At 72.6% G+C, this 55,491-nt stretch carries 53 protein-coding genes, 1 tRNA gene and 2 pseudogenes; 22 read left to right on the top strand and 34 right to left on the bottom strand.

Features of this window, described 5'->3' with window-relative positions:
• From ACGFS9_RS26790 to ACGFS9_RS26800, 3 genes are all read left to right on the top strand, one after another.
• A partial coding sequence (locus ACGFS9_RS26790) for a hypothetical protein (protein ID WP_393256843.1) occupies positions 1–158 on the top strand: 158 nt, incomplete at its 5' end.
• 6 nt (positions 159–164) lie between these two features.
• Positions 165–1,043, top strand: a complete 879-nt coding sequence (gene gnd, locus ACGFS9_RS26795; RefSeq protein ID WP_393256764.1) for a phosphogluconate dehydrogenase (NAD(+)-dependent, decarboxylating) — start codon at positions 165–167, stop codon at positions 1,041–1,043.
• A 349-nt stretch (positions 1,044–1,392) separates the two neighbouring features.
• Positions 1,393–2,058, top strand: coding sequence for a TetR/AcrR family transcriptional regulator (locus tag ACGFS9_RS26800; protein ID WP_393256765.1), 666 nt, complete (start codon positions 1,393–1,395; stop codon positions 2,056–2,058).
• A gap of 244 nt (positions 2,059–2,302) precedes the next feature.
• Here ACGFS9_RS26800 and ACGFS9_RS26805 read toward each other — a convergent pair whose 3' ends face one another.
• Positions 2,303–2,902: a TetR/AcrR family transcriptional regulator gene (locus ACGFS9_RS26805; protein WP_393256766.1), complete on the bottom strand. Its 600-nt coding sequence runs from the start codon at positions 2,900–2,902 to the stop codon at positions 2,303–2,305.
• Between the two features lie 149 nt (positions 2,903–3,051).
• Between ACGFS9_RS26805 and ACGFS9_RS26810 the strand changes: the two genes are divergently transcribed.
• Positions 3,052–3,987 carry an NAD(P)-dependent oxidoreductase gene (locus tag ACGFS9_RS26810; RefSeq protein ID WP_393256767.1) on the top strand — a complete coding sequence of 312 codons (936 nt, stop codon included), beginning with the start codon at positions 3,052–3,054 and terminating at the stop codon, positions 3,985–3,987.
• On the opposite strand, the gene ACGFS9_RS26815 is transcribed toward ACGFS9_RS26810, so the two are convergent.
• Entirely contained in the window at positions 3,943–4,392 is a 450-nt protein-coding gene (locus ACGFS9_RS26815; RefSeq protein WP_393256768.1) for a PPOX class F420-dependent oxidoreductase, read from the bottom strand. The genes ACGFS9_RS26810 and ACGFS9_RS26815 overlap by 45 nt on opposite strands.
• A 213-nt stretch (positions 4,393–4,605) precedes the next feature.
• On the opposite strand from ACGFS9_RS26815, the gene ACGFS9_RS26820 reads away from it, so the two are divergent.
• Positions 4,606–5,832, top strand: a complete 1,227-nt coding sequence (locus tag ACGFS9_RS26820) for a serine hydrolase domain-containing protein (protein ID WP_393256769.1) — start codon at positions 4,606–4,608, stop codon at positions 5,830–5,832.
• Between the two features lie 219 nt (positions 5,833–6,051).
• On the opposite strand, the gene ribA is transcribed toward ACGFS9_RS26820, so the two are convergent.
• Positions 6,052–6,759: a GTP cyclohydrolase II gene (gene ribA, locus ACGFS9_RS26825; RefSeq protein WP_393256770.1), complete on the bottom strand. Its 708-nt coding sequence runs from the start codon at positions 6,757–6,759 to the stop codon at positions 6,052–6,054.
• A 39-nt stretch (positions 6,760–6,798) separates the two neighbouring features.
• Between ribA and ACGFS9_RS26830 the strand changes: the two genes are divergently transcribed.
• Positions 6,799–7,560, top strand: a complete 762-nt coding sequence (locus ACGFS9_RS26830) for a creatininase family protein (protein ID WP_393256771.1) — start codon at positions 6,799–6,801, stop codon at positions 7,558–7,560.
• A gap of 137 nt (positions 7,561–7,697) precedes the next feature.
• Here ACGFS9_RS26830 and ACGFS9_RS26835 read toward each other — a convergent pair.
• The 5 genes and pseudogenes from ACGFS9_RS26835 to ACGFS9_RS26855 all read right to left on the bottom strand — a co-directional run.
• Positions 7,698–8,744: pseudogene (locus ACGFS9_RS26835) on the bottom strand (lysylphosphatidylglycerol synthase domain-containing protein); the annotation flags it as partial.
• The gene (locus tag ACGFS9_RS26840; RefSeq protein ID WP_393256772.1) at positions 8,741–9,670 is read right to left on the bottom strand and encodes a class I SAM-dependent methyltransferase; all 930 of its coding nucleotides are present in this window, start codon (positions 9,668–9,670) and stop codon (positions 8,741–8,743) included. The pseudogene ACGFS9_RS26835 and the gene ACGFS9_RS26840, both read right to left, overlap by 4 nt.
• Positions 9,667–10,842 carry a glycosyltransferase family 4 protein gene (locus tag ACGFS9_RS26845; RefSeq protein WP_393256844.1) on the bottom strand — a complete coding sequence of 392 codons (1,176 nt, stop codon included), beginning with the start codon at positions 10,840–10,842 and terminating at the stop codon, positions 9,667–9,669. The genes ACGFS9_RS26840 and ACGFS9_RS26845 overlap by 4 nt, the downstream gene beginning before the upstream one ends.
• A 47-nt stretch (positions 10,843–10,889) precedes the next feature.
• The gene (locus tag ACGFS9_RS26850) at positions 10,890–11,288 is read right to left on the bottom strand and encodes a 6-pyruvoyl tetrahydropterin synthase family protein (protein ID WP_393256773.1); all 399 of its coding nucleotides are present in this window, start codon (positions 11,286–11,288) and stop codon (positions 10,890–10,892) included.
• 136 nt (positions 11,289–11,424) lie between these two features.
• Positions 11,425–12,405, bottom strand: coding sequence for a dehydrogenase (locus ACGFS9_RS26855; RefSeq protein ID WP_393256774.1), 981 nt, complete (start codon positions 12,403–12,405; stop codon positions 11,425–11,427).
• A gap of 106 nt (positions 12,406–12,511) precedes the next feature.
• Here ACGFS9_RS26855 and ACGFS9_RS26860 point away from each other — a divergent pair, with 106 nt between their 5' ends.
• From ACGFS9_RS26860 to ACGFS9_RS26875, 4 genes are all read left to right on the top strand, one after another.
• Positions 12,512–13,342, top strand: a complete 831-nt coding sequence (locus ACGFS9_RS26860; protein ID WP_393256775.1) for a CDP-alcohol phosphatidyltransferase family protein — start codon at positions 12,512–12,514, stop codon at positions 13,340–13,342.
• Between the two features lie 237 nt (positions 13,343–13,579).
• Positions 13,580–14,716 (top strand): ABC transporter ATP-binding protein, encoded by a 1,137-nt coding sequence (locus tag ACGFS9_RS26865; protein ID WP_393256776.1) that lies wholly within the window; start codon positions 13,580–13,582, stop codon positions 14,714–14,716.
• Positions 14,716–15,453, top strand: a complete 738-nt coding sequence (locus tag ACGFS9_RS26870; RefSeq protein ID WP_393256777.1) for an ABC transporter permease — start codon at positions 14,716–14,718, stop codon at positions 15,451–15,453. Before ACGFS9_RS26865 ends, ACGFS9_RS26870 begins: the two co-directional genes overlap by 1 nt.
• A complete protein-coding gene (locus ACGFS9_RS26875; RefSeq protein WP_393256778.1) occupies positions 15,450–16,124 on the top strand; it encodes an ABC transporter permease in 675 nt (224 codons plus the stop codon). Before ACGFS9_RS26870 ends, ACGFS9_RS26875 begins: the two co-directional genes overlap by 4 nt.
• A 53-nt stretch (positions 16,125–16,177) precedes the next feature.
• On the opposite strand, the gene ACGFS9_RS26880 is transcribed toward ACGFS9_RS26875, so the two are convergent.
• From ACGFS9_RS26880 to ACGFS9_RS26895, 4 genes are read right to left on the bottom strand one after another with little or no spacing between them, the layout of a single operon-like run.
• The gene (locus ACGFS9_RS26880) at positions 16,178–16,789 is read right to left on the bottom strand and encodes an ATP/GTP-binding protein (RefSeq protein ID WP_393256779.1); all 612 of its coding nucleotides are present in this window, start codon (positions 16,787–16,789) and stop codon (positions 16,178–16,180) included.
• Entirely contained in the window at positions 16,740–17,174 is a 435-nt protein-coding gene (locus ACGFS9_RS26885; protein ID WP_393256780.1) for a DUF742 domain-containing protein, read from the bottom strand. The genes ACGFS9_RS26880 and ACGFS9_RS26885 overlap by 50 nt, the downstream gene beginning before the upstream one ends.
• A gap of 51 nt (positions 17,175–17,225) precedes the next feature.
• Positions 17,226–17,699: a roadblock/LC7 domain-containing protein gene (locus ACGFS9_RS26890; RefSeq protein WP_393256845.1), complete on the bottom strand. Its 474-nt coding sequence runs from the start codon at positions 17,697–17,699 to the stop codon at positions 17,226–17,228.
• Between the two features lie 31 nt (positions 17,700–17,730).
• Complete coding sequence (locus tag ACGFS9_RS26895; protein ID WP_393256781.1) at positions 17,731–20,262, bottom strand: ATP-binding protein; 2,532 nt, start codon at positions 20,260–20,262, stop codon at positions 17,731–17,733.
• Positions 20,263–20,592: 330 nt separating this feature from the next.
• Between ACGFS9_RS26895 and ACGFS9_RS26900 the strand changes: the two genes are divergently transcribed.
• Positions 20,593–21,552 carry an ABC transporter substrate-binding protein gene (locus tag ACGFS9_RS26900; protein ID WP_393256782.1) on the top strand — a complete coding sequence of 320 codons (960 nt, stop codon included), beginning with the start codon at positions 20,593–20,595 and terminating at the stop codon, positions 21,550–21,552.
• 128 nt (positions 21,553–21,680) lie between these two features.
• Here the strand turns inward: ACGFS9_RS26900 and ACGFS9_RS26905 are convergent, their stop codons facing one another.
• Positions 21,681–23,153 (bottom strand): MFS transporter, encoded by a 1,473-nt coding sequence (locus tag ACGFS9_RS26905; protein WP_393256783.1) that lies wholly within the window; start codon positions 23,151–23,153, stop codon positions 21,681–21,683.
• A 311-nt stretch (positions 23,154–23,464) separates the two neighbouring features.
• On the opposite strand from ACGFS9_RS26905, the gene ACGFS9_RS26910 reads away from it, so the two are divergent.
• On the top strand, positions 23,465–24,085 hold the full coding sequence (locus ACGFS9_RS26910; RefSeq protein ID WP_393256784.1) for a TetR/AcrR family transcriptional regulator: 621 nt from the start codon (positions 23,465–23,467) through the stop codon (positions 24,083–24,085).
• Here ACGFS9_RS26910 and ACGFS9_RS26915 read toward each other — a convergent pair.
• The 10 genes from ACGFS9_RS26915 to ACGFS9_RS26960 all read right to left on the bottom strand — a co-directional run bounded on the left by ACGFS9_RS26915 (position 24,039) and on the right by ACGFS9_RS26960 (position 29,633).
• Positions 24,039–24,317, bottom strand: coding sequence for a gas vesicle protein K (locus tag ACGFS9_RS26915; protein ID WP_393256785.1), 279 nt, complete (start codon positions 24,315–24,317; stop codon positions 24,039–24,041). The two genes, ACGFS9_RS26910 and ACGFS9_RS26915, sit on opposite strands and share 47 nt — an antisense overlap.
• The gene (locus ACGFS9_RS26920) at positions 24,314–24,541 is read right to left on the bottom strand and encodes a gas vesicle protein (protein ID WP_393256786.1); all 228 of its coding nucleotides are present in this window, start codon (positions 24,539–24,541) and stop codon (positions 24,314–24,316) included. Before ACGFS9_RS26920 ends, ACGFS9_RS26915 begins: the two co-directional genes overlap by 4 nt.
• Positions 24,538–25,362 (bottom strand): GvpL/GvpF family gas vesicle protein, encoded by an 825-nt coding sequence (locus ACGFS9_RS26925; RefSeq protein WP_393256787.1) that lies wholly within the window; start codon positions 25,360–25,362, stop codon positions 24,538–24,540. The genes ACGFS9_RS26920 and ACGFS9_RS26925 overlap by 4 nt, the downstream gene beginning before the upstream one ends.
• A 99-nt stretch (positions 25,363–25,461) precedes the next feature.
• On the bottom strand, positions 25,462–25,785 hold the full coding sequence (gvpJ, locus tag ACGFS9_RS26930; protein ID WP_393256788.1) for a gas vesicle protein GvpJ: 324 nt from the start codon (positions 25,783–25,785) through the stop codon (positions 25,462–25,464).
• Positions 25,778–26,869 (bottom strand): SRPBCC family protein, encoded by a 1,092-nt coding sequence (locus ACGFS9_RS26935; protein WP_393256789.1) that lies wholly within the window; start codon positions 26,867–26,869, stop codon positions 25,778–25,780. Before ACGFS9_RS26935 ends, gvpJ (ACGFS9_RS26930) begins: the two co-directional genes overlap by 8 nt.
• A gap of 6 nt (positions 26,870–26,875) precedes the next feature.
• The gene (locus tag ACGFS9_RS26940) at positions 26,876–27,787 is read right to left on the bottom strand and encodes a histone protein (protein WP_393256790.1); all 912 of its coding nucleotides are present in this window, start codon (positions 27,785–27,787) and stop codon (positions 26,876–26,878) included.
• Positions 27,788–27,794: 7 nt separating this feature from the next.
• Entirely contained in the window at positions 27,795–28,049 is a 255-nt protein-coding gene (locus ACGFS9_RS26945; protein ID WP_393256791.1) for a gas vesicle protein GvpG, read from the bottom strand.
• A 1-nt stretch (position 28,050) separates the two neighbouring features.
• On the bottom strand, positions 28,051–28,806 hold the full coding sequence (locus ACGFS9_RS26950) for a GvpL/GvpF family gas vesicle protein (protein ID WP_393256792.1): 756 nt from the start codon (positions 28,804–28,806) through the stop codon (positions 28,051–28,053).
• Between the two features lie 3 nt (positions 28,807–28,809).
• Positions 28,810–29,274 (bottom strand): gas vesicle protein GvpJ, encoded by a 465-nt coding sequence (gvpJ, locus tag ACGFS9_RS26955; protein WP_393256793.1) that lies wholly within the window; start codon positions 29,272–29,274, stop codon positions 28,810–28,812.
• A 38-nt stretch (positions 29,275–29,312) separates the two neighbouring features.
• Positions 29,313–29,633, bottom strand: coding sequence for a gas vesicle protein (locus ACGFS9_RS26960; RefSeq protein WP_393256794.1), 321 nt, complete (start codon positions 29,631–29,633; stop codon positions 29,313–29,315).
• Here ACGFS9_RS26960 and ACGFS9_RS26965 point away from each other — a divergent pair.
• A complete protein-coding gene (locus ACGFS9_RS26965; protein ID WP_393256795.1) occupies positions 29,632–30,228 on the top strand; it encodes a hypothetical protein in 597 nt (198 codons plus the stop codon). The genes ACGFS9_RS26960 and ACGFS9_RS26965 overlap by 2 nt on opposite strands.
• Positions 30,229–31,213: 985 nt before the next feature.
• Here the strand turns inward: ACGFS9_RS26965 and ACGFS9_RS26970 are convergent.
• Positions 31,214–31,298, bottom strand: a tRNA-Leu gene (locus ACGFS9_RS26970).
• 142 nt (positions 31,299–31,440) lie between these two features.
• On the opposite strand from ACGFS9_RS26970, the gene ACGFS9_RS26975 reads away from it, so the two are divergent.
• Entirely contained in the window at positions 31,441–32,772 is a 1,332-nt protein-coding gene (locus tag ACGFS9_RS26975; RefSeq protein WP_393256796.1) for a DUF2254 domain-containing protein, read from the top strand.
• A gap of 385 nt (positions 32,773–33,157) precedes the next feature.
• On the opposite strand, the gene ACGFS9_RS26980 is transcribed toward ACGFS9_RS26975, so the two are convergent.
• The 3 genes and pseudogenes from ACGFS9_RS26980 to ACGFS9_RS26990 all read right to left on the bottom strand — a co-directional run.
• A complete protein-coding gene (locus ACGFS9_RS26980; protein WP_393256797.1) occupies positions 33,158–34,105 on the bottom strand; it encodes a beta-ketoacyl-ACP synthase III in 948 nt (315 codons plus the stop codon).
• A 137-nt stretch (positions 34,106–34,242) separates the two neighbouring features.
• Positions 34,243–34,377: a hypothetical protein gene (locus ACGFS9_RS26985; RefSeq protein ID WP_393256798.1), complete on the bottom strand. Its 135-nt coding sequence runs from the start codon at positions 34,375–34,377 to the stop codon at positions 34,243–34,245.
• A pseudogene (locus ACGFS9_RS26990) lies at positions 34,346–34,939 on the bottom strand (MFS transporter); the annotation flags it as partial. The gene ACGFS9_RS26985 and the pseudogene ACGFS9_RS26990, both read right to left, overlap by 32 nt.
• A gap of 157 nt (positions 34,940–35,096) precedes the next feature.
• Here ACGFS9_RS26990 and fdhD point away from each other — a divergent pair.
• Positions 35,097–35,960, top strand: a complete 864-nt coding sequence (gene fdhD / locus ACGFS9_RS26995) for a formate dehydrogenase accessory sulfurtransferase FdhD (protein WP_393256799.1) — start codon at positions 35,097–35,099, stop codon at positions 35,958–35,960.
• A gap of 197 nt (positions 35,961–36,157) precedes the next feature.
• Here the strand turns inward: fdhD and ACGFS9_RS27000 are convergent, their stop codons facing one another.
• Both ACGFS9_RS27000 and ACGFS9_RS27005 read right to left on the bottom strand, forming a co-directional pair.
• A complete protein-coding gene (locus ACGFS9_RS27000; protein WP_393256800.1) occupies positions 36,158–36,700 on the bottom strand; it encodes an isochorismatase family protein in 543 nt (180 codons plus the stop codon).
• 342 nt (positions 36,701–37,042) lie between these two features.
• Positions 37,043–38,173 carry a bile acid:sodium symporter family protein gene (locus ACGFS9_RS27005; RefSeq protein ID WP_393256801.1) on the bottom strand — a complete coding sequence of 377 codons (1,131 nt, stop codon included), beginning with the start codon at positions 38,171–38,173 and terminating at the stop codon, positions 37,043–37,045.
• 145 nt (positions 38,174–38,318) lie between these two features.
• Here ACGFS9_RS27005 and ACGFS9_RS27010 point away from each other — a divergent pair, with 145 nt between their 5' ends.
• The 6 genes from ACGFS9_RS27010 to ACGFS9_RS27035 all read left to right on the top strand — a co-directional run bounded on the left by ACGFS9_RS27010 (position 38,319) and on the right by ACGFS9_RS27035 (position 49,674).
• Positions 38,319–39,191, top strand: a complete 873-nt coding sequence (locus tag ACGFS9_RS27010) for a LysR substrate-binding domain-containing protein (protein ID WP_393256802.1) — start codon at positions 38,319–38,321, stop codon at positions 39,189–39,191.
• A 287-nt stretch (positions 39,192–39,478) separates the two neighbouring features.
• A complete protein-coding gene (locus tag ACGFS9_RS27015; protein WP_393256803.1) occupies positions 39,479–41,305 on the top strand; it encodes an AMP-dependent synthetase/ligase in 1,827 nt (608 codons plus the stop codon).
• A 209-nt stretch (positions 41,306–41,514) separates the two neighbouring features.
• Positions 41,515–42,306 carry an aldo/keto reductase gene (locus ACGFS9_RS27020; protein ID WP_393256846.1) on the top strand — a complete coding sequence of 264 codons (792 nt, stop codon included), beginning with the start codon at positions 41,515–41,517 and terminating at the stop codon, positions 42,304–42,306.
• Between the two features lie 356 nt (positions 42,307–42,662).
• Complete coding sequence (locus tag ACGFS9_RS27025) at positions 42,663–45,596, top strand: WD40 repeat domain-containing protein (RefSeq protein WP_393256804.1); 2,934 nt, start codon at positions 42,663–42,665, stop codon at positions 45,594–45,596.
• 26 nt (positions 45,597–45,622) lie between these two features.
• Positions 45,623–47,044 carry a hypothetical protein gene (locus ACGFS9_RS27030; protein ID WP_393256805.1) on the top strand — a complete coding sequence of 474 codons (1,422 nt, stop codon included), beginning with the start codon at positions 45,623–45,625 and terminating at the stop codon, positions 47,042–47,044.
• A complete protein-coding gene (locus ACGFS9_RS27035; RefSeq protein ID WP_393256806.1) occupies positions 47,041–49,674 on the top strand; it encodes a hypothetical protein in 2,634 nt (877 codons plus the stop codon). Before ACGFS9_RS27030 ends, ACGFS9_RS27035 begins: the two co-directional genes overlap by 4 nt.
• On the opposite strand, the gene ACGFS9_RS27040 is transcribed toward ACGFS9_RS27035, so the two are convergent.
• The gene (locus tag ACGFS9_RS27040) at positions 49,662–50,030 is read right to left on the bottom strand and encodes a hypothetical protein (protein WP_393256807.1); all 369 of its coding nucleotides are present in this window, start codon (positions 50,028–50,030) and stop codon (positions 49,662–49,664) included. The genes ACGFS9_RS27035 and ACGFS9_RS27040 overlap by 13 nt on opposite strands.
• Positions 50,031–50,613: 583 nt before the next feature.
• On the opposite strand from ACGFS9_RS27040, the gene ACGFS9_RS27045 reads away from it, so the two are divergent.
• Positions 50,614–51,249: an NUDIX hydrolase gene (locus ACGFS9_RS27045; RefSeq protein ID WP_393256808.1), complete on the top strand. Its 636-nt coding sequence runs from the start codon at positions 50,614–50,616 to the stop codon at positions 51,247–51,249.
• Between the two features lie 89 nt (positions 51,250–51,338).
• Here ACGFS9_RS27045 and ACGFS9_RS27050 read toward each other — a convergent pair whose 3' ends face one another.
• From ACGFS9_RS27050 to ACGFS9_RS27065, 4 genes are all read right to left on the bottom strand, one after another.
• Positions 51,339–52,316 (bottom strand): class I SAM-dependent methyltransferase, encoded by a 978-nt coding sequence (locus ACGFS9_RS27050; RefSeq protein WP_393256809.1) that lies wholly within the window; start codon positions 52,314–52,316, stop codon positions 51,339–51,341.
• Positions 52,317–53,179: 863 nt separating this feature from the next.
• Entirely contained in the window at positions 53,180–53,764 is a 585-nt protein-coding gene (locus ACGFS9_RS27055; protein WP_393256810.1) for a TerD family protein, read from the bottom strand.
• A gap of 97 nt (positions 53,765–53,861) precedes the next feature.
• Positions 53,862–54,920: a sporulation protein gene (locus tag ACGFS9_RS27060; protein WP_393256811.1), complete on the bottom strand. Its 1,059-nt coding sequence runs from the start codon at positions 54,918–54,920 to the stop codon at positions 53,862–53,864.
• Positions 54,921–55,080: 160 nt separating this feature from the next.
• Positions 55,081–55,386 carry a 4a-hydroxytetrahydrobiopterin dehydratase gene (locus ACGFS9_RS27065; protein ID WP_393256812.1) on the bottom strand — a complete coding sequence of 102 codons (306 nt, stop codon included), beginning with the start codon at positions 55,384–55,386 and terminating at the stop codon, positions 55,081–55,083.
• Positions 55,387–55,491 lie beyond the last annotated feature (105 nt).

The raw sequence follows: 55,491 nt of genomic DNA on the forward strand, positions 1-55,491 counted from the left end.
TGTGGAACATCGACTCCTTCGACCAGTGGGGCGTCGAACTCGGCAAGGTCCTCGCCCAGCGCATCGAACCCGCCCTCACCCACGGCACCGAGGTGCCCGGTCTGGACCCCTCCACCAGCACCCTCGTGGCCACCTACCGCTCTCTCGGGAAGAAGTGAACTGACATGCAGATCGGACTCGTCGGCCTCGGCAAGATGGGCGGCAACATGCGCGAGCGGATACGCCGCGCCGGCCACACCGTCGTCGGCTACGACCGCAACCCCGACCTCTCGGACGTCGGCAGCCTCGCCGAACTCGTGGACGCTCTCCACGGCCCGCGCGTGGTCTGGGTGATGGTGCCGGCCGGAGCCCCCACCCAGGCCGTCGTCGACGAACTCGGCGATCTGCTGGAGCCGGGCGACACGGTCGTGGACGGCGGCAACTCCCGCTGGACCGACGACGAGAAGCACGCCGGCGAGCTGGCCGCCAGGAACATCGGCTTCGTCGACGCCGGGGTCTCCGGCGGGGTGTGGGGGCTGGAGAACGGCTACGCGCTGATGGTGGGCGGCGACGCCGAGACCGTCGCCCGGGTGCAGCCCGTCTTCGACGCGCTCAAGCCCGACGGCGACTTCGGCTTCGTGCACGCCGGCAGCGTGGGCGCGGGCCACTTCTCCAAGATGGTCCACAACGGCATCGAGTACGCCATGATGCAGGCGTACGCCGAGGGCTGGGAGCTGCTGGAGAAGGTCGACTCGGTGACCGACGTGCGCGAGGTGTTCCGCTCCTGGCGGGGCGGCACGGTCATCCGCTCCTGGCTGCTCGACCTCGCGGTCGCCGCCCTGGACGGCGACGAGCACCTCGACAGACTGCGCGGCCACGCCGACGACTCCGGCGAGGGACGCTGGACCGTCGAGGCGGCCATCGACAACGCCGTGCCGCTGCCCGCCATCACCGCGTCCCTCTTCGCGCGCTTCTCCTCCCGCCAGGACGACTCCCCGCAGATGAAAATGATCGCGGCGCTGCGCAACCAGTTCGGCGGCCACGCCGTCGAGTCCGCGCAGTAGCACCGGCCCGTCCCGTCCCGGGCACTCCGGCGCCCGGGGCCCGGGATCTGCCCCGGCCCGCCCGGCCGCGCGCCCCGCGGCCGGGCGGGCCGGTTGCGTGCGCGGGCTGGGAACCCGCGGCGACGTGCCCCGCGGCGCACGGATGCCGGGCTCGCGGCACCCCGGGCCACCGGGCACGGAGGCTTGGCGGTGCAGCGGTGCAGCGGTGCAGTCACCGTACGGGCGGCCCGCCCCGGGTCCGGCCCCTCTTCGCTGGACGCCGGGCGAGGAACCCTCGGCGGCACATCCCGCTCCGGGGCGGACTGCTCCTACAATCGCGGGCACCGACCCTCCCGTCCGAAGGAAGCCGATGAGCAGCGCCGAGGACCCGGCCCGACCCGGCGGGCGCGGCCGCGACGCCGCCCGCACCAGCGCCGAGATCCTCGACGCGGCGACCCGGGAGTTCTCCCGCGCCGGCTTCGCCGGCGCCCGCGTCGACGAGATCGCCGCCCGCACCCGCACGACCAAACGGATGATCTACTACTACTTCGGCGGCAAGGAGCAGTTGTTCACGGCGGTCCTGGAGCGGGCGTACACGGCCCTGCGGCAGGCCGAGCAGGGCCTGGACGTCGAGCACACGGACCCGGTGGCCGCGATCCGCAGGCTCGTGGAGCTGACCTTCGACCACCACGAGGCGCACCCCGAGTTCATCCGCCTGGTGAGCATCGAGAACTTCCACGAGGCCGAACACATCGCGGTGTCGCGGAAGCTGGCCGGCATCGGCTCGCCTGCCCTGGAGGTCGTCGGCCGCATCCTGGCCGCCGGCCGGGAACGCGGCGTGTTCACGGCCGACGTCGACGCCGTGGAACTCCACGCGATGATCAGTTCGTTCTGCTTCTTCCGGGTCTCCAACCGGCACACGTTCGGGGCCCTGTTCGGCCGCGATCTGGTCGCCTCCGACCAGCGGGACCGCTACCGGGCGATGCTCGGCGACATGGTCATCGCGTACCTCACCGCGGACCGCGCGGCCGGCTGACCGCGCCGGGGGCGTCCGCCGCGGGCCGTCCGGCGTTCACCGGCTTTCCACGGAACGGCCCTTGATGCGGCCTCCGGTCATGCCCGACGATCGGGGAACCTGCCACACGCCGGTCCGCCGGCTCCGGACCGGGCTCCGCGCACTCCGGCCGGGTTCAGGGACGGCCGGGGTGTGCGGAGCCCCCCGCCGGACCGCCCGGCGGCCGTCGTGTCCGCCCGCGTCCGCGCGGGCCGGGCGAACGGCCTCACCCGGCCCCGTCCTCGCGCGCCGCGTCCAGCAGCGGCCCGAGCTCACGCCCCACACAGGTCAGGGCGCGTACGTCGCGTTCGGCGCGCGCGATGAGGAGGGCCCCCTCCAGCGCGCTGATCATCAGGGTCGCGAGCGGTTCGGCGCGCCGGTCCGGGACGCCCATCGCCGCCAGCGCCTCCGCCACCGGGCGGACCCATTGGGCGAACGCCTCGGCCGCGGCGGCGCGGGTCGTCGCGCCGGACTCGGCGCAGTCGACGGTGGCCGCCGCGACGGGGCACCCGCCGGCGAAGCCGGTCTCCACGAGTTCGTCGGTCCACTGCCGCAGCATCGCGGCGAACAGCCCGGCGGGCGTCGGCTCCGGCATGGCGGCGAGGAAGCGCGCCACGCGGCGGGACGCGTAGCGGCCGGCCCACGCGACGGCCTCCTCGACCAACTGCGCCTTGCCGCCCGGGAAGTAGTGCTGGAGCGAGCCGCGGGGCGCGCCCGCGTGCTCGGCGACGTCCCGCATCCCGGTCGCGGTCACCCCGTCGCGCCGGATGAGTTGTGCCGCGCTGAAGACCATCCGCTCGCGCGGCCCCCGCTTCGCTTCCGCCATTCCCGACCTCCCGCGCCGACCGGTGTCCCGCGCACTCCCACTATGACAGCCGTCATGAATCCGGCTACCATGACGGCTGTCATAACCAGTGCCGCAGAGAGCGACCCGCGACGGCCGGGCCCTCCCGCCGGCCGGAGAGGGCGGTCCCGGTGCACGTCGGCTTCGTCGGTCTCGGCGTGATGGGCACGCCCATGGCACTGAACCTGGTGCGGGCGGGCGTCCCGCTCCTGGTCTGGAACCGCACGCCGTCGCGGGCCGAGCCGCTGCGCGCCGCGGGCGCCTCGGTGGCGTCCGGCCCCGCGGAGGTCTTCGACCGGGCGGGGACGGTCCTGCTGATGCTGGCCGACGAGGACGCCGTCGACGCGGTGCTCGGCCGGGGCACGGACGGGTTCGCGGCCCGCGTGGCGGGACGCACCGTCGTCCACATGGGCACGACGTCCCCCGAGTACTCGCGCGCGCTCGACGCCGACATCCGCGCGGCGGGCGGCCGGTACGCCGAGGCCCCCGTCTCGGGCTCGCGCGTCCCGGCCCGGCAGGGACGGCTGGTGGGGATGCTCGCCGGGGAGAGCGCCGCACTGGAGGACGTGCGCCCCTTGCTCGCACCCCTGTGCGACAGGACGTTCGACTGCGGCGCGGTGCCCGGCGCGCTGGCGATGAAGCTGTCGGTGAACCTGTTCCTGATCACCCTGGTGACGGGGCTGGCCGAGGCGTTCCACTTCGCCGACCGGCAGGGGCTGGACCGGCGGCTGTTCCTGGAGGTCCTGGACGCCGGACCGATGGCCAGCGCGGTCTCCCGAATGAAGGCTCCCAAGCTGCTCGACGGCGACTTCGGCGTGCAGGCCGCGGCCCTGGACGTCCTGAAGAACAACGAGCTGATCGCCCGGGCGGCCCGGCACGCCGGTCACGCCTCTCCCCTGCTGGACGTCTGCCACGCCCTCTTCGCCGAGACCGTGGCGCTGGGCCACGGCGACCTCGACATGGTCGCGGTCCTGCGGGCCATCGAGGAGCGCACCGGCGCGGGCCGGGCGGCGGACGCCGGGTCAGCGGGCGGGGATGCCGTAGGCCCGCTCCACGTGCAGCCGTAGCACGAGGCGGCGGTCGCGCACCATGGCCGCGCGGTAGTCGTCCCAGTCCGGATGCTCACCGCTGAGGTCGCGGTAGAGGCGGACCAGCTCCTCGACCGTGTCGTCGTGCGGGTCGGCGGCGACCGGCGTCAGCTCCGCGGTGCCCTCGGCGACCGTGTACGCCCAGCGGTCGTCGCTGGTCACGTGGTACGAGGCCCGGGGGTCCCGGCGCAGGTTGCGGGTCTTGGCGCGGTCGTCGGTGAGGGAGACGCGGATGATCCCCTCGTCCCGGTGGTAGACGTGGACGACGTTGGAGAGCTGGGGCCGGCCGTCCCTCTTGAGGGTGACGAGGACGCCACCGTGGTGGGCGGACAGCAGGGCGAGCAGGTCGTCGCGTGTCTCGCCGCGGGTCTCCTGAGCGTTCATGTCCGGTACAACGTCCCGGATGCCACACTCCGTTCCGCCGGAGCCGCCCCGTCACCCGTCCGGCCGCACGGACCTCTTCCCGGGCCCGAGCAGACGGTGTCTACTCGCGCCCGGGCGCACGGACGCCGTGCGCACCGCCCGCCGCGGCGCGGACCGGCCCGCCGCGGCCCGTGCACGGCGATGAACGAGACGGGCGCGGCCCGGAGGAGACCCATGGGAGAGCTGCGACAGGACGTCGAACCGGGAGCGGTCGGCCTCGGCGCCGCGGCGCTGGCCCGCCTCGACCGGCACTTCGCCCGCCTGGTCGACGAGGGCCGGCTGCCCGGCTTCCTGGTCTGCGTCGCCCGGCACGGCAAGGTCGCCCACCTGACCACGTACGGCCGCCGCGACCGCGAGGCGGACCTGCCCGTCGAGACCGGCACCCTGTGGCGGATGTACTCCATGACCAAGCCGGTCACCTCGGTCGCCGCGCTGACGCTGGTCGAGGAGGGCCGTCTCGGACTCGACGACCGGCTGTCCGACCACCTCCCGGCCTTCGCCGCACCACGGGTGTACGTCAGCGGTTCGGGGGCCGCCACGGTCACCCGGCCCGCCCGCCGCCCCCTGCTGATCCGTCATCTACTGAGTCACACCGCGGGCCTGACCTTCGGCTCCTACCACGCGCACCCCGTCGACGCGCTCTACCGGGAGGCCGGGGTGGAGTCGTCCGTCGCGCCCGGCGCCGACCTGGCCGAGACCTGCGCGGTGTACGCCCGGCTGCCGCTGCAGTTCGAGCCCGGCACCCGCTGGAACTACTCCGTGGCGACCAACGTCCTCGGGCGGGTCGTCGAGGTGGTCTGCGGCCAGGACCTCGACACCGTCCTGCACGAGCGGATCTTCGGTCCCCTCGGCATGGCGGACGCCGGCTTCCACGTCACCGCCGCCGGGCGGCCACGCCTCGCGCAGCTGTACGGGGAGGACGGCGAGGGAGGCATCCGGCCCGTGCCCGGACTGCCGCTGCACGGTCGGCCCACGTTCCTGTCCGGGAGCGGCGGGATGGTGGCGAGCGCCCACGACTACCACCGCTTCACCGAACTGCTCCGCCGCCGGGGCGAGCTGGACGGGGTGCGGCTGCTGCGCCCGGAGACCGTGGAGCTGATGGCCTCCAACCAGCTGCCCGGCAACGCCGACCGGCGCGAGTTCGGCACCCCGTTCCACCAGGAGCCGGGCGGCGCGGGCCTCGGATTCGGCCTCGGCGTCTCGGTCGTCGTGGACCCCGGCCGGACCCGCTCGCCGTCCAGCCAGGGCGCGTTCGGCTGGAGCGGTGTCGCCACCACCACGTTCTGGATCGACCCGCGCAACGACCTCACCGTGCAGTTCCTCAGCCAGCTGCGCCCGCGCGGCTCCCACTCGGTCTACCCCGAACTCCGGCGGCTGGTGCACGAGGCGATCGACGGCTGAGCGGAGCCCGCACCCGGCGGGAACGGCCCGCCCGCCGCGCTCCACGGCGGGCACCGCCGGAGGTCCGGTGGTGCGCAGGCGGTCACGACGGCCGGCTCCCGCCGGTGCGCCGCCGGGCGCGAAGCCGGGCGGCGCACCGCGGCCGCGGGTGCCGGGCGGGCGCCGGCCGAGCCGTTCCGCCCGCGCCGGCACCGGGGGCCTCCCGCCGGGCAGCCGCCCTCACTCCTCGGCGGCGACCGTCCGCACCGGCCGGCCGAGGATCGCCTCCGCCCACACCTCGCCGTCGAGGTGCGGCAGGTGGTGGTCGAGCCGCTCCCGCTTGGTGAGCAGATAGCCGAGGTTGTCCTCGCACGGCGGGATGAGCAGCGGCACCTGTTCGGCGACGCGGATGCCGTGCCGCCGAAGCGACTCCCGTTTGCGCGGGTTGTTCGACAGCAGCCGCACGGACCGCACCCCGAGGTCGTGCAGCATCCCCGCCGCCACCCGGTAGTCCCGGGCGTCCACCGGCAGGCCGAGCGCGAGGTTCGCCTCGACGGTGTCCAGGCCCTCCGCCTGGAGCTTCATCGCCTTCAGCTTGGCGAGCAGGCCGATGCCGCGGCCCTCGTGCCCCCGCAGGTAGACGAGGACCCCGCGCCCCTCGGCGACGATCGCCCGGAGCGCGGCGCCGAGTTGGGGACCGCACTCGCAGTGCCGGGAGCCGAACGCGTCACCGGTCAGGCACTCCGAGTGCAGCCGGGTGAGCACGTCGCCCTCCCGCAGGGCCGACAGATCGCCGTGGACGAGCACGACCTGCTCCTCGCCCAGGTCGTGGTCGAGATAGCCGACCGCCTGGAAGTCGCCGTACTCGGTGGGCAGCGGGGCCGTCACGACGCGTTCGACACCTGTGAGGTGGGGCTTCCCGCCGAGTACGCCAAAGTTGTCTGTCATGATCTGGTTCCTAAGCAGAGTCGAAAGGGCCGTGAAAACATGAGTGGTTCGGGAGCGCGCCCGGCGGTGTCCGGCATCCTGCCGCTGGACACCACGGAGGACGTCCGCGCGCGGGGGGCCGGTGTCGCCCGTCAGATCGCCGTCCTTCCCGTCGGGAGCCTCGAACAGCACGGCGCGCACCTGCCGTTGACGACGGACACGCTCGTCGCGTGCGCGATCGCACGGGAGATCGCGGCGGCGCACCCCGTGCAGCTCCTGCCGCCGGTGACCATCTCCTGCTCGCACGAGCACGCCGACTGGCCGGGCACGGTCAGCATCTCCGCGGTCACCCTGTACGCGGTGGTCCGCGACATCGCCGCCTCGCTGCGGCGCTCCGGCGTCGACGCCCTGGTCGTGGTCAACGGGCACGGCGGGAACTACGTGCTGGGCAACGTCGTCCAGGAGTCGGCCGGCACGGGCACGCGCATGGCGCTCTTCCCCGCGGCGGAGGACTGGCAGGAGGCGTGCGAACGGGCCGGTGTGCGGACCTCGTTGCTGAGCGACATGCACGCGGGAGAGATCGAGACGTCCATCCTCCTGCACGCCCACCCGGAGTCCGTCGGGGCCGGCTATGAGACCTCCGATGCCGTGGCCGACGACCGCCGGCACCTGCTCACGCTCGGCATGGCGGCCTACACCGAGTCCGGGGTCATCGGCCGGCCGTCCAGGGCGTCCGCCGAGAAGGGCCGCGAACTCCTGGCCGGGCTGGCCGAGGCCTTCGGCGCGTACGCGTCCGTGGTGACGTCCGAGACGCTGCACTGATCACGCCCTTCCGTGCTCTCCTCGCGGGTCCGCCGGGCGGCGGCTCCCCACCGGACGACCAGGACCACGGCGCCGGGCAGGCTCGCCGCGAAGCTCAGTACGCCGTAGACCACGGCGACGGTCAGGCCCGTGCCCGCCCCGAGGCCCGCAGCGCCGAACGCCCAGGCCGTGACGCCCTCGCGCGGTCCCCAGCCCCCGATGTTCAGCGGCAGCCCCATGGCCAGCAGCGCCAGCAGCGCCAGCGGCAGCAGCCGTCCGACGGACGCGTCCGACCCGGCCGCCCGTGCCGCCAGCACGAACATCGCCAGATGGCCGGCGAGCACCAGCACCGACGACAGGGCCACCCCGGGCCAGTTGCGCCGGGCCAGCAGGGCGCCGCGCGCCTCGGTGAGCGCGGCGCGGAAGGCCCCGTGGCGTCGGGTGGCGCGGGTGGCGGTCCGGCCGCGCCGGACGGCACCCGCGGTCACCACCGCGCACACCGAGACGACGGCGACCGGCAGGACCGACTCGCGCAGCCCGCCGAGGACGGGTGAGGGCCGGGTCAGCAGCACCACCGCGGCGACGGCCGTCAGGACGGCCTGGCCCGCCGTGCGTTCGAGGACCACCGCGCGTACGCCCCGGCCGAGGTCGCCGGCGCCGCGCCCGTGCCGTACCGCCCGGTGCACGTCGCCGAGGACGCCGCCGGGCAGGGCCGCGTTCAGGAACAGCGCCCGGTAGTAGTCCGCGACGGCCGTGCCGAGCGGGAGCCGCAGGCTCAGCCCGCGCGCGACGATGCACCAGCGCCAGGCGCTGAACACCGTGGTCAGCAGCCCGATCCCGAGCGCCGCCAGGAGCGTCGCCGCGTCGATCCGGCGGACCCCGTCGACGAAGGCTCCGGTGCCCAGGCGCCACAGCAGCACACCGAGGATGAGGGCGCCGGCGACCGTGCCGAGGTGGCGGCGCAGGGCGCGCGGCACACGCCGCGCGGGACCCGGAGGGGACGGTGCGTCCGCGGGGCGGCCGGGTGCCGAACGGACTCCCGGCGGCACCGGCGCCGAGCCGGGAGTCCGGGACCCGGCGGCCACCGGCACGCCGCCCGCGCGGACCACCGGGCCCGGCGGCGTCGCCGCGGCGGCGGCCTGGCCGGCCGTGACCGGCGACGCCACCGGCTGCACCGCGCTCACCGTGCCCAGGCCGGCGCTCACGGCGCGCCCCCGTCCTCGCGGGGCAGGGCCAGCAGGTCGCTGTGGTGGACGAGCACGCGCAGTTCACCGGCCGCGAGGGACTCCAGGCGGGCGCGCAGGTAGGGCTCGGCGCGTGCCGCGAGCGCGGGGACCTGCTCGACGGCCGCGCCGACCCAGCCGCGCAGCCACTGCTCGGTCAGTTCGGCCCGGTCGGGTCCCAGCCGCCACGGGCTCGGGTGGGCCCGCACGCTCACGCCGTGGCGGCCGAACGCCTCGCAGGCGGCCGTGACGGCCTCGGGGCCGAGCCGGCCGGCGCGCCGCTGGTGGGCGTTGAACGCCTCGCCGATCTCGGTGTCCAGCGGGTCGGCGGGGGTGAGGTCGACGCGGCCGACGACGGACAGGGTCAGCAGCGCGGGCACCCGGGCGTCGGCGCAGGCCGCGGCGAGCCGGTCGGTCTCCTCGCCGGTGAGCACGTCGAGCAGGGCCGACGCGGTCACCAGGGAGGCGCCGGCGAGGGCGTCCGCGGTCAGCCGTCCGATGTCGCCGCGCTGCGTGGTGACGCCGACCGGGCTGCCGTCGGCCGTCTCCCGGGGTGCCTGCGCCGTCGCGAAGTGCAGGAGGTAGGGGTCCCGGTCGTGCAGGACCCAGTGCTGGGCCCCGTCGAGCCGGGGGGCGAGCCAGCGGCCCATCGAGCCGGTGCCGCAGCCCAGGTCGTGGATCACCAGGTCGCCGCCGGACACCGCCCGGTCCGCGAGCCGGGCGCGCAGCGGATCGAGCAGCCCGGTGGCGCGGGCCTCGGCGTCGGCGGGCTCCCGCAGCCGGAGCCACTCGGGGGCGTAGCGCGGCACCTCGTCGGCCGCGGAGCGCGTGGCCGCCGGGCCGGACGGGTCCGGCGGCGCCGGCGGTCCGGACTCGGGCCCGCCCAGGGATGTCGCCGGGGCGTTCACGCGGCCCTCCGGGGCGCCTCGGGCAGCCGGCCGAGGACGGCGGCCAGGCTGCGTGCGGTGGCCGCCCAGCCGTCGAGGGCGGCGCGCCGCCCGCGGGCGGCGGCCTTGAGCCGGCGGCGCACGTCGGCCTCGCCGAACCAGCCGCGCAGTTCGGCGGCGAGTGCCCCGGGGTCCTCCGGCGGCACGAGGATGCCGGGCATCCCGCCGTCGGGTGCGCGGCCGACCGCCTCGGGAAGACCGCCGACGTCGGTGGCCAGGACCGGGATGCCGCGGGCCAGCGCCTCGGTGACGGCCATGCCGTAGGTCTCGGCGTAGGAGGTGAGGACCATGAGGTCGGCGGCGGCGTAGCTCGCGTCGAGTTCGGCTCCGGCCTGCGGGCCCGCCAGGTGCAGGCGGTCGCCGAGGCCGTGCCGGGCGATCAGCGACCGCAGGTGGGCGACGTAGCCCGGGTCCTGGGTGAGGCCGCCGACGCAGACGCAGCTCCAGGGCAGGTCGGTGACGGTGGCGAGGGCTTCGACGAGCCGGTGCTGGCCCTTGCGGGGCGTCACCGCGGCCACGCACAGCAGCCGTGAGACGCCGTCGGTGCCGGAGGCGAGGGGGGCGATGTCGGCGCCGGGCGCGGCGACGTGCACGCGGTCGGGGGCGAGACCGTGGTGGGCGACGAGCCGGCGCACGGCCCATTCGCTGGTGGCGACGACGGCCGACACGGCCCGCAGGGTCGTGCGCTCCCGGGCGTCCAGGTCGGCGGCGACGTCGGGCGGGAGCCCGGTCTCGTCGCCGAGCGGCAGGTGGACCAGCACGGCGAGCCGCAGCCGTTCGGCCTCGGGGACGACGATCTCGGGGACCCCGCAGGCCACCAGGCCGTCGAGGAGGACGACCGTGCCGTCGGGCAGGTCGGCGAGCGTCCGGGCCAGTTCCGTGCGGGCGGCGGCGCCGGGGCGGGGCCACTGCCCGGGGACGGCGTGCCGGTGGACCTGCCAGCCGAACCCGGGCAGGTCCAGGCAGAGCCGGCGGTCGTAGGCGTTGCCGCCGCTCGGCGCGGCCGGGTCGTCGACACCGCCCGGCATGACGAAGTGTGCGGAGCGCAGGGACATGGGGACGATCTCGGCGTTCTTCAGGGCCGGATGCTGCACGGGCACGTAGTCCAGCGCGCCGCCGGGGCCGGGCGTCACCGTGCCCCGACCGGCTCGCGGGACCGCCTTGTCGAGGATCACGTCGGTCACAGGGCACGCTCGTAACTCGCCCAGGCGATGTGCGACTCGTGGAGGGTGACGGTGATGCCGGTGAGGCCGCGGGCGCCCTCGCCGAGTCCGCCCGCGTGGACCCGGGCGGCGAGCCGGTCCGCGACGACCTTGGCGAGGAACTCGGTCGAGGTGTTGGTGTCCTTGAAGTCCGGTTCGCTGTCGAGGTTGCGGTAGTTCAACTCGCTCACGACGGCGCCGAGCTCCTGCGTCGCGAGCCCGATGTCGACGACGATGTTGTCCTCGTCGAGTTCGGGGCGGCGGAAGGTGGCGTCCACCAGGAACGTCGCTCCGTGCAGGCGCTGCGCGGGGCCGAAGACCTCGCCACGGAAGCTGTGGGCGACCATCAGGTGATCGCGGACGGTGATGCTGAACAACGGACGACCCTCCAGGTGCGGTGCGTCGGATCCTCTGCCGGGATCACGTCGTCTAGTACGGGTACCCGGCGCGCCGTGTTCAGCGGCCCGCCGGCCTTTTTCGGAATCCGTGGAGGTCAGGCCGGTTCCGGTCGGCTCACTCCGCGTCGTAGGTGACGCGGTGGCACAGCGCGGGGATCGATCCGGAAGCGAGTTCGCCCATCACGTCCGGCAGTTCCTCGAAGGCGCTCTCCCCCGTGATCAGGGCGTCGAAGGCCGGTTCGGCGAGGAGTTCCAGGGCCAGGGCGAGCCGGTCGGCGTAGCTGCGGCGGGGCCGGGCCGAGGAGGAAACGGAACCGACCTGGCTGCTGCGCACGGTGAGCCGCCGGGAGTGGAACGCCTCGCCCAGCGGAAGGGCGATCCGCCGGTCGCCGTACCAGCTCAGCTCGATGACGGTGCCTTCGGGGGCGAGGAGTTCGAGGGAGCGGGTGAGGCCGGCCTCGGTGGCGCTGGCGTGCACGACCAGGTCGAGGTCGCCCGCCGCGTCGCCGGGGAGCGCGAAGGAGACGCCGAGGGCGCGGGCGACGTCGGCGCGTGCGGGGTCGGCGTCGACGAGCTGGACCCGGACTCCGGGGAACCGGGCGAGCAGGGCGGCGACCGAGCAGCCCACCATGCCGCCGCCGACGACGGCGATCCGGTCGCCGATCAGCGGGGCCGCGTCCCACAGGGCGTTGACCGCGGTCTCGACGGTGCCGGCGAGGACGGCGCGGGCCGCGGGCACGGTGTCGGGCACGACGGTCACGGCGGCGGCCGGGACGACGTAGCGGGTCTGGTGCGGGTAGAGGCAGAACACCGTGCGGCCGAGCAGCGGTTCGGGGCCCTCCTCGACCCGGCCGACGCTCAGGTAGCCGTATTTCACCGGTGCGGGGAAGTCGCCCTCCTGGAAGGGCGCGCGCATCGCGGCGTGCTGGTTCTCCGGGACCCGGCCGCCGAACACCAGGGTCTCCGTGCCCCTGCTGACCCCGGAGTACAGGGTGCGCACCAGCACCTCCCCCTCCCCGGGAGCGGGCACGGACGCGGAACGGATCTCTCCGCGTCCGGGTTCGGCGAGCCAGAAGGCGCGAGCCGGGTGTTCCATGAGCGTCCCCCTGAACGATTCAGCAGATCTTCACGTACGGACCGGTGACAGGCCGCGGACACTACGCGGCGGTGATCGACTCTGTCATACGGCCGGAGGATGAGCGGTGGCCCTGAACGACACGTACGGCACGAGGCTCCCCCAGCAGGAGACCATGGTGGGAGCCGGGGTGCAGCTGCTGCTGCTGGTGCTGCTGGGCACGGCGATAGGGATGGGGCCGGTGGGATGGCTGACGGGTCTGGCCTTCGGGACCGCGACCTGGGCGGTGCTCACCCGGGCCCTGCGGCGGGCCCGGTCCCGCTCCTTCGGGCCGGCCAACCGCGTGACGCTCGGCCGCGCGATCCTGGTCGGCGGCGTGACCGCCCTGGTGGCGGACTCCTTCCGCAGTTCACCGCCGGTGAGCCTGCTCGTGGGCCTGACGGCCGTCGCCCTGATCCTGGACGGCGTCGACGGCAAGGTGGCGCGGCGGACCGGCACCTCGTCCGCCCTGGGCGCCCGGTTCGACATGGAGGTGGACGCCTTCCTGATCCTGGTCCTCAGCGTGTACGTGGCGATGTCCCTCGGCCCGTGGGTGCTGCTGATCGGCACCATGCGGTACGGGTTCGTGGCGGCGGCCCGGGTGTTCCCGTGGCTGAACGCCCCGCTTCCGCCGGGCATGGCGCGCAAGACGGTGGCCGCGCTGCAGGGCGTGGTGCTGCTGGTCGCCGGGGCCGGGGTCCTGCCGTACGGCGTGACGGTCGCGGCCGTGGCGGCGGCCCTGGGCGCCCTGGTCTGGTCGTTCGGCCGCGACATCCTCTGGCTGCGGCGGCACGGCGCGCGCCCGCGGGCCGCTGAGGCGGCGCGGGCGGAGCGACTCCCCCGGACGCTGGTCGGCGTGGCCCCGGCGGCCCCGGCCGCGGAGGTGCGCCCGGCGCCCGCCGAGCGCGCGGCGGCCTGACCCCGACGGGCACGGTGTCCACGCGCGCGGCGAGCCGCGCGGAGGGCGCGACCGCACGGCGCCTGAACCCCTTTCGCACGGCGAGCCCCGTCCGGCCCGACCGCGGCGCCGGCGGACCCCGTGCACACGGCGGACCCGCCCCCGACCTGCTCCGAACAGCGGATGGCTAGACTACGACCCCTTGTGCACGCGATCGCGCCCTGCGCGCGGCATGCCGTCCCCGAAGGGTTTCGACGCTTGATAGCCATCGAAGATGTCAGCAAGCGATACGCAGACGGCACGGTGGCCGTCGATCGCCTCTCCCTCCAGATACCGGACCACTCCATCACCGTGCTCGTCGGACCCTCCGGCTGCGGCAAGACGACCACGCTGCGGATGATCAACCGCATGGTCGAGCCGAGCAGCGGCACGATCCGGGTGGACGGCGAGGACATCCAGCGGCAGCCGGTCAACGCCCTGCGCCGCTCGATGGGTTACGTCATCCAGAACGCCGGCCTCTTCCAGCACCGGACGATCCTCGACAACATCGCGACGGTCCCGCGGCTGCTGGGCTGGTCCAAGCAGCGGGCCCGGGACCGCGCGGCCGACCTCATGGAGCGGGTGGGACTCGACACGGGCATGGCCCGCCGCTACCCGTACCAGCTCTCCGGAGGCCAGCAGCAGCGCGTCGGGGTCGCCCGCGCGCTGGCCGCCGACCCGCCCATCCTGCTGATGGACGAGCCGTTCTCCGCGGTCGACCCGGTCGTGCGCCGCGGTCTGCAGGAGGAGTTGCTGCGCATCCAGGGCGAACTGGGCAAGGCCATCGTCTTCGTCACCCACGACATGGACGAGGCCATCACGATCGGCGACCGCATCGCGGTGCTGCGCACCGGCGGGAAGCTCGCGCAGTTCGCCGCGCCGGACGAGATCCTGTCCGCGCCGGCCGACGCGTTCGTCGAGGAGTTCCTCGGCGCCGACCGGGGCATCCGCGGGCTGTCGTTCCTCTCCACCCGGGACCTCGAACTGGACCGCTCGCGCGTCGTCGCCGCCGGTTCCGGTGCCCGGGAGGCCGCCGGACGGGCCACGCCGCAGGCGCCGGTGCTCGTGACCGACGAGGCCGGCGGGCCCCTCGGCTGGGCCCCGCGGGACTGGGACGGCGAGACGGGCACCCTCGAACCCTGCGGGCCGCCTTTCGAGGTGGGCCGGGACTCGCTGCGCGTGGCTCTGGACCGCGCCGTGCTGTCGCCGGCCGGCCAGGCCGTGGGGGTCGACGCCGCCGGGGTGGTCCTCGGCGTCGCGGGGCAGGACACCATCGCGGCGGCGATCCGAGCGGCCCGGCGGGGCGGATCGCCCGGCGCTCCGCTCGACGCCGCGGCCTGTGCGAAGGCCCTGTGATGGACGGCTTCTTCGACATACCGAGCGATCTCCAGCACAGCTACGCGGGGCTGATCGGCATCCACCTGCAGGAGGCGCTGGTCCCGGTGCTGGTCGGCCTGCTGCTGGCGCTGCCGATCGGGCTGCTGTGCGTCCGCCACGACTGGCTGTACCCGCCCGTGCTGTGGGGGTCGACGGTCCTGTACGCGATCCCGTCGATCGCGTTCTTCGTGGTGCTCATCGACTACACCGGGCTGACCCAGCTGACCGTGATGATCCCGCTGTGCCTGTACAGCCTGGTCGTCCTCGTGCCGGCGGTCGTCGACGGCATCCGTTCGGTGCCCGAGGAGACGAACGCCGCCGCCTCGGCCATGGGGATCGGTCTCGCGCGCCGCTACCTCCAGGTCCAACTGCCCATCGCCGTACCGGCGATCATGGCAGGGCTGCGGGTCGCCGTCGCGTCCAGTATCAGCCTGGTGAGCGTGGGCGCGCTGATCGGCAACCAGGGCGGGCTCGGCAACCTGCTGACCACGGCGCAGTTGTACGGCCGTCCGCGCCTCGCCGTCACCTCGGTGGTCACCACCGCCCTGCTCGCGATCGTCATCGACGCCCTGCTGGTCCTGCTCCGGCGGGTCCTCACCCCCTGGGAGCCGCCCTCGGGCCGCGGTGCACGGCGGCGCGCGGACGGCGGCGCGGACCCCGCCGCGGCGGACACCTCCGCGGACCTCCCCGCGCGCACCCCGGAGGGCGTGTCGTGAACGTACTCACCTTCATGCAGTCGTTCTTCAGCGACGGCGCCCACTGGCACGGCTACGACGGCATTCCGCAGCGCGTGTGGGAGCACCTCCAGTACACCGCGGGCGCGCTCGCGATCGCCGCGGCCGTCGGGCTGCCGGTCGGCCTGGTCACCGGGCACACCGGACGCGGCGGCAACGCGCTGGCCTTCCTGTCGGCGGGCGCCCGCGCGCTGCCGACCTTCGGCCTGCTGGTGCTGATGTTCGTGTGGCTCGGGCTCGGCATCGTGCCGGTGATGATCCCGCTCGTGGTGCTGGCGATCCCGCCGATCCTCATCACCACCTACGAGGCGGTCCGCACCGTGGACCCCTCCCCCGTGGACGCGGCCCGGGGCATGGGCATGCACGAGTCGAGGATCCTCCTCCAGGTGGAGATCCCGGCGGCGCTGCCGCTGATCCTCAGCGGCCTGCGGTCGGCGACGATCCAGATCGTGTCGACGGCGACGATCGCGGCCTACGTGTCCCTCGGCGGGGTGGGCCGGTACATCCTGGACGGGCTCTACCAGCGCGACTACGAGAAGGTGGTGGGCGGGGCGGTGCTGACGGCGGTCCTCGCGCTGCTCGTCCTCGTGCTGTTCTGGGCGGTGGGCCGGGTGGCGGTCTCCCCCGGCGTGCGCCGCCGCCGGTCCGCCTGAGCGGGGCCGAGGCGTTCCACCGGGGCGGGGAGGGTACGCGGCCCCTCCCCGCCTCAGGCCTGCGCGGTGGCGAGGGCGTGTTCGAGGACGACGAGCAGCGCGTCGCGCACCGAGCCCCGCTCCCGGGCATCGAACACGGTCAGCGGCACGTGGTCGGCGACGTCGAGCGCCCACCGTACGTCGTCCAGATCGTGTTCGACGCGGCCGTCGAAGGCGTTGACGGCGACGGCGAAGGGGATCTGCCGGTGCTCGAAGTAGTCGACGGCCGCGTAGCAGTCGTCGAGCCGGCGGGTGTCGACGATGACGAGCCCGCCGAGCGCGCCCTCCACGAGGTCGTCCCACATGAAGCCGAAGCGCTCCTGGCCGGGCGTGCCGAACAGGTAGAGCTTGAGCGTCGGGTCGAGCGTCACGCAGCCGAAGTCCATGGCGACGGTCGTCGTCACCTTCTCCGGCGTCTGGGAGAGGTCGTCGACGCCCGCCGCGACCGAGGTGATGGACGCCTCGGTGGTCAGCGGCTCGATCTCGGAGATGGCGCCCACGGTGGTGGTCTTGCCCACGCCGAAGCCGCCCGCGATCACCATCTTCACCGGCAGCGGCGGCCGGGGCCGCTCGTCGTCAGCCCTCACGGATCGCGCCCCGGGAGTCGGGGACAGCTCGGAGACCATCGATAACCCTTCGCAGGACGGAGACGTCGCGGTTGGAGTGGGCCCGGGGTGCGTACAGGGCCAGTTGGCCGTCGGCACGCAGGTCGTCGGCGAGGACCCGGATGACGTTGAGGTGCATCCGGAGTTTCGCCGCGATCTCCGCGAGGGACTGCGGCTCACGGCAGACGGTGATGATGTCGCGGTGCTGGTCGAAGGCGAACGCGTCGAGCGCGGCCAGTCCCGCGTCGGTGGCGACCACCTGCGTCTCGATGGGGATCGGCGGGACGAGGCCGTCCCCGCCGGCGATCCGCCCCGCGGTCAGCAAGAACGGCCGGACGACCGAGGCGGGCCGCTCCGCCTCCCACTCCGTGTCCTGGCCGGCCCGTGGTTCGCCGGGCGTCGTCACGTCCTCCCCTTTCCTGCGGTGCCGTCACCGGTCGCGCGCTCACGTCGCGGATCAGCCGGCCGGGGCGACGCCGACGGTGTTCTTCAGCTCCATGACGAGCTGCGGGCTCAGCACGGCGCCCGCGCGGTTGGCGAAGAGGGTCATCTCGTAGGCGATGTTGCCGAGTTTGGCCTCCTTCGAGGCGACCACGCCGAGCACCGCCCCGGTGCCGAGGGCGGACACCAGGACGTGGCCCTCCTCCAGGTCGATGATGACCTTGTTGAGGCCGCCCAGCCCGTAGTTGGCGGAGGCGCCCGTGGCCAGGCTGGTGATGCCGGAGACGATCGCGGCCAGCCGTTCGGAGTCGGCCTGGCCGCGCAGCCGGGAGACGGCGATGAGCAGCCCGTCGGAGGAGACGCCGATGACGTCGACGACGCCGGCCGTCTCGGTGGCGAAGCGGTTGAGCAGCCAGTTGAAGTCCGCCGCCGCGGCCTTCACGTCCGTCTCGGTCTCCGCGGCCCGGGACTCCGGCCCGCCTGTCCACATGGTCACGTGCTCATGCCTTCCGGGGTGGGTGTCATCTGTTCCGTGTGCCGGTGCCGGCGGGTCCGCCGGCACCGTCGTCGGGTCGGGGGGCCCACGACCGGCGGTCCGCGCCGGCGCTGTCGCGGCGGGCCCGCTGGACGGCGGCCTCGAACTCGTCGAGTTCGGACCGCGCCGCCTCGGCGTCGGCGGGCCGCCAGGAGGGCGGTCTGCGGTGGGTGACGGACTCCCGGGTGCGGGGCATCCGAGCCGAAGCGGTGGTGGCCGACAGGGTCGCCCCGCGCACCCGGCGGCGCAGCGGACCGGCCTCGCCGGGCCGGGCGGGGCCGGCGGGCGCGGCGGGCGACGGGCCGGAGTCGGCTCCGGTACCGGCCCGGACGGTGCCGTGGGTCATGGCCTGCTCGGCGCCGGGGTCCGCCCGGTGGGCCTGGCCGGCGGGCGCGTCGGTCCGCGGCCGGGCGGGCACCCTGCGGGGCAGGCCCGCGGGGCCCCGGGGCGGCTCGACGCGCGCGGGGCCGGGTTCGGCCGGACCTCCGTGGCGGGGCGGCGGTGTGCCGCGCGGTGCGCGCGGGGCGGCCGGGCCCGGGGCGCCGGCCACCAGGTGGGAGGCGGGGACCGCGACGGTGGCGGTGACGCCGCCGCCCGGGGTGCGGGTCAGCGCGACCTCGATGCCCCAGCGCCGGGAGAGACCGCCGACCACGAACAGGCCGAGGACCTCGGTCGGGGCGAGGTCGAGCCGCTCGCGGCGGATCAGCCGGGCGTTCTCCTGCTCCAGCCGCTCGGGGGTCATGCCGAGGCCGTGGTCGACGATCTCGACGAGCGCGCCGCCGCCGTCGTGCCGGGGCCGCAGCACGACCTCGACCCCGCTGGTCGCCGGAGAGAACATGACGGCGTTCTCCAGGAGTTCGGCGAGCATCAGCGTCAGGTCCCCGACGATGTCGGGGACGACGGTGACGTCGCCCTCGGCGTGCGGGGTGACCCGCTGGTAGCCCTCGATCTGGCCGAGCGCGGCACGGACGACGTTGCTCAGGCGCATCGGTTCGGTGGTGACACCGGTCTCGCTGATGCCGGCGAGGAGCATGAGGCTGTCGGCGTTGCGCTGGAGGCGGACGGCGATGTGGTCGATCCGGTAGAGCCGGTCGAGCACCTCGGGATCGGTCTCGCCGCGTTCCACCGAGTCGATCAGGGCGAGTTGACGGGCCGTCAGGTTGCTGACGCGGCGGCCCACGTTGCCGAACATCTCGGCGATGTTGCGCCGGCTGACGACCTGCCGCTCCAGCAGGGCGGTCGCGGTGACCTGGACCTGGTTGAAGGCTTCGGCCAGTTCGCCTATCTCGTCGCGCACCGGCACGGGCACCGCCTCCAGCCGCGGCGGGCCGGTGTCGTCGGCGTCGTCGTCGGCGACCCGGGCGAGCTCGGTCCCGGCGGCGCCGGCCACGTGCTGGGCGGCGGCGGTCAGGGAGCGCACCGTGCGCAGCACCGAGCGGCGGGTCAGCACGGACAGCAGCATCCAGGCGGCGAAGGCGAGCAGGTTGGCCGCGACCAGCCAGCCCACCCGCCACCAGGCGTCGTGCGAGGCGGTCCGGGCGTCCGCGGCGATCCCGTCGATGAGTGACTGGACGATCTTCAGCCGGTTCGCGGCCTGCCGTTCGTAGGTCGGGTCCGCGCGCAGCGCGTCGTCGAGCGCGGCGCGCACCTGGGCGGACGTGTCGGCGACCAGGGCGCCGGGGTCGACCTGGAGGGCGGCCCAGTGCTGGCCGATGACGCTCTGGTAGGGGCTGCGCTCGATGCCGGCGAGCGCGGTGCCCTGGTCCTGGCCCGCGAACCGGGTGAACCGCTCCGCCTGGTAGGTGTACTGGTCGATGTCGCCGACCGCGCCGGTGAACTCGATGAGCGCGTTGGAGTTGCGGGTGCGGGCCGCGAACACGCTCGTCTCGAAGGAGGCGTGGGCGGTGTCCGCGCGCAGCAGGGCGTCGAGCAGGTTGGCCGAGGACGAGGCGGACTCGCCGCCCGCGGCACCCAGGCCGAGACCGCCGATGAGCCCCTCGATCACCGACCCGTAGGCGGGGTCGATGTTGTCCGCGGGGATGGGGCCCTGTTCGACGGTGGTGCGGAGGCTGTCCAGCCCCTCCAGTTCCTTCAGCGCCTGGGCCTCGGCGTCGGGCAGCCGGTCGCCGTACGCGCCACGCACGGCGTCGATGCGCGCGCCGACCTCCTGCTGGGCGTCGAGGTAGGCGGTGGTGTCCGGAGCGGAGTCGCCGGCCGCGCCCGCCTCGTGGCGGAGCGAGACGAGCAGGGCCTGCCGGTGCTCGGTCTGTACGGCGTCGATGAGCCGGGTGACCTGGGCGCTGTCGCGGACGAGCCGGGCGGTGTCGGCCGCCGAGCGGGCGTTGCCGATCTCGCCGAGCACGACATGGGCGATCATCGCGGAGATCACGGCCAGCGGCACGATCACCAGGACGTTGAGTTTCCTGCGGAACGGCCAGCGGTCCAGCGGGGATGGCGCCCGGCCGGCCGGCCGAGCCGCGGACGACGGCCCCGAGGCGGCTTTTCTGTGCGCGGGCACCCAACCTCCCTGACTTCGTTCCCCGTTGGAAGCCTTGTGGCAGGCCTTCGTGGATCGGTGGTCATGACAGCGCGCTCGGGCCGACAAGCGGAAGGGGGCCCTCGACGCGGCCAACCCTAGCGGCTGGCGTAAGAGTACGGCCATGATCAACCAAAAAGTGACATGCGCTGACGCCGGATTGCCCCGCATATTGATCGCGTTGCGTCACACCGGTGACGCTGTACGGTCCCCACCAGTGATCTGTTCGTGTCTTGACGGTCCTCGAGAGGGATCGATTGGATCGTCGGGACTGTCAGACCGCACGCACGCCCCACCCATTGCCAAGTCTGGATGACACACGTGACCATCGCGAGAAGTACCCGAACGTCCGCACCGTACGCTGCCACCCTGCTGGTCGTGGCCGCGGCCGCACTGACGGGCTGCGGTTCCTCCGACGACTCCGGCACGTCCGACCCGCTGAAGGGCGACACCGCCAAGGGCGGAACGGTCGTGGTCGGCTCCAACAACTTCCCCGAGAGCATCCTGCTCGCCGACATCTACGGCGAGGCCCTCAAGTCCAAGGGCATCAAAGTCAGTTACAAGCTGAACATCGGCAGCCGCGAGACGACGTACGGCCTGATCAAGAACGGCACGATCACCGTCCTGCCGGAGTACAACGGCGCGCTGCTCGCCTACCTCGACGCCAAGGCCGCTCCGAAGACGGTCGAGGAGACCAGCGCGGCCATCACGGCCAAGCTCGACTCCAAGCTGAGCCTGCTGAAGCCGTCCAAGGCCGAGGACAAGGACGCGATAGCCGTCAACGAGGCCACGGCGAAGAAGTACGACCTCACGGACAAGTCGACCATCTCCGACCTCGCCGACGTGGCGAAGGACATGGTGATCGGCGGCTCGCCGGAGTTCCAGACGCGCCAGCAGGGCCTGAAGGGCCTGAAGTCCGTGTACGGCCTGGAATTCAAGAACTTCAAGGCGCTGGACGCCGGCGGCCCGCTCACCGTGGCGGCCCTGAAGGGCAACAACATCCAGGCCGCCGACATCTTCTCGACGGACCCCGGAATCACGAAGAACAAGTTCGTCGTGCTCCAGGACCCCAAGAGTCTTTTCGGTTTCGAGAACGTGACGCCGCTGACGTACAAGAAGGGCTTGTCGAAGGCCGGCGTATCGGTCCTCGACGAGGTCTCCGCGAAGCTCGACACGGAGACTCTGGTCTCGCTCAACGGGCAGGTGCAGAACGACAGCAAGGACCCGCTGGACGTGGCGAAGTCCTGGCTGTCCACGGCCGGACTGAGCTGACCGGCGCGCAGTGACCCGGTGACCGGCGCGCCCGTGCCGCATCCCTGCCCGGCACGGGCGCGGGCCCGTCCCGCGCCCGCCCCGACGCGGGGCCGCGCACGGGACGGGCGCACGGACCCGGCCGCGCCTCAGTTCCGCGAGCCGGGCGCGAGGGCCCGGCCGGCCTCGGCGGCCGCCGTGCCGGCGCCGTCGGCGCGGGTGTCGCCCGCGGCCCGCGGGCCCGCCGGGCGTCCCGCGCGCCGGGCCGGCACCAGGAGCGCGGCGAGCGCGGCGGACAGGCAGAGCAGGGCGAGCAGGGCGAACCCGTGGGTGTACCCGGACTCGTACGGCAGGCCCGAGGGCTGGAGCCGGCCGGTCACCAGGACGCCGGTGACGGCGGCGCCGACGGCGCCGCCGATGGTGCGGACGTTGGCGTTCATCCCGGTCGCGGCGCCGGTCTGCTCGGCCGGGACGCTGCCGACGATGAGGTTGGCCATCGAGGCGAACGCGAGGCCGATGCCGAGGCCGAACACCCCGGCCGCCAGGGCGATCTGCCACGGCCTGTCGTGCCACAGGGCGAGCACCGCGCACGCGAGCGCGCCCAGCGAGGCACCGGCGACCAGCAGTTTCTTGGCGCCGACGACGGGTTCGAGCCGGCCGCTGAGCACGCCGGAGCAGAACATGGCGATCAGCATGGGCAGCATGAGCAGTCCGGCCGCCGTGACGCTCGCGCCGAAGCCGTAGCCCGCCGAGCGCGGGGTCTGGACGAAGCCGGGGAGGAACGACCAGATCGCGTACATGCCCGCGCCGAACAGCAGCGCGGCGGTGTTGGTGGTCCACACGGCGGGCTGCCGCATGACGCGCAGGTCGATGAGCGGGCCGGCGGAGCGGGCCTCGCAGCGCAGCCACAGGGCGAAGACCAGCACGGCGGCGGCGAACAGGCCGATCACCCGGCCCGAGCCCCAGCCCCACCGGTGGGCCTGGCTGAGGGGCAGCAGCAGGGCCACCAGCCAGCCCGACAGCAGGGCCGCCCCGAGCCAGTTGACCCGCCCCGCGGCCCGCCGGGGCGACTCGGGGACGTAGCGCAGGGCGATGAGCGCGGTGACGGCGACGATGCCGACGGGGATCCAGAACAGCCAGCGGTAGTCCAGGGCGCTCACGATGGGGCCGGCCGCCACCATGCCGACTCCGCCGCCCGCGGCGATCACCGCGGACAGGTTGCTGATGCTGCCGCTGACCCGGGAGGCGGCGAACTCGTCGCGGATGATGCCGAACGACAGCGGGAAGAGGGCGCCGCCGACGCCCTGCACCACGCGGGCGGCGATGAGCACGCCGATGGTGGGCGCGAGGGCGGCGAGCAGACAGCCCGCCAGGACGGCGAACAGCACGGCGACCATCGTGCGTTTCCTGCCGATCAGGTCGCCGACCCTGCCGAGGATCGGTGTGAAGACCGAGGCGGACAGCAGATAGGCGGTCATCACCCAGGTCGCGGTGGACTGCGAGGTGTGCAGCGCGTGCTGGACCGTCGGCAGGGCCGGTGCGATCAGCGACTGCAGCATGGAGAACACGCCGGCACCGGTCGCGAGGACCGCGAAGGTGAGGCGGGTGGACGTGCGGGGCATGGAGAGCCTCTCCGGACAGGATGCGGCCGAGATCGTCGGGCCGCGGTCGTACGGGACGGGCGGGGCGCGGATCGGCGCCCGGGCACACCGGCGTCCGCGACGGCGGTCGCGCGGTGCGGGACGGGAGGACGGGACGGTGCGTCGGTGCACGGCCCGCCGGGGTCGAGAGCCGCGGGCGCGTGCGCGTCGGCGTCGCGTGCGGCCGCACGCGACGGACGCCGGGACGCACCCCGGCTGTTAAAGTGGAGGTACCCCTCCACTGTAGCGGAGGCACCCCTCCGCTTCAACCCCGATCCAGCCGGGAGGCAGCAGTGACGGCAGAGCCGTACCCCGTCAGCGAGATCGTCGCGTCCCGCCGCCCGCACCGCAAAGACGCCGCCCGCAACTACGACGCCCTGCTCGCGGCCGCCCGCGAGGCGTTCGCGGAACGGGGCGCGGAGGCGTCCCTGGAGGACGTGGCGCGCCGCGCGGGCGTCGGCATCGGCACGCTCTACCGGAACTTCCCCACCCGCCGCCACCTCTTCGAGAGCGTCTACGCGGGCGAGGTCGAGGACCTGTGCCGGCTCGCCGAGGAGGTGTCCGGCCTCGCGCCGTGGGACGCGCTGACCTCCTGGCTGCGGCGCTTCGTCGCCTACACCGTCACCAAGCGGGCCATCCGCGAGGCCCTGAACGACGAGTCGGAGATCTTCCTGGCCTGCCGGGACTCGATGTACGCCGCGGGCGGCCCGCTGTTCACCCGCGCCCAGCGGTCCGGCGACGTCCGCACCGACATGGACTTCGACGACCTGGTGCGGATGATCGCCGGCATCACCGCGACGAACTTCCTCGACGACGCCCAGCGCGAACGCGTCCTGTCGGTGGCCCTGGACGGGGTGCGGGCGCCGCTCAGTCGCGGGGCAGCAGGGTCCCGAGAGGACCGAGATCGAGGTTGAGGTCCTCGGGACGCACGCCGTGCTGCTCGCACAGCTCCGTCATCCGCCGGTCGAGCAGCATCAGCGTGGTGCCGATCTCGTCCATCTGCTCGTCGGTGAGATCGCCCTGGTCGACGCGGCGGATGGCCTGCCGCTCCATCAGCTGACGGAGCAGCTCCACCACCGTGAGGACCAGCGTGACCAGGTCGCGTCCGACCCGTTCCGCGTCCAGGTCCAGCCGGGAGCCGGTCACAGGGGGCCTCCGTCCGCCCACGGCGCGGGAACCCGCTCGCTGACGGACGACAGCAGCGCGTGCAGGGACACCCGCACGAGAGGGACGTCCGCGATGGCGATGACCAGGTCGCCGCTGACGACGACCCCGGTGGCCAGGACGCGGTCGAGCAGGTCCACGAGCGGCACGCCCACGGGGCCCTGAAGCGGGCCGGGACTGTCCCAGGACACCACCTCGCGGGTCATCCGCCCACCTCGCCGACGAACGAGTACGGGACCCAGGGCCCGGACAGCTCGACGTGCGCCCCCGTCCGCTCCCGCAGGGTCCGCGCCAGGGCGGCCAGTTCGCGGGCGCGGTCGTGCGCCACCAGGTAGGTGGCGTTCAGGACCTGGAGCCGGTGCTCGCCCGGCGCCCGGGGGTGGACGCGCAGCCGCCGGGACGCGGCGGCGACCCGCCGTACCGCGGTGTCCACGTCCTCCGCCGTGCGCAGGGCCTCCTCCTGGCCGCGCTCGCGGCGCTCCTGCGCGCCGCGCCTGCGCTGCAGATAGGCCAGACCGGCGCCGGGTGCCGGACGGGACCGGTCGGCCGGGACCGGTTCCGGCTCCGGCTCCGGCTCCGGCGCGTCCTGCCGGGGCCCGGACGGAGCCGCGTAGACCTTGACACCCCATTCGGCGTGCCCGGCGATGCGCCCGAGCGCCTCGCGGAAGCGCGCGCTCTCCCTCTCCAGCGCCGCACGCGCCGCGGTGTCGCCGTGGTAGAGCGTCGCCATCGGCAGGGGGATCGTGGGGCAGCGGCCCGCCACCGCCGAGACCACGTCGTGGTGGGCGCGGGCGTACCGCTCGATTTCCCCCGGATCGGCGAGCCGGGCCTGCCAGGCATCGTCGGTGAAGTCGCCGGCCCGGACGCTCTGGACGATCGCGGTCAGGTCGCCGAGCGCGAGGGTGGCGACGGGCGCGCCGTCGGCCATCCCCCGCAGCCCCGCGACCGCGTCCGGACCCGGTCCCCGGCAGACGGCGAACACGTAGGTCGCCGTGGCCTCCTCCGATGCAGGCGGTCGCTCCGTCATGCGCTCCCCGTCTCCCGTCGCTCTCTGGTCACCGTCATGTCGCTGCCCTGTCGCGGTCCTCGCGGTGCCGCACCGGGGAGCGAGGGGCGGTCGCCGGCCTCACCCACCGGCAGGATCGCCTTCCAGTTCCTTCAGCCGTGCGCGCAGCTCCCGGTTCTCGTCCTCCAGGGCGTTGCGCGAGGCACGCGAACTCAGCGCCGGGTCCGTCTCCCACCAGTCGATCCCCGCCTTCTTGGCGGTGTCGACCGAGGCGACGAACAGGCGCAGCCGGATGGTGAGCAGTTCGATGTCGAGCAGGTCCACCTTGATGTCACCCGCGATCACGATGCCCTTGTCCAGCACGCGTTCGAGGATGTCCGCCAGGCTGGCCTGCTGCGGGCCCGCCACTTGGTACGGGCCCGCCCCGAAGTCGACGTCAGTCACGGGCCCGCCTCCGCGCCCGTCGCCGGGGTGCTTCCTCTTCCTCTTCCTCGTCGGCCTCGTCGGCCTCGTCGGCCTCGTCGGCTTCCTCTTCCTCGTCCTCCTCCTCTTCCTCGTCGGCCTCGTCGTCCGGGGCCTCGTCGTCGTAGGCCTCCTCGTCCTCGAAGCCGTCCTCGTCCGGTTCCTCGCCGTCCTCGTACGCGGAGTCGGCGTCGGCGTCGTCCTCGGGCCCCTCGCCGTCCTGCTCGTCCTGCTCGGATTCCTCGGCCTCGACGGCGTCCTCGTGCGACACGACGACCTCGCCGTCGCGGATCTCGCCGCGCCAGCCCTCGGGCTCCTCGGTGGTCAGCGTCACGTACCGCTGGAAGTTCTTGAAGTCCAGCCGCACTCGGCGGCCCTGGGCACGCCAGAGGTTGCCCGTCTTCTCGAAGAAGCCCGACGGGTAGTACTCCATGACCAGCACCACGCGGGTGAGCGTGGGGGCCAGTTCGTGGAAACTGACCGCGCCGCGGGTGGTGCCCTTGGCGCCCTCGGAGGTCCACACGATGCGGTCGTCGGGGATCTGCTCCTGGACGGTCGCCTTGAAACTGCGGGTCGACGGGCCGACCTTCACCTTCCAGTCGCTCTCGCCGTCGTCGCCCATGGAGACGTCCTGGACGCCCTTGGTGAAACCGCTGAACTGGTCGTACTGCGTCCAGTGGTCGTAGGCGTCACGCAGCGGGATGCCGATGTCGAGGACCTCCACGATGTTCATGAGCTTGCCGCCGCCGGACTTCCGTTTGCCCTTGCCCCCTCCCCCGAAGACGCCCTTGGCCTTGTCCACCACGTTGTCCTTGACGCCCTTGGCCTTCTCCGAGACGAACGCCTTCAGCGGTGAGTCGCCCTTGAGGATGCGCGAGCCGATCGCGGGGAGCGATCCGCCGTTCTCCGCCGAATCGGTGAGGCTGCCGGTGATGTCGGTGAGTTTGTCCCCCGCCTTGTGCGCGAGGTTCTCGACCTGCGCGGAGAGGAATTTGCCGATCTCCTCGCGCAGTTGGTCCATGCCCGGCGCCGAATCGGCCGCGCCCTCCCGCTCCGTCTCACTCATGGCCGCCTACCTCCCCCGACCGCTTCGGCTCGACGCGGTCCGCTTCGCCGAGGACGTCTTCTTGGCGGCGGACTTCTTCGCGGGAGCGGTCTTCTTCGCCGCCGTCTTCTTCGCCGGAGCCGACTTCTTCGCCGCTGCCTTCTTCGCCGGAGCCGACTTCTTGGCGGCGGCCTTCTTCGCCGGGGACGTCTTCTTGGCCGCCGCCTTCTTCGCCGGAGCGGTCTTCTTCGCCGCCGCCTTCTTCGCCGGAGCCGACTTCTTCGCCGCCGCCTTCTTCGCCGGGGCGGTCCTCTTCGCCGCCGACCGTCCGGCGCCGGCGGCGTCCTTGCGCGCCGCGCTCCTCGCTCGGGACGAGGAGCGCCGCCTCGGCGCCGGCTCGGGCTCCTCTTCGTCCTGCTCCTCGTCCTGCTCCTCGGCCTCCGCCTCGTCCTCCTCCTCATACTCGTCCTGCGGCTCCTCGTCCTCCTCTTCCTCCTCGTCGTAGGCGCCCTCGTCGGCCTCGTCCTCGTCCTCGTACCCGTACGCGCCGTCCTCGTCGTCGGACGCGTACTCCTCCTCGTCCTCCTCGTCGTACGGCTCGGTGTCCTCGTCGTCCGGTTCGGGCTTCCCCCCGATCAGGGCGGTGCGCTCGCTGATCGCCCCGGCCAGATTGCCCATGCTGCGCTGGGCCGCGGCGGCCATCGCCTTCCGGCCGGCGTCCAGCACCTCGCCTCTCAACTGCTCCTGCAACTCGGCCACCTGGGGAATCTCCGCCAACCTGCGCGCTCCCTCGGCGGCCAACTGACGCGGCTCCAGACCGAAGCGGCGCCCCGCCAGATAGGTGGCGACGGACAGCGCGAGTCGGCCCTTCTTCGTCCGGCCGAGCACATAGCCGCCGACGACGGCAGCCGCCAGGGCGACTTTTTCCTTCTCATCCATGACTGGGTCACCTTCGATCAGTAGGCGGGGAACACGCCTGGGCCGCCTGCAAGCGGTCGAGCAGCCGTTCCTCTTCTCTTTCGAATTCCTGCAGGGTGATGTCACCGTTCTCGAACTCGCGATTCAGCAGGGCCAGTTGCGCCCGCAGGACCGCGGGGTCGTGCAGCTCGCGGTCGGCGGCGTCGTTGAGCTTCTCCGCCACCCAGACGACACCGCGCACCGGGGCGATGGGCAGGGTGAGCAGTCCGGTGATCAGTCCCATGTCACCCACCGACTCCGGCGGTCCGGGCGGGCGCGTCCTGCGGGCCGACGAAGCTGTAGCAGGGCAGCGGCTCCGACACCCGCGCCTGCATGCGCTCCCGGTCGGCGGAGGCCAGCCGGTCCGCCTCCGCGCGGAAGGCGTCACTGTCGTCCCGGCCGACGAGGAAGGACGTGTTGAGCACGCACCCCTGGACCTCCGGGCCGGCAGCCGCTTCGCGGGCCAGCGGGCCGAGCGCGCGCACCGCCCGGCGTCCCGCCTCACGGGCCCGGTCGTCAAGGGCCAGCGCGATCGACTGCCCGAGCCGGAGACTGGCCTCGTACCCTGGCCGCCTGCGGGCCGCGTCCCGGAGTCTGCGGACTTTCGGGTCGTCCTCGACCAGCCGCGCCAGCGCGTCCTGCGCGGGGAAGATCTTGACGTTGACCTCGACGCAGTCGGCGACCCGCTCCAGGGTGAGCAGGTGCCGGGCCTCGCGCTGCGAGAGCTGGTCCCGCAGGGTCCGCTCGTCCGGCGCGACCGTGCCGAAGCGCATCGGCAGGACCGGTCCCCGCTCCGCGAGGAGCATCAGCAGCGCCTGGTGCGCCAGCAGGTCGCGACGCCGGGCGCGCAGCACGGCGGGTACCGCGCTGACGACGGCCGCGACCTCTCCCTGACGGACGGACCGCACCCGGGCCGGGGGGTCGTCCACCCCCGCCGCGCCCTTCGGCAGCGGCTGTCCCGAACGCACCACGGCGTACACGTAGAGCCCGTCGGCCGTCACCGCTCAGGCCTCCGCGCGGCGGCGGCCGGCACCGGACCGGGCGGGGGGACGGCGCTTGCGCGGTCGCTCGTGCTGCCGCCCCTCGTCCTCCTCCGCCTCGTCGGAGTCGTCGTCGCCCCCGCCGACCACCTTCTTGACCGAGTCGCCGATGGACGACGCGGCGTCCCGCACCTTCCGCTTGCCGACGGACTTGGCGACCCCGCCGCCGAGGAGTTCGGGAATCGTCGTGCTGCCCGAGTCCCGCTCCAGGTCGAGGCGGTTGCACGCCTCGGCGAACCGCAGGTACGTGTCGACGCTGGCCACCACGATGCGCGCGTCCACTTTCAGGATCTCGATGCCCACGAGGGAGACGCGGAGGAACACGTCGATCACCATGCCGCGGTCGAGAATCAGCTCCAGCACGTCGTACAACGTGCCGGCGCGCGGCGGGCAGGCCACAACCTCGTCGCTATAGGTGGTCGCGGTCATGAAGGGTCCCTCCGGTCGTCGGGAAAACCTGCTCGCGGTCACTCATCGGCGGATCCCCGCCGATAGCGGCGGACCCTGCGGTACTCCAGAAGTTCGCCGTCCTGGTCGAGCCGTACCTCGTAGGAGGCCAGGAGGCTCGTCGTGTCGGGAATCCGGGCCATTTCGAGGACGTCGACCACCACGACCCAGCCGTCCTCCTCCCGCGCCACCGCCGAGACGCCCTCGGCCGGGTGCCCGATCAGGTCCGCGAGGCTCTCCCGTGCGGCGCGTGCGGCATGCACCGCCCCCCGCACGGACGGTGTGCGGCGAGCGGTCGCCGTGGAGGACTTCCTGGCGCGGGGCCGACGCTCTTCTGCCATGTGCCCAGTCTGGTGGAAATCCGGCATCCCGCACCTCGGGCGCGGCACCCGGGCGTCGGCTGCGCACGAGCCCCGTCCGGCACGGGTACGACCGCTGGTCAAGCGCTTCTACTCCGGATCGGCGATCACCGCGGGAAGGGCGCTCCCCGTCGTCGGTAAGCACCTCCTCCAGCGGAACGTCATCAAGATCGGTATCCCTCTGATCGGCGTCCCCCTCGCCGTCCTGCTGAACCGCTACACCACACTCCTCGCCGGCCGGCACGCGCGGGCCGTATTCCGGAACGAGGCGCGGGTGATCGAGATCGCCGAGGGAATCAGCGAGCGCAGTCGCCACCCGCAGTTGATGCTGTGGGTCGCGTGGCTCGTACTCAGGGCGAACGCGAAGGCCAAAATCGCCGACGACGAGGCGCTGCTGATGCGGCATCTGGTGCGGCTGGTGCGGGAGCGGCACGAGGTGGTCGACGAGCGGCTCGCGAACGTCGTCGACCTCGACCCCGCCGAGGTGTGGAAGCGCGTGGCCGCCGTGGACGGCGACGTCGACTCCCGCGAGAAGGCGGTCCTCGCGGAGCTTCGGGAGCGGTGCGGCCGGGGCTGACGCCCCCTACGGCACCGCTCGCACGCCACTCCCCCGCCGCACGGCCCGGACTCCCGTGCACAACGCCCGGCCGTACAGGCGTCGCTCCTGTTGGCACGCCCGATGCGGTCGCAGCGCCGGCCGCATGCACACGACGCTCTCCCCTCCCCTCGGCCCCACGGGGACTGGCGAGTTCGCGATGTCCTTCACCTGGACCCCGCGAGTCGCCCGCATGGCCCGGCTGTTCGTCTCGCTCTGCCTGGACTCCTGGGGCCACCCCTACGACAGCGACGTCAACGAGACGCTGACCCTGATCACCGCCGAGCTGTGCGCCAACGCCGTACGGTACGGGCGGGTGCCCGTCCGGGGCTTCCACGTCCGGCCGGCCCTCGGGGGGAGGAGGACGGTCGGCTGCGCCTGGAGGTGTCCGACACGCGCGCCGAGCGCCGGCCCGTCGTCACGTCCGCCGCGGACCGGACGCCGAGTCCGGCCGCGGCCTGCTCCTCGTCACGGCGCCGGCCGACGACTGGGGCGTCACCGACCGCTGCCACGGCCCCGGCAAGACCGTGTAGGCGTGCCTGAACGCATCCCGCCGCTCGGTGGAATGACCGTGCCGAGCGCGCAGCCCGATGTCGGTCTTCCCGGATACGCTCAGCCACGATGTTCCACGTGTGGAACATGTCCATCCATCCGCGGAACCCGGACATGACGGAGGGGCGATGCTGACCCGGTCGGAGGTCGAGAGGTTAACGGACCTGCTACGCCTGCCCATCGACTTCGGGCCCTTCACCTGTAGCGCGGGAGGAAGCGGCCACCAGCCGTCGCGCAGGCATGTCCTGCCCCGCAGGTGAGAGGCGCAGTACCTGGACCGCCACCGCCTCACCCCCTCATCGAGCCGATCACGCGGCTCGAAGGCCCCAGAAACGACAAATTACCGGTCGAGTCACATGACTCGACCGGTAATTCGTGAACGCTTCGGGACGATCTCGTGAACGTCCCACTGCGGTGTCCGAGGGGGGACTTGAACCCCCACGCCCGATAAAGGGCACTAGCACCTCAAGCTAGCGCGTCTGCCATTCCGCCACCCGGACCAGGTGTCCGCCGCCCGGCCGGGGGTGGCCCCCGCGGCGACGAAGACAACAATAGCAAGCTTTCGGAGTGCCCTTCACCTGCATATCCGGGCCCCCGGAGCGGGTCCGCACCGGGAAACGGGAGTGCGCCTACAGTCTCACCATGAGTGACTGGATGACTACCGGCGGCCTGCCGGAGGGGCGGCGACCGAGGGCGTTGTCGCCGCTGCGCGAGCATCTGCGGGACACGTTCTGGTTCGCGCCGACCGCGGCGATGGTGCTCGTCTTCGTGGTCTGGGCGACGGCCGGGGCGATCGACTCCGCGATCGTCGCCTCCCTCCAGCGGTCGCGGGACTACGCCACGCTCGACGAGCTGCTGCGGCTCGCGGACGACACCAAGACCGTCGTGTCGGCGGTCAGCTCGGCGATGATGACCTTCATCGGCGTGGTCTTCAGCATCTCGCTGGTCGCCGTGCAGATGGCGAGCGGACAGTTCAGTCCGCGCGTGGTGCGGATCTTCGTGCGGAGCCGGATCACGAAGGCGACGTTCGCGGTGTTCCTCGCCACGTTCCTGCTGTCGCTCCTCGTCCTCACCTCCTACGAGTCGAACGTGGACGCCCGCCGGGTGACGTCGGTCCCGCTGCTGCAGTCGGTCCTGACCCTGCTGATGCTGGGGCTGAGCCTGCTGCTGTTCGTGCTGTACGTGAACCAGACGCTGCGGCTGATGCGCGTCAGCCATGTCATCGACCACATCACCCGGGACGCGTTCCGGGTCCTCGGGCGGATGCCGGTGGCCCGGTCGACCGGGGAGGAGGGGGCGCTCGGTGCGGAGACCGCGCGGGTCGCCCACCAGGGGCGGGCCGGGGTGCTGCGGGACGTCAACATCGCCCGGCTGGTGCGGGCCGCGCGGCAGCAGGACGTCGTGCTGCGCCTGATCCCGCGCATCGGCGACTTCGTCGTCCCCGGGACACCGCTCCTCGCGGTGCACGGCGGGCCCGCCCCCTCGCGGCGGTCGCTGAGCTACACGGTGACCGTGGGGGTGGAGCGGACCTTCCATCAGGACATCGGGTTCGGGCTGCGCCAGCTCGCCGACATCGGTCTGCGGGCGCTGTCCGCGGCCGTCAACGACCCGACGACCGCCGTCCAGGCCGTCGACCGGATCGTGCAGTTCCTGTCCGCCGTCGCCCGCCGGCCGCTCGACGCGGCGCTCCACCGCGACCGGCGGGGGACGGTCCGCCTGGTCCAGCCCGTGCCCGGGTGGACGGAGCTGGTCGATCTGGGGTTCGCCGAGATCCGGGCGTGCGCGGTGGACAGCCCGCAGGTGACGCGGCGGCTGGTCGCCGGGATCGACGACCTGCTGCTCGTCACCCCGAAGGAGCGGCGGGAGCCGCTGGTCCGGCACCGCACCCTGCTCGTGGAGGCGGTCCAGCTCGCGGTCGCCGAGCCGGCGGACCGCGGCTTCGCGCTGCGGCCCGACCGGCAGGGCATCGGCTAGGTGTATGGCCCTGTGAGGTTGGAGACCGGGCCGGGGCCCGGGCCGCTCGCGTACGTGCCACCCCGGCCGGCGCGGTCGCCGCGACGGGGAGGCGGGCCCGGTCGTTCGCCTGCCGTGGTGCGGCGCACAGCGCCTCGTGGACGCGGGAGCCGAACCGGGGAGGGTCACCGCGCCACCCGGGGTGGCGAGTCGGGCCCCGGGAGGGTCACCGCGCCCCGCGGAGGCGGGAGTCGGGCCCGCGACGCCGCAACGGTCCGATCACGCCGGGGCCTTGTGGGGGCCGCCGACCGGCGGCACGGATTCCGGGGCCGCACGGGCCGCCGGGTTCCCGGCCCGGCCGGCGTCAGCCGGTCTCCGGGCCGGCGGCCCGGTGCCCGGTGCCCGGTCAGGGGCAGCGCACGACCTGGCCCGCGTACGAGAGGTTCCCGCCGAAGCCGAAGAGCAGGACGGGGTCGCCGGTGGTGATCTCGCCGCGCTCGACGAGCTTGGAGAAGGCGAGCGGGATGCTGGCGGCGGAGGTGTTGCCGGACTCCACCACGTCCCGCGCGACGACGGCGTTGACCGCGCCGATCTTGTGGGCCAGGGGTTCGATGATGCGCAGGTTGGCCTGGTGCAGGACGACGGCGGCGACGTCCTCGGGGGCCAGTCCCGCGCGTTCGCAGGCCCGCCGGGCGATCGGCGGGAGCTGGGTGGTCGCCCAGCGGTAGACGCTCTGGCCCTCCTGGGCGAAGCGCGCGGGGGTGCCCTCGATGCGGACCGCGTGCCCCATCTCGGGCACCGAGCCCCACAGCACCGGGCCGATGCCGGCGGGCACGGCCGGTGCGCAGGCCTCGACCACGGCGGCGCCCGCGCCGTCCCCCACGAGGACGCAGGTCGTGCGGTCGGTCCAGTCCGTCACCTCGGACATCTTGTCGGCGCCGATGACCAGCACGCGGGTCGCGCCGCCCGCGCGCACGGTGTGGTCGGCGGTGGCGAGGGCGTGCGTGAAGCCGGCGCAGACGACGTTCACGTCCATGGCCGCCGGGGAGGGGATGCCGAGTCGGGCGGCGACCCGGGCGGCCATGTTCGGCGAGCGGTCGACGGCGGTGGACGTGGCGACGAGCACGAGGTCGATGTCGCCCGGTGTCAGCCCGGCGGCGGCGAGCGCCTTGGCGGCGGCGTGCGCGGCGAGTTCGTCGACCGGCTCGTCCGGCCCGGCGATGTGGCGCGTCCGGATGCCCACCCGGGTCCTGATCCACTCGTCACTGGTGTCGACCAGGCCCGCCAGGTCCTCGTTGGTGAGTACCTTGGCGGGCTGGTAGTGGCCGACGGCGGCGATCCGTGAGCCGTTCATGAGTGGTCCCCCTCGTTGCCTTGGGTAGCGGGATCCACCAGTCTGATCAGTGACTCACGGGTACGACGGCAGGTGATGCCACAGGATCTGGGCGCCAGGCTTGTCGGCTTCCGTCAGACTCCGGGACGCCCGAACACTCACCCGCTGAACAGCTGTGTCACCTTCTGGACCAGCTCGTAGACGCCGTAGCCCAGCGGTGCGCCCACCCAGAGCCAGGCGAGGACGACGAGGGGCCTGCGGTCAGGCGGACTCGGGCTGCTGTCGTGCGACATCGGCTGCCTCCCTCGGTGCGGGGACGTGGTGGCGGGAGTGGACGGGCCGCACGAACTCGTTGGCGACGAAGCCTACGACGAGCAGCCCGATCATGATCAGGAACGACATGCCGTAGAGCGCCGAGCCGTGCCGGCCCGCCGCCTCCTGGTGATCGGCGATGCGGTTGACGATCAGGGGTCCGAGCACGCCGGCCGTGGACCAGGCCGTGAGCAGCCGGCCGTGGATCGCCCCCACCTGGTAGGTGCCGAAGAGGTCCTTGAGGTAGGCCGGGACGGTGGCGAAGCCTCCGCCGTAGAAGGAAAGGATCACCAGGGCGCAGAGGACGAACAGCGGCTTGGAGGAGTCCCCGAACCAGGCGATGAGCGCGTACATGAGGGCGCCGGCGCCGAGGGTCGTGAAGGCGGCGTACGCCAGTCCGTGGACGAGGAAGGCCAGTGCCATCCCGTGGGAGTCCGACCCGAAGGAGTCGAGCATGCGCGCGGACCAGGGGGAGGCAATCAGCACGCCGCCACCGAAGCCCGTGATCGCGATGCCGGTGGCCATGCCGGGCCGGTCCCGGAACCGCTCGGAGGGACGGCGTGCGGCCCGCTCCGTCCGTGCAGGACAATGGGTGCCGGACGGTCACCCGCTCCCGCGACGGACCGGTGGCCCGACGGGCAACCGCCGCTCCAGGGCCTCACCGGCCGGCCGCACGCACAGAACCGGGACTGATCGGGACATGGGACGAGTCACGGAACGACGCAGGGTGATCCGCATCCGGGACGGGGCCGTGAACACCCGCCCGGACACGCTCGTCGCGGAGGAGCCGCTGGAGATCCGCCTGAACGGCAAGCCGCTCGCCATCACCATGCGCACCCCCGGCGACGACTTCGCGCTCGCCGCCGGCTTCCTGGTCAGCGAGGGGGTGCTGGGCGCGGCCGGCGACCTGCGGAACATCGTCTACTGCGCGGGCGCCACGGCGGACGGCTCCAACACCTACAACGTCGTCGACGTGACGACCGCGCCCGGTGTCGCCGTCCCCGACATCACCCTCGAACGCAACGTCTACACGACGTCGTCCTGCGGCCTGTGCGGCAAGGCGAGCCTGGACGCCGTCCGGACCACGGCCCGCTGGCCGGTGGACGACACCGCGGGCGGCACCCGCGCCCCCGTACGGCTGGAGCCGGCGCTGCTCGCCGGGCTTCCCGACCGGCTGCGCGCGGCCCAGCAGGTCTTCGACCGCACCGGGGGCCTGCACGCGGCGGCCCTGTTCACCGAGGACGGCGAACTGGTCGACGTCCGCGAGGACGTGGGCCGGCACAACGCGGTCGACAAACTGGTCGGCCGCGCCCTGCAGGAGGGCTCCCTGCCGCTCGCGCGGACGGTCCTGCTGGTCTCCGGGCGGGCGTCGTTCGAGCTGGCGCAGAAGGCGGTGATGGCGGGCATCCCGGTGCTCGCGGCGGTCTCGGCCCCCTCGTCGCTCGCCGTCGACCTGGCCGCGGAGACCGGCCTGACCCTGGTCGGCTTCCTGCGCGGCTCCACCATGAACGTGTACGCGGGCGAGCACCGGATCGCCCTGCGGGCCCCGGCCTCCCGGGTCTGACCGGGCTTCACCGCGACACGGCGGCGGGGCCCCGAACGGCGGGGTGCGCCCCCCCGCGCCGTGAGGGGCCCCGCCTCACGCCGCCCGCGCCGCGATCCCGGGGAACTCCCCGGCGGCCCCGCGGGCGGGAGACGATCGTTCGGGGGGGGCCGGCCGACCGGGCGACGGGGCGGGCCCGCCGCCCTTCGTGCCTGCGCTCAGCGCGCCGCGAAACGCACCTCGGCCGCGGTGACGACCGTACCGAGACGGGGGAAGTCCAGCCGTACGGAGGCGTCGTGCTCGGGGGCGGTGAAGGCGGCCATCGCGTCCTCGACGAAGACCAGGTCGTAGCCGAGGTCGCCGGCGGCGCGCGCGGTGGACTCGACCCCCAGGTTGGTGGCGATCCCGCCGAACACCAGGGTGGAGACGTCGCGTTCGCGCAGCTTGCCGTCGAGGCCGGTGCCCTGGAAGCCGCCGATGGTGTGCTTCACGATCTCCAGGTCTCCCCCGGCGGCCAGCCCCGCGACGAGACCGCTGCCGGGCGGCTGCTCGGCCACGCCGGAGCGCTCGACCCGGACGAGCACGACGAGCGCCCCCTCCTTGCGGAAGGCGGCCGCCAACTCCTCCGCGGTCGCGAGGACTTCGGTGCCCTTGTGGGGCGCGAGCGGCAGCGCCACGATGCGCTCCATCAGATCGACCAGGACGAGCGCGGTGCGGGCCGGATCGAGGGCGAGGCGGGGTTCGGCTTCGGGTGCGGTCATGACGGAACGTTAGCTCGCATCAGCCGTCCGTACCGGAAATCCGGATCAACAAACCCGTGAACTGCTCCCGCCCGGGTCGCCCGGCAGTGTCCCGGCCACCGGCGCGAGCGTTGCGACACCCACGCCCCTCCCGCAACCCCCCGGCGCCCGTCTTACGTGCACGACTGCCTGAGCAGGGCGGAAGCAGCCGCCGGGCGGCGCGCAGCCGCCGCAGCGGTCCGGGGCCCGGCGCCCCCCGTTGCGGACGCCCGCACGCCGAGCGGCAGCCGTCGGGCGACACGCGCGAGCGGGAACCCCCGGCCGGCTGTCCGGACCGACGGCCCGCGGGTGGCGCGGGCGGGCTCAGCCGGAACGGGTTCCCCCGGCGACCGCGCCCCGCGGGGCGGCGCCCGGAGGCGTCCGGTTCCCCGGGCCTCCGGCGGACCCGGCACCGCCGCGCGGCCGGTGCGAGCCCGTCGCCTGCGTCCGGGCGCCCGGACCCGTCCCGCCGGCCGGGCCGGCCGCCTCGGGGTCGCGGGCGCGGCGCTTGGCGATCACCGCGCACACCATGAGCTGCATCTGGTGGAAGAGCATCAGCGGCAGCACCGCGAGCGAGGCGTGGGCGCCGAACAGGACGCCCGCCATGGGCAGTCCGGAGGCCATCGACTTCTTCGATCCGGCGAACTGGATGGCGATCCGGTCCTCCCGGCCGAAGCGCAGCGCCCGGCCGCCGTACCACGTGAGGGCGAGCATCACGGCGAGCAGCAGCGCCTCGACGGCCAGCAGACCGGCCAGCCGGACGGCGCTGACCTGGTGCCAGATGCCCCGCACCATGCCCTCGCCGAAGGCGGTGTAGACGACGAGCAGGATCGAGCCGCGGTCCACGTAGCCGAGGACCTTCCGGTGCCGGCTGACGAACCCGCCGATCCACGGCCGCAGCACCTGACCGGCCGCGAACGGCACCAGCAGCTGGAGCACGATCCGGACGAGCGCGTCGGTGGAGAGGCCGCCGCCGCTGCCGCCGAGCAGGGCGGCGGCGAGCAGGGGCGTGAGGACGATGCCGACGAGCGAGGAGAAGGACCCGGCGCAGATCGCGGCGGGCACGTTGCCGCGGGCGATCGAGGTGAAGGCGATCGAGGACTGGATGGTGGAGGGAACGAGGGTGAGGAAGAGCAGGCCGGTGTAGAGGTCGCGGGTCAGGAGCACCGGAACGAGGCCGCGGGCGGCCAGGCCGAGCAGCGGGAACACCACGAAGGTGCAGGCCAGCACGGTGGCGTGCAGACGCCAGTGCCTGACGCCCTCCATCGCCTCGCGGGTCGAGAGCCGGGCCCCGTAGAGGAAGAACAGGAACGCGATCGCGGCCGTGGACGCTCCGGAGGCGACCTCCGCTCCGGTGCCGCGCGCCGGGAGGAGGGCGGCGAGCCCCACGGTCGCGAGCAACAGCAGGATGTAGGGGTCGATCGGTATCCGACTCGGCCACTGCAGGCGTTTCACGGTGCTCCACTGCTCGTTCGGTGCGTCGGCCGGGCAGGTCGTGCCGTGCCGTGTTGCGTCGTGCCCATCGTCCTCCCCGGCGGAGCGATCGGGAATCGGTCACACCGCTCTGACTGTCATCGCGTTCCGCGATAACGTGGCCTCCGTGTACGACCCCTCGCAGCTGCGCACGTTCCTGGCGGTCGCCCAGACGCTGAGCTTCACCCGGGCCGCCCGGCGGCTGGGGGTGCGCCAGTCCACGGTCAGCCAGCACGTGCGGCGGCTGGAGGACGCGGCCGGGCGGCAGCTGTTCTCCCGGGACACGCACTCCGTGGACCTCACCGAGGACGGCGAGGCCATGCTCGGCTTCGCCCGCCGCATCCTGGAGGTGCAGGAGCAGGCGACGGCGTTCTTCACCGGGACGCGCCTGCGCGGACGGCTGCGCTTCGGGGCCTCGGAGGACTTCGTGCTGACCCGGCTGCCGGAGATCCTGGAGGGGTTCCGCTCCGACCATCCCGAGGTGGACCTGGAACTCACGGTCGAGCTGTCCGGCACCCTCCACGAGCGGCTGGCGGCCGGCCGGCTCGACCTGGTGCTGGCCAAACGGCGGCCCGGCGACCCGCGCGGCGAACTGGTCCGGCACGACCACCTGGTCTGGATCGGCGCCCCGCGGCTGCGCCTGGACCCCGACCGGCCGGTCCCGCTGATCGTCTATCCGCCGCCGGGCATCACCCGCGCCCTCGCCCTGGAGGCGCTGGAACGGCAGGGCCGGTCCTGGCACGTGGCCTGCACCAGCGGCAGCCTGAACGGGCTGATCGCCGCCGCCCGTGCGGGTCTGGGCGTGATGGCCCACTCCCGCGGCCTCGTCCCGCCGGGGCTGGTCCGGGTCCCGGACCGTGCGGGCCTGCCGCCGCTCGGCGCGGTCGACTTCGTGCTGGTGCACGGGCACCGCCGGCCCTCGGCGCAGGACGCGGCGGACGCGCTGGCGGCGGCGGTCCTCGCGAGCGGCGACCGGCTGCACCGGGGACGGCGGGGCTGACCGCCCTCCCCCGCCGTCCCGGACGCCGGAGGGGGGAGGCGGCGGGGCGGGGACGCGCCGCCGCGGCACTCCGGGCGGCCGCAGAGGGGACGTACAGATTCCGTGGAGATTACGGAACCGAAACCTACGGAGCCGTAGGCGATTTGGTCCGACCCCTTCCCTTGTGCGGGCATTTCCCCGGCTGACCTGTGCGGACGCCGCGACCGCGGGCGGTGCGACGCCCCTCCCCTCCGGTCGCGGCGTGGGGTAGCTTTCACCGCGCTGTGCGGAGGCCACGAGGAGCGGTATTGCGCGAGTTCACCAACCCCCCCTTGGCGTCGGCGCCGCCGGTGGGCGGCCTGGCCGACGCCGTCTTCGAGCATGCCCGGCAGGACCCGCTGCGGATCGCGCTCGGCCGCAAGGACGACCGCGGAGAGTGGCGCGACGTCACCGCGGCGGAGTTCCGCGACGAGATCCTCGCCCTCGCCAAGGGCCTGATCGCCGACGGCGTGCGGTTCGGCGACCGGGTCGCCATCATGTGCCGCACCCGCTACGAGTGGACGCTCTTCGACTTCGCCCTGTGGACCATCGGCGCCCAGGTCGTGCCCGTCTACCCGACGTCCTCCGCCGAGCAGGTCTTCTGGATGCTGCACGACGCCCAGGTGGCGGCGATCATGGTGGAGCACGAGGACCACGCCATGACCATCGCCACCGTCGTCGACCGGCTGCCGTCGCTGCGCCGGCTGTGGCAGCTCGACGCGGGCGCCCTGCACGAGCTGTACGAGTCGGGGGCGCACATCGACGACGACGTCGTGCACCGGCACCGGCGGGCCGTCACCCCCGAGTCGACCGCGACGATCATCTACACCTCGGGCACCACCGGACGCCCCAAGGGCTGCGTCCTGTCGCACGAGAACTTCATGTTCGAGGCGGACACCGTCGTCGAGCGCTGGGAGCCGGTCTTCCACTCCCGGCGCGGCGACGAGGCGTCCACCCTGCTGTTCCTGCCGCTCGCCCACGTCTTCGGACGGATGGTGCAGGTGGCCGTGGTGCGCGGCGGGGTCAAGTTCGGGCACCAGCCGCAGCTGAACGCGGCGGCACTGCTGCCGGACCTGGCCGCCTTCCGGCCGACCTTCTTCCTGGCCGTGCCCTACATCTTCGAGAAGGTGTTCAACGCCGCACGCCGCAAGGCGGAGAAGGAGGGCAGATCGGGCCCCTTCGAGAAGGCCGTCGAGGTCGCGGTGCGCTACGCGGACGCGATGGAGTCCAAGGCGTGGGGCATCGGACCCGGACCCTCCGCGACCCTGCGCATGCAGCACCAGGTGTACGACAAGCTCGTCTACTCCAAGGTGCGGGCCGCGATGGGCGGCCGGGTCCGGCACGCCATGTCGGGCGGCTCGGCGATGGACCGGCGGCTCGGCCTGTTCTTCGCGGGCGCCGGCGTCGTCATCTACGAGGGGTACGGGCTCACCGAGTCCACGGCGGCGGCGACCGCCAACCCGCCGGAGCGCACCCGCTTCGGCACCGTCGGCCAGGCCGTCCCCGGGACCACCGTGCACATCGCCGACGACGGCGAGGTGTGGCTGAACGGCGGCAACGTCTTCCAGGGCTACCTCAACAACGACAAGGCCACCGACGCAGCGCTGCACGACGGCTGGCTGGCCACCGGCGACCTCGGGTCCCTGGACGAGGACGGCTACCTCACCATCACCGGGCGCAAGAAGGAGATCCTGGTGACCTCCGGCGGCAAGAGCGTCGCGCCGGGCGTGCTGGAGGAGCGGGTGCGCGACCATCCGCTGGTCGCCCAGTGCATCGTGGTCGGCAACGACCGCCCGTACATCGCCGCGCTCGTCACCCTCGACTCCGAGGCGGTCGAGCACTGGCTCCAGATGCGCGGCAAACCGCAGCTCGCGGCCGGCGAACTGGTGCACGACGCCGATCTGGAGACCGAGGTGCGGCGCGCGGTGGTCGCGGCGAACACGCTGGTCTCGCAGGCCGAGTCCATCCGCACCTTCCGGATACTGGCCCACCAGTTCACCGAGGAGCAGGGTCTGCTGACCCCGTCGCTGAAGCTGAAGCGCCGGGCCATCGAGAAGGCGTACACGACCGAGGTCGAGGCGCTGTACCAGGGGTAGCACGCGCGACGCCGGCGACCGCCCCGGGCGGCGGGCCGCGCGCCCGCCGGGGCGGGCTTCCGGCCGACTCCCCGCGTCGCAGGACCGCGGGCCCGGTCAGGAATGCATCACGGGCCGTGATCGTTGACCATGGGAGTACCACCCGACGACTGAAGGATCGAGAGCTCGTGAGCAAGGTCCCCCCGATCATCCTGAACAACGGCGTCGAGATGCCGCAGCTGGGCTTCGGCGTCTGGCAGGTGCCGGACGACGAGGCGGAGCGGGCGGTCGCCACCGCGCTGGAGGCCGGGTACCGCAGCATCGACACCGCGGCGATCTACGGCAACGAGGAGGGCACCGGCAAGGCGATCGCCGCGTCGGGCGTTCCCCGCGAGGAACTCTTCGTCACCACCAAGCTCTGGAACAGCGACCAGGGCTACGACTCCACCCTGCGTGCCTTCGACGCCTCGCTGGAGAAGCTCGGCCTCGACCACGTGGACCTGTACCTGATCCACTGGCCGCTGCCCTCCCGCGACACGAACGTCGACTCGTACCGGGCCTTCGAGAAGATCCACGCCGACGGCCGCGCCAAGGCCATCGGCACGTCGAACTTCCTGCCGGAGCATCTGACGAAGCTGATCGACGCCACGTCCGTCATCCCGGCCGTGAACCAGATCGAGCTGCACCCGCACCTCCAGCAGCACGCCGCCCGCGAGTTCCACGCGGAGCAGGGCATCGCGACGGAGGCGTGGTCGCCGCTCGGCCAGGGCAAGGGCCTGCTGGAGGTGCCGGCGATCGTCGCCATCGCCCAGAAGCACGGCCGCACCCCCGCGCAGGTCGTCCTGCGCTGGCACATCCAGCTCGGCAACGTCGTGATCCCGAAGTCCGTGACCCCCTCGCGGATCAAGGAGAACATCGACGTCTTCGGCTTCTCCCTGGACACCGAGGACATCGCGGCCATCTCCGCCCTGAACGAGGACCGCCGGCTCGGCCCGGACCCGGCCACCTTCGAGATCGGCTGACCGGCCCCGCCGCCCGCCCCTCCGCCGGCCCGGACGCGCCCGTCGCGTCCGGGCCGGTGGGTTACGAACAGTTCCCTGCCCCGGCCGTAGGGCATGCGGCTCCCGCCCGCCCGGCACTTCGGCGAGACCCGGACCTTGCAGTCCGCGGCCCCCGGCCAGGACGCGCGCCTCGTCGTCGTTGACGAAGTCTCACCACCGAACGTAGCCGTTCCCGCACAAGCCGTTCCGACGAGACCTATATTCAGAGGGTCGAAGCTGCGCTGCCGCGGTCCGGGGGGACTCACCAAGTGATGCCGCTGACGAGCCCATTGCCGCTACCTTGGGAAGGCGGGACGTCGGACATCTGCTTGCCTTCCTTGCTGGACCGTCTGCGGTCGATGGAAGGTGAGGACCCCGCCCCCAGAGATCTGGCCCTGACGCTTACCTACGCGCTCGCACGGATGCAGAACCTGGGACCGGCGACGGACGGCGATGCGCCACCTTATCTGCGCCACGCCCAGGCCGCCTTGGAGATTGCCGTCGAGTGGAAGATGCCGGTGGTCGAGCGCTGGCTGGTGGCCTGGCTCACCGCTGCGGACCTGCCACACCTGCGCATGCGCTGGTCCAACCGCTCCCGCGACGGCCGGGCGCGTATGGACGGACGCGCTGCGGGCGCAGTGCACGCGATGACAGGCACAGGCTCCGGCATCTGCTTGGGAACGGTGTCCGGGGCTGTGGAAGCGTGGACTCCGGGCCGCGCGGTCGAGCCCATCGAGAACCTTCCCTCGGCGGTATGGACCGTTGCGGCCACCGGTGACTGGCTGTTCGCGGCGGGGCCCAACGCACGTTTCGTGGGCCGCGGACCGACCGGCAGCGCCACGTGGCCCGAGCTTCCCCACACAGCGGGTATCTCGGCCGCGGCCGTCACCGGCGCCGGACATGTGGTCTTCGGAGACGAACAAGGGGCCGTTCGAGTCTGCGAGCCAGGGCGACAGTGGAACAGGCTGCCGGCATTCGCCCCGTCGAAGGTGATCGCCGTCGCGATCGACGAAGAGCGGATCAGCGCAGTCTGGAGGGACGGCCGGGTGACCGTCGTGGAGCACCCTCCGGCAGAAGGTCGAGTTCGTTTCGATCACCATCTCGGCGGGACGGTGGCCTGTGCCGCCTGGGCGGCCGACGGACAACTCGCCTTTGTCCTGGACGAAGACTCACGCGTGTGCATTCTCCGTGAGGGGACAGTCCGTACGGCTTGGCGGCACCCAGGGGTGCGCATCCTGGCCTGGTCGCCCGGCGGCCGCCTCGCGAGTGCCGGCGCCGATCAGAAGATTCGAACCACTCGGCCCGAACCGGGCACGGAGCCCGACGAGTTGGGCGTGGAGAGCAGGATCACCGCCGTGGCCTTCGTCAACGAGGGCTCCCTGGTGACAGCTCATGACCACGAGCTGATGCAATGGGATTTGGCCAGGTCCGGCAGCGACGACCCCACCTTCGAGACAGGCGAGACGATCACCGCGGTCGGCCTGGACCCGCTGGAACGCGGCCGCTCCGCTGTGGGCACTCAGCTGGGTCTCCTCCAGGAGTACGACGGCAGGGGAACCGCGCTTCAGTGGTCTCCTCCCCGCGTCACCGGGACCGTGCACCAGTTGGTGCGGCACCGCCAGGGCTGGCTGGTCGCCGGTCAGGACGGGGCCTACTGGTGGAGCCCGCCAGCCGGAGAGCCTCACCGACTCTCCCACCGCCTGTGCCTGGCCGTGGCGACGTGGAGGGGCCGTCCGGTGTACGGGCACTACGCCGAGGTCGTCACTCCCGGCCACCCGTCCGGAGGTGACTCCGTGATCCTGATGACATTCGAGGTACCTGTCCGCGATATCGCGACCGGCGACGACGGATCCCTCGCAGCTCTGGACCGCAATGGAACCCTTCAGGTGCTCTACCACGACGGTCGTCGCTGGCGGCGCTGGCGGCAGGAAAGGGCGGGCGACCGCCTGTTGTCCTGCTCGCCGGACGGGCCGCTCCTTCTGTCGAGGGCCGACGGCGTCGTGTCGGCCTTGTCACGGCGCGGCACGCGCCACTCGACACGGCTCCATCCCGGCGCCGTGGCCGTTGCCGTGGGAGGCGACGGCGAGTTGGTGGCTGCCTACGGCGACCGCGGGGTGGCCGTGTTCCGCCGGTCCAGCACGGCAACACCGGACGATCTCGCTCCGATCGCCGTCGCCCCAGGCCGTTTTACCTGCGTGGCAGCCGCCTCGGGACGAGTGGTCGCCGCCGGCGGCGGACGTACGGTCGGATACGACACGATCGGGCCCGATGCCCGCGATGCCACTACGGCCGGAGCAGTGAACCTGCTCCTCGTCCGGGAGGAAGGCGGGTGCCGCATTCGCTTTCCTGGCGGCGGCAGCACCTTTCTCCGGGAACGGGATCTCGCCAGATTCGAGGAGTGTGCCAACAGCACCACCGTGGGCGAACTCTCCGAAGCCGTCCATCTCGGTGGACGGCTGGGCGACCACGTGTGGTTCGGCGGACTCGACCGGGAGATCGACATGGCGCGAGCGGCAGACCCCGGCCGAGCTGTACGTCTCAACCTGCTGATCGACGGAGATCACCTCGTCAGTCATCCCTGGGAGCTCCTCCACCCTGCGGGGGCGGCCCTCTGCTGGTTCGACACCCCTCCTGTCACCATGCTTCGAGTCACCGCCAGACTCGACGGCAACGCGGCGGACGACATCGCCCGGACGCCCACGGGACGACCACGGATGTTGGTAACTCGGACCGACGACCCCCTCTTGGCGGGGGTGGACGAAGCCTACGACCGGATGCGGCGCCGGACTCGGCGCAGCAACGTGCGGCTGGTCAGTGGTCTGCCCCTCCTGGTGAAGACCACGGAAGATCTCGACCGCGCCCTCTCGCCCACGGACGTCCTGCACCTCTGGGCCCACTCGGGTCCTGACGGAGTCGTACTCCCGTCCGGAACGACCGTCCCCGTACCGGAGATGGCACGGCGAATCTCCCGGACCGGAGCACGCCTCGTCGTTCTGGTCGGATGCCGATCCGCGGCTCTCGGCCGGACTCTGGTGCAACACGGGGTGGAAGCGGTGGTCGGGATGCGTACCGGCGTCTACAGCCACACCGTCCAGTCTCTGGTCGAGGAACTGACAACGCGCATCCTGGCCGGTGTCCCGGTGGATCTCGCCTTCGTCGAAGCGCTCAGGCAGTACGTACTCACCGGGCAGCCCGGAGCGCCCGCCATACCCCTTCTGCATCTGCGGGCCGGCTCGACCGGCGCCCTCTTCCATCAGGCCGAAGCCACTTGAGACGTCACGACTCCACGGAGGTACCGATGCCGGACAGGCTGGCGTTCCACGAATCCTTCGACTCGACCCGAGCGACCGCCGACCACCCCGACGACCACCCCAATCTCGCCCAGGCTCAGGCCGAGGCCGTGGTCAGCCTCTTGATGGGCCGGTCTCTGTCCGTCAACAACACTTATGCCTTCGACTCCCGAGGGATGCTCGATCTGGCCGACGTCGTGTTGGAGACCTGGGAACGGGCCAAGCAGGGCCTGTCGCGAACACCCAGAGCACGGCTGGCCGGAGCACGCCCCTTCGTCCTGCACCGGTTCCGGCAGCCCACGTTTCTCGCCGCCTGTTCCGATCAACTGCGACGGTCGGACCCCGAGGCGCGAAACTTCTTCAAACTCTCCACCTGGCAGCCCGTCGACCGGCTCCCCGCCGTGCGGCATGCCTTTGCCGCCAGCCTGGACCGGCTGGCCTCTGACGGCGGGGCACACCACGTGCCCGCGGAGATCCGGGACCATGCCCAGCTGGCACGCCACCTCGACGTACTCCTCCGCCTGAACGACTACTTCGAGGGGTCTGCCGAGTACGACCGCAGTCGCGAGGCACGTGTGCCGCAGACTTCGGTCAAGGGCTACGTGCAGCACCTGCTCGACATGCCCGCGGACAGGGTCTCGGAAGTGGCGGCCGGGCACGGCTGCCCGGCGGACACGGCCCTCCGCCTACAGACAGCGGTACGGGCGAAGGCGGAGGAGACGGCGGGGCCCGATCGTCAAGTAGACGCCGGTGTGGTGAACCGCGGTTGGGTGCACGGCTCGGGTGGCCTGGATGGACGAGATCCACTGCTGGACGACCAATTACGTGAGCTGGTCGACACTCTGTACAACGCAGTGATGGCAGAATCGGCATGTGCCCGGTTCGAGTACATGTCGTCCGTGCCGCGTATGGACGGCAGGGACGAGTTGAAACACGTCAACTCCCTGGCGATGGCCCTCATCCAGGACACCGTTCCGTCCGAGGGCGAGCAGCGGGAAACGCATCAACGCTCGCCTCGCATGGCCGGGATGTTCGCTGCGGCGGAGACGGTACCGAACCTTTCCTCTGCACCACTGCGCCAGGTCTTCGAAGCGTACTGGGCGCTTATGGCGGACGAGGAGCGCTGGTTCGCCTGGCAGGACTCCTGTGCGGAGCTTGATCGGCTGGTTCGCCTCAACAGACCGGTCGACGAGGAGCTGCGCGAGGCCTGGGAGTCCCATCTGGCCCAGTTGCAGGCGTCCTTGCCCCATGTCGTGACGGTGGAGCGCAGCCGGCTGGCGATCCCGGTGGGGGCGGACGACGGACGGCACGTGCAGACCATGGCCCTGGGGAGCCTGTCCGAAGCCGATCTGGACCGCTCGTTCGCGGCAGGCGAGTACCTCGGGGACCTGGCACGCTCCCTGGGTACCGCGGGACGGCACGGCGGATGACGACGGCTCTTGAGCTGCTGCTTGGCGGCGACGCGCCGGAACCGTCGTTGCTCGGATGGCTTGCCGCTCACTGCGACGTCACTGATCTGCCTGCGGTTGCCCAGGTGGCTGCGGCGGCAGGTGAGCTGGCGCCCCATACCGGATGGCCGGTGATCGGCGAGGCCGTCCAGCAGGTGTACTCCGGAAGGGCGGCCGACACGGACATCCCGCCTCCGGGACTGCCCGAGGCACCTGTTTCCCTGGCCACCGGTCTCCTGCGACTGGCTTTCGAGGCCGACGTCCCGCTCGGCGGGCTTACGGACCAGGAGGTCGCGTATCTCATCCCGTTCCTGGCCGAGTCCGCCGAAGCCCTTCGGCGATCGGTCATGGCTGTGGAGGCGGCGGTACGCTCCGAAGCGGCCTGGTACGCGACCGCGCTGGCGGCGAGGGTTTCCCCGTACATGGACGACGAAGGCCGGTCTCGGATCGCGGCGCTCGCCGGACGGCTGGATGACCGCTGGGGAACCAGGCTGGCCGAACTCGTCGAGGTCCGCGCGCCCTGGCCCTCCGTGGCGGACGAGTTGGACGCCTCGCACCCGAGCATTCCCCTGGCGAACGAGGTCGCGGCCACCCAGGACGACGCGGTGGTGGCGGAGAGCTGCCGACGCGCCCTCACGCGCCTTGCCGAACGCCACCCCGTCCAGCCGGAAACGGACGACCTCTTCGATCTGTCAGCCGTGTCCGAGGACGAGGAGATCTCGCCGCCCGACGCGGACCCGGATGCTTCTGACATGCCCGGCCAACGGCCTGGTCTCCTCGGTCCGGACCCCTCCGGCCGCCGCACCCGCTATGCCAATACGGGTGTGGCCCGGCCGGATCAACCGGAGGTCCACCTGCGCTCCGAGCAATGTCTCGAGCCCGACACTCCCTACCTGTTCTGGTTCGAAATCGCTGAAGAGGTGGCCGAAACAAGCATCGACCTGAATCCGGAGCCGGTGGAATTGCCCACCGGGGTTCTGACGGTCGCGTTGTTCGGCTTTCCCGGGCACATCGAGATTGTCGACGGCCAGGATCAGGGCCGGATGGAAATGCGGCCCGACGGGCGTGTCGAGGTGGTTGCCGGGCCTGCAGGCACTCCCCGGTCCGGCACGCGCCTCTTCTTCCCCATCCGGACGCCGGCACGACCCGGTAGATACCTGCTGCGCTGTCATCTCTACTACAAGGGGACACTGCTGCAGTCTCGGCTGGTCCAGATGCAGGTCGAGATCGGTGCGGCGATTCGCACCGGTGCGCTCACCGCACGGGTCGACTACACGGCGGGGATCGCCCCCGATTCCCGCGATCTCGCGGACGTCCTCCCCTTGACCTTGTCGGTCTTCGTCAACGACAACGGTGACGGCACACACAGTCTTCGCTTTCTGGGCGAAGGCGAGGTCAAGACGCAGACGGTTCTCGACGAACGACAACTCGTGAACATCATCGAGGAGATCCGAGGCGCGCTACGCAAGACCGCATGGGGGTGCAGCGATCCCGAGAGTTCCGGTCCCCCGTTTCGGTACGACGACACCGTGCCGCCGGACTACGAACAGGATCTCATCGACCTGGCCTGCAAGGGGTACCGGTTGTGGACGGCGATCGGCGGCGGGTTCGCCGAACGCAATGTCGACGGGGCAGCGGCGAGAGCCCCCATCCTCCGACTGGCAGACCGGCTGCGAAGGCCTGGCGTAATCGAGATCGCCAGCAAGGACCACGCCGGGGTGGTCGTCCCGGCAGCGCTGATCTACGACCACCCTCTCGACTGGGGCGGCGAAGAGGGGGTGCGCCTGTGTGAAGAGTTCAAGCACGCCGGCCAGGAAGGTGACGACCTGCTGGAAAGCAAATGTTTCCGGGGTGAATGCCCCTCGTACGACGACGACGCCGTAGTGTGCCCCAGCGGATTCTGGGGCTACCGGCACGAGATCGGGCTTCCGCAGTCGACCGTACCCACCTTTCAAGACGCGATGACGACGGCTTCCTCGCCCGGCGGCGGCCATTGCATCGACTACACCGAACGGCCTCAGTCCATCGTCGGCGTTTCCGAGGATCTCGCGGGTGCCCATACGGAACACGTGCGGTCCCGGTACCGCGGAACGGTTCTCACCCGGCGGGAAGACCTGCTGAGGCGCCTGCGGGACAGCAACGTCCCGCAACTGCTCTACTTCTTCTGCCACGGAGAGGTGATCAAGGGAAATCCGATGCTGCGTGTCGGTGACGCCTTCACCCCGCCGATCTCCTGGGAGCATATCGCGGACGGGCGGATGCACTGGCCGAACAGCCGGCCTCTGGTCTTCCTGAACGGATGCCGCACCGCAGCCGTCGAGCCCCGCCACGCGATGACCTTCGTGAAAGCATTCGTCCACAGCGCCCGCGCGTCGGGACTGATCGGCACCGAAATCATCACCTACGAATCGTTGGCGGCAGACTTCGCCAAACGCATGCTGCACCCGTTCATGGAGCATCACTGGACCATCGCGCGCGCCATGCGGGAAGCCAGGGTCACTCTGCTGGCCGGGCGGAATCCCCTAGGACTGATCTACGTGGCGTACGCTCCGCCCCATTTGCGCATGAGACACAGGGGCCCCGGGCTGGAGGGGCGACCTCAGTGCACCTGAGTGGCTCCTCCTCCGCCCATGGCACGGCCGGCGCTCCTGTCGGAGGAGATCTGCTCCGGCTTCGGCCTCGGGCGTCGCCCGTCCAGGAACCACTCCATGGTCCAGCCCTCGCTCCGAAGGACGAGCAACACCAGCAGCGCGAAGTACCCGAAGAAGCCGATCGCCAAGCCGATTCCGTAGGCAGCGAACAACCGGGACTGCTCCGGAAACAGCGTCAGGACGGTGCCTCCGCCGAGTGCCCCCACGATCGCCAGGACATCGGCGACGGCAACCGTGGTCCTGTACCTGTTCACGAAGTAGGTGAACCAGCCGATGACCATGCCGAAAAACATCGATCCGCATTCGATGTACGTCACTCGTCCCCCTTGACGACGGCTGCGACTATCGGCGCGACTGCTGAGCGAGGACGTACCGGAAGAGGAGATGGAGGCAGGCACCCGCGCCCAAACCGAGAACAGTCGGTACCGCGCCCTCGGCGCCTGCGGCGAGCACGCCGATCCCCACCGCCGTTCCGGCCGCGGCAGTCCGTGCCAGCCACGCACTCGGCCCCGAACCCGCAGCCGCCACCACCCATCCGACAACGGCGCCGAAGCAGATCGCCCCACCCACCATCACGCGCCTTCCTGTTCACCCCGCCCCACATGGAACGTGTCAAGCGTACCGCCACGCCTCCCACAAGGTGCTTTGATCGCCCGGAGGGGGCGGCTTCAAGAACATCGCCCCGGACCCACCCGCAACCCCCCGCACCCCCGGCACGACGCGGAGATGAACGTGGGCACGCTGTTGACTCACCGATCCCTACTCCGACCTGCGACGTAACACTCACCCAAAAGTCACGCCGAGAAGTCTCTCCCCCCACCGGCGCTCCACAGATCCGCCGATCTGGCGGCTAGGGTCGTGCCGGCCAACGCGACCGTTTCAACCGAAGGGTGACCTGACATGCTGCCCGACAAAATCTCCCGCGCGGCTGAACCCGCGTTCGCGCATGCTCCGTGGTTGTCGGTGTATCTCGACGACGTGGAGTTCGCCGGAGACACGTTCAAGTACCTGCGTCTGGTCGAATCCAACGGCGCGCCCGGGACGGTCGTGCTGCCTCTGTGGGGTGAATCGGTGGGGATGGTTCGGCAGTACCGGATCGCTCCGGCCGCGGACCTCTGGGAACTTCCTCGGGGATTCGGTGAGTCTCCCGAAGAGCCGGTGAAGGACGCCGCACGCGAACTACGGGAGGAGACAGGTCTGACAGCGGACACATGGACGGATCTGGGCAGTGTGATGCCCAACAGCGGACTGACGGCCGGATCTGTCCGCCTGTGGCTGGCCACGGTCGGTGGCCGGCGGGATCTCTCCGCCCTCGACCACGAGATCGATCGGTTCGCGTGGTGGCCGATCTCCCGTCTCCGGGCCGCGATCACGGCCGACGAGATCCAGGATGGTTTCACCATGGCGGCATTCCTCCGTGCCGAGTTGCTCGGGCTGCTCACCGGGGACACCAGCGGAAGGACGACGTCAGGTAAGAGCAACATCAGGCACGATCTCGGTGCCGCCCCGGGGCGTACCGGTGCCGACCAGTCGTGAGCGCACCTCGAGCACTCCCGATGTCCCTCTCCCTGCCGGACACGCGGCGTTGAGTACAGAGGTGCGCTCAGGGCCCAGCGGGCCGGTTGCTAGCGGGGTTTCACGCCCACGTGGACGGTCAACGCGGTCAGGACGAAGGTGTCCGTGCGGTGGTGCACGCTCGCCTTGTCGTCCGGGTCGAGCAGGCGGTCGAGGGTCGCGGCGTCCTCGGCGCTCAGGTCCTCCGCGAGGCCGTCGCGGAGGCGGGCGAGGGAGGTGACCACGAAGGCCCGGGCCTTCTCGGACAGCGGCGCCGGAAGGTCGACGAGGAAGGTCCGGGTCGCCGAGTGCCGCAGGCCGGCTGCGGTGAGCAGGCCCGGCCAGTCCTCCGTCTCGGACACCGAGCCGGGCAGCTCCTCCCGCATCCGGGTGAACCACGTGTCGTGCACGGCGTCCAGGCGCGACGCGAGGCCCGGCCGGCCGATGCCGACGTCGCGTGGCAGGAACCGGGTGGGCAGGCCCCCTTCGAGCAGGGCCAGGGTGCCGCCGGGGGCGAGAGCGCGGGCGAATCCCGCGAGGGCGGCCCGCTGGTCGCCGACGTGGTGCAGCGAACGGCTCGCCCACACCAGGTCGGCCGGGCGCTCCACGTCGCCGACGCCGTCCTGGAGTTCGGCCCGGACGGTGGCGAAGCGGTCGGCGATACCGAGGCGTTCGGCGCGGGCGCGGGCCTCCGCGAGGAGCGGCTCCGCCCCGTCGACGGCGACGACGCGCGCGCCGGGGAAGGTCTCGGCCAGCAGACAGGAGATGACGCCGGGGCCGCTGCCCGCGTCCACGACCAGCCCGGGGTCGGACCGCTGCTCGCGCAGCCACCGGGCGGCCTCGGCGTAGGCCGGGGTGAACAGCTCCGCCTCCTGCACCAGCAGCGGCAGCAGGGCGGCGAAGTCCATGGGCTCGTGCCCGTGACCATGACCGTGCCCTCGGCCGTGGTGGGGGCCGTGGCCGTGCGCGGCGGTGGGAGCCGGAGCGGCGTCGGCGGCCGGGTCGGGGGGTCCTGCCGGGTGGCGGCGCCGGTCGTGGTCCTGTGCCATGGCGGAAGCCTCTCTCTCGGGATGCCGAAAGCGTGCACCGCCGTGTCCGGAGGGGGCCAGCAACGTTGCTCGAACGGCAAAAAGAGGGGAGGCGAGAGGCGAGGCGACCGCTATCGCCCCTGTCCGGCGGGGTGATCGCGCACCGCCGGACCGGGGCGGCACGGGCGTGGGAGCGGCGCGGGAAGGTGGGCCGGGGACGTCCCGCCCGGGATCGGGTGCCCGGCCCGGGAAGGTGGGCCGGGGACGTCCCGCCCGGGATCGGGTGCCCGGCCCGGGGCAGGACCGTGACGACGCGCGCCCGGGCGGTGCCGCGCGCGCAACGATCCGCCTGCCGGCCCGCGTGGCGCGCACACGCCCCGGATATCCGAGCGGCAGGCGCGAGTCCCGGATACTCGTTCGGCCCGCGCAGGTCCCGGACACCCGAGCGGCACGGGCACCTCCCGGGTACGCGTGAGGCACGCGCAGATCCCGGATATCCGAGCGGCACGCGCGGGTCCCGGACACCCGAGCGGCAGGTACAGACCCCGGACGAGCGGCACGCGCAGGCTCTGGACATCCGTGCGGCACGCGCAGGCCCCGGAGACCCGTGCCGCACGCGCAGGTCCCGGACACCCGAGCGGCCTGCGCAGGTCCCGGAAGGGCGACTGTCGCGTGCCGCTCCGGACGCCGGGCGTCGTAGAGCCGGGGCGGCGGGGCGCCGGACGGTCCCCGCCTCGGCCGCCGCGCCCCGCGTGGGCCCGGAAGCCGGGGGCCCCACCGGCCTGCCCGGCGGGGGCGGCCCCGCGCCGTCGCGGGCGGGGCCCGGTCCACCACGGGGCGCCGCCGACCGGACCCGGCCGGCGGGAACTCCCGGCGGCGGGGCGTCACTTGCTGACGGCGAACCTCATCAGCGCGTTCTCGTCGCCCTGCTTGATCTTTCCGGTCAGATTGATCACCTGGAGCTTCCAGGCGCCGCCGACGCGCTGCGCCTTCGCCACGGCGCAGCCGTTGTCCTGCGACAGCAGGCTCGGCCAGATGTCGGCGACCTGCGTGCTGCTGCCCCCGGTGGCGTCGTACACCTTGAAGCTGATGTTGCGCGCCTTCTGGAAGGAACTGCCCTTCTTGTAGGCGGCGGCGATGAACACGATGGACGTGATGTTCGGGGGAATCCGCGCGAACTCGACGGTCACCGTCTCGTCGTCGCCGTCACCACGTCCGGTCTGGTTGTCCCCGCTGTGCAGCAGCGAGCCGTTGCCCATCGGGTCGAGGGAGTCCAGGCCCGCGAGGCGCACCGGTTCCCCGCCCTGCATGGCGATGGCGATCAGGTCGAGGTCGGTTCCGCTCTTGCGGCGCAGCGCGCCGAGCACTCCGCCGCTGCTTCCCGCGGTGGGGTCCCAGGACACCCCTATGGACAGGTGCGTGACACCGTCCAGATCCGCCGGGCCGTCTTCCTTGGTGAGCGTCATCATGCGTGCATCATCCTCTGCGAAATGGGACTGCGTCAGGCAAATTGTGCCTGGGTCGTTCCGGGGTGTGAGCCCGGGGCGTCGATGGGCGGCGAGCCGCCTAGTCCTCGTCCTCGCCGCCTCCTGCGTCGTCGGCGTCGTCGTCCTCGGCCTCGTCGTCCTCGTCGTCCTCGAAGAAGTCGCCGATCTCGTCGACCACCTCCGCCGCGACCATGCCGCCGACGACCCCCACGGCCACCCCCGCGGCACCGGCGGCGATCGCCGTGCCCACGCCCGGCCCCGACCGGTGCCCGCCGCGCGGCTCCGCGTGCGCGGTGTGCGCGCCCGCGTAGGGGTCGGCGTCGCCGTAGGGGCCGTAGGAGCCGAAGGAGGCGGTGCCGTAGGACCTGCGGTGTTCCAGCAACTGCCCGATCCAGCCGTCCACCTCGGTGTTCCAGTCCCGGGCGGCGCTCTCGTCGTGGCCGACGGTGAAGTGGGTGAGCGCGTCGTGCCCGGAGGTGAGGAGGCCGCCGCGCTTGTCCGCCTCCAGGACGATCTCCGTCGCGTACGGCGTGGCCAGGAACGTCAGCTCGATCTCGTTCACCTCGTGCGCGTACCGCGGCGGCGGCGTCAGCTCGATCTCCTGGTAGAAGGGGAGCCGCTGGCCGGTGCCGCCGATCCGTCCCAGCTCCAGGTCCGCGGAGCGGAAGGCGAAGCCCAGCTGCCCGAGGGCTTCGAGGACCGCCTCCTGGACGGGCAGCGGGCACACCGCCAGAGCGTCCAGGTCGCCCTTGTCCCGCGCGCCGGCCAGCGCCAGTTCGGTCCGGACGCCGAGGACGATGCCGAGCGGCTGCCCGTGCAGCTCGCTCACCGGTGTCTCCCACGGCAGCGTCACCCGGAACGGCACCGACCGGTCCTCCTGCGGTCCGAGCCGGAAACCGCCCCCCACGGTGAACCGTTCGAAGGCGACGAAGCCCTCGCTCTCCCCGTCCTCGTGCTCGGCCTCCACCCGGGCGACCAGTTCCAGCACGATGTGATCGATCTCCGCGGCCGTGTCGCCGCCTCTCAGGCGCACTTCTCCGGACAGCGAACCGCCGGGCGGGACCGCCCCGCCGTCGAGAACCGTGTCCACCGAGGGGCCACCTACGCCGATCGCCCCGAGCAGCCGTTTGAACACCATGCCGGTGTTGCTCCTTCACTCATCGCACTGGTCGTCCTCGGCGGCCGGCGCTGCCGGCCGCACGGTGTCAGAACTGGCCGGGGCGGTAAAGAAGTTCCCAAGTCACCTGATCGGAGGTGTCGCGTTCGCCCGGCGTCCTCGCCGCGGCCGGGCCCGCGGGTCAGCGCGCCCCGTGGCCGGGCGCGAGATCCTCCACCCGGCGGGCGAGTTCGAAGTCCAGCGCGGTGACCGCGCCACCGACGCTGTGCGTGTTCACGGTGAGGGAGAGGGTGTTGTAGCCGAGGGTGAGGTCGGAGTGGTGGTCGAGTTCCTCCTGCACCTGGGCGATGTGCACGACCATCGCGGTCGCCGCGAAGTGCGAGGCGAGCCGGTAGGAGCGGGCCAGCCGGTCGCCCTCCAGCGTCCACCCGGGCAGCGCGGCCAGCCGCTCCTCGATGTCCTCGCGCACCAGCGGTTCGACGGCCATGAGCGGTTCCCTTCGTACGGCGCAGCCGGAGACGTTCCCCCGCGAGGGTGCCACACGGCCGCGGGCGGCGGAGGGAACCGACGCGGGCCCCGGCGTCCCGCCGGG

The organism is Streptomyces sp. NPDC048566 (assembly GCF_043199735.1).
Classification (GTDB): Bacteria; Actinomycetota; Actinomycetes; order Streptomycetales; family Streptomycetaceae; genus Streptomyces.

What these genes read in the sequence shown, in the direction of transcription:
- gnd (WP_393256764.1), top strand. Translation starts at nt 165, where the DNA reads ATGCAGATCGGACTCGTCGGCCTCGGCAAGATGGGCGGCAACATGCGC.
- ACGFS9_RS26800 (WP_393256765.1), top strand. Translation starts at nt 1,393, where the DNA reads ATGAGCAGCGCCGAGGACCCGGCCCGACCCGGCGGGCGCGGCCGCGAC.
- ACGFS9_RS26805 (WP_393256766.1), bottom strand. Translation starts at nt 2,902, where the DNA reads ATGGCGGAAGCGAAGCGGGGGCCGCGCGAGCGGATGGTCTTCAGCGCG.
- ACGFS9_RS26815 (WP_393256768.1), bottom strand. Translation starts at nt 4,392, where the DNA reads ATGAACGCTCAGGAGACCCGCGGCGAGACACGCGACGACCTGCTCGCC.
- ACGFS9_RS26820 (WP_393256769.1), top strand. Translation starts at nt 4,606, where the DNA reads ATGGGAGAGCTGCGACAGGACGTCGAACCGGGAGCGGTCGGCCTCGGC.
- ribA (WP_393256770.1), bottom strand. Translation starts at nt 6,759, where the DNA reads ATGACAGACAACTTTGGCGTACTCGGCGGGAAGCCCCACCTCACAGGT.
- ACGFS9_RS26830 (WP_393256771.1), top strand. Translation starts at nt 6,799, where the DNA reads ATGAGTGGTTCGGGAGCGCGCCCGGCGGTGTCCGGCATCCTGCCGCTG.
- ACGFS9_RS26855 (WP_393256774.1), bottom strand. Translation starts at nt 12,405, where the DNA reads ATGGAACACCCGGCTCGCGCCTTCTGGCTCGCCGAACCCGGACGCGGA.
- ACGFS9_RS26870 (WP_393256777.1), top strand. Translation starts at nt 14,716, where the DNA reads ATGGACGGCTTCTTCGACATACCGAGCGATCTCCAGCACAGCTACGCG.
- ACGFS9_RS26880 (WP_393256779.1), bottom strand. Translation starts at nt 16,789, where the DNA reads ATGGTCTCCGAGCTGTCCCCGACTCCCGGGGCGCGATCCGTGAGGGCT.
- ACGFS9_RS26890 (WP_393256845.1), bottom strand. Translation starts at nt 17,699, where the DNA reads ATGTGGACAGGCGGGCCGGAGTCCCGGGCCGCGGAGACCGAGACGGAC.
- ACGFS9_RS26900 (WP_393256782.1), top strand. Translation starts at nt 20,593, where the DNA reads ATGACACACGTGACCATCGCGAGAAGTACCCGAACGTCCGCACCGTAC.
- ACGFS9_RS26905 (WP_393256783.1), bottom strand. Translation starts at nt 23,153, where the DNA reads ATGCCCCGCACGTCCACCCGCCTCACCTTCGCGGTCCTCGCGACCGGT.
- ACGFS9_RS26920 (WP_393256786.1), bottom strand. Translation starts at nt 24,541, where the DNA reads ATGACCCGCGAGGTGGTGTCCTGGGACAGTCCCGGCCCGCTTCAGGGC.
- ACGFS9_RS26925 (WP_393256787.1), bottom strand. Translation starts at nt 25,362, where the DNA reads ATGACGGAGCGACCGCCTGCATCGGAGGAGGCCACGGCGACCTACGTG.
- ACGFS9_RS26935 (WP_393256789.1), bottom strand. Translation starts at nt 26,869, where the DNA reads ATGAGTGAGACGGAGCGGGAGGGCGCGGCCGATTCGGCGCCGGGCATG.
- ACGFS9_RS26940 (WP_393256790.1), bottom strand. Translation starts at nt 27,787, where the DNA reads ATGGATGAGAAGGAAAAAGTCGCCCTGGCGGCTGCCGTCGTCGGCGGC.
- ACGFS9_RS26945 (WP_393256791.1), bottom strand. Translation starts at nt 28,049, where the DNA reads ATGGGACTGATCACCGGACTGCTCACCCTGCCCATCGCCCCGGTGCGC.
- gvpJ (WP_393256793.1), bottom strand. Translation starts at nt 29,274, where the DNA reads ATGACCGCGACCACCTATAGCGACGAGGTTGTGGCCTGCCCGCCGCGC.
- ACGFS9_RS26965 (WP_393256795.1), top strand. Translation starts at nt 29,632, where the DNA reads ATGTGCCCAGTCTGGTGGAAATCCGGCATCCCGCACCTCGGGCGCGGC.
- ACGFS9_RS26960 (WP_393256794.1), bottom strand. Translation starts at nt 29,633, where the DNA reads ATGGCAGAAGAGCGTCGGCCCCGCGCCAGGAAGTCCTCCACGGCGACC.
- ACGFS9_RS26975 (WP_393256796.1), top strand. Translation starts at nt 31,441, where the DNA reads ATGAGTGACTGGATGACTACCGGCGGCCTGCCGGAGGGGCGGCGACCG.
- ACGFS9_RS26980 (WP_393256797.1), bottom strand. Translation starts at nt 34,105, where the DNA reads ATGAACGGCTCACGGATCGCCGCCGTCGGCCACTACCAGCCCGCCAAG.
- ACGFS9_RS26985 (WP_393256798.1), bottom strand. Translation starts at nt 34,377, where the DNA reads ATGTCGCACGACAGCAGCCCGAGTCCGCCTGACCGCAGGCCCCTCGTC.
- fdhD (WP_393256799.1), top strand. Translation starts at nt 35,097, where the DNA reads ATGGGACGAGTCACGGAACGACGCAGGGTGATCCGCATCCGGGACGGG.
- ACGFS9_RS27000 (WP_393256800.1), bottom strand. Translation starts at nt 36,700, where the DNA reads ATGACCGCACCCGAAGCCGAACCCCGCCTCGCCCTCGATCCGGCCCGC.
- ACGFS9_RS27020 (WP_393256846.1), top strand. Translation starts at nt 41,515, where the DNA reads ATGCCGCAGCTGGGCTTCGGCGTCTGGCAGGTGCCGGACGACGAGGCG.
- ACGFS9_RS27030 (WP_393256805.1), top strand. Translation starts at nt 45,623, where the DNA reads ATGCCGGACAGGCTGGCGTTCCACGAATCCTTCGACTCGACCCGAGCG.
- ACGFS9_RS27035 (WP_393256806.1), top strand. Translation starts at nt 47,041, where the DNA reads ATGACGACGGCTCTTGAGCTGCTGCTTGGCGGCGACGCGCCGGAACCG.
- ACGFS9_RS27045 (WP_393256808.1), top strand. Translation starts at nt 50,614, where the DNA reads ATGCTGCCCGACAAAATCTCCCGCGCGGCTGAACCCGCGTTCGCGCAT.
- ACGFS9_RS27050 (WP_393256809.1), bottom strand. Translation starts at nt 52,316, where the DNA reads ATGGCACAGGACCACGACCGGCGCCGCCACCCGGCAGGACCCCCCGAC.
- ACGFS9_RS27055 (WP_393256810.1), bottom strand. Translation starts at nt 53,764, where the DNA reads ATGATGACGCTCACCAAGGAAGACGGCCCGGCGGATCTGGACGGTGTC.
- ACGFS9_RS27060 (WP_393256811.1), bottom strand. Translation starts at nt 54,920, where the DNA reads ATGGTGTTCAAACGGCTGCTCGGGGCGATCGGCGTAGGTGGCCCCTCG.
- ACGFS9_RS27065 (WP_393256812.1), bottom strand. Translation starts at nt 55,386, where the DNA reads ATGGCCGTCGAACCGCTGGTGCGCGAGGACATCGAGGAGCGGCTGGCC.